At 45.5% G+C, this 53,373-nt stretch carries 44 protein-coding genes; 17 read left to right on the top strand and 27 right to left on the bottom strand.

Annotated elements, in window-relative coordinates:
• Window positions 1–400: 400 nt before the first annotated feature.
• The gene (locus KO537_RS12825; protein ID WP_219234603.1) at window positions 401–796 is read right to left on the bottom strand and encodes a VOC family protein; all 396 of its coding nucleotides are present in this window, start codon (window positions 794–796) and stop codon (window positions 401–403) included.
• A 185-nt stretch (window positions 797–981) separates the two neighbouring features.
• On the opposite strand from KO537_RS12825, the gene KO537_RS12820 reads away from it, so the two are divergent.
• The 3 genes from KO537_RS12820 (at window position 982) to KO537_RS12810 (ending at window position 4,452) form a co-directional block, all read left to right on the top strand.
• Entirely contained in the window at window positions 982–1,563 is a 582-nt protein-coding gene (locus tag KO537_RS12820; RefSeq protein WP_028760527.1) for a DUF502 domain-containing protein, read from the top strand.
• 398 nt (window positions 1,564–1,961) lie between these two features.
• Window positions 1,962–3,938, top strand: coding sequence for a BCCT family transporter (locus KO537_RS12815; RefSeq protein WP_168823597.1), 1,977 nt, complete (start codon window positions 1,962–1,964; stop codon window positions 3,936–3,938).
• Window positions 3,939–4,089: 151 nt separating this feature from the next.
• The gene (locus KO537_RS12810; protein WP_028760525.1) at window positions 4,090–4,452 is read left to right on the top strand and encodes a YajD family HNH nuclease; all 363 of its coding nucleotides are present in this window, start codon (window positions 4,090–4,092) and stop codon (window positions 4,450–4,452) included.
• Window positions 4,453–4,509: 57 nt separating this feature from the next.
• Here KO537_RS12810 and KO537_RS12805 read toward each other — a convergent pair whose 3' ends face one another.
• Window positions 4,510–4,743 carry a DUF1289 domain-containing protein gene (locus tag KO537_RS12805; RefSeq protein WP_006085323.1) on the bottom strand — a complete coding sequence of 78 codons (234 nt, stop codon included), beginning with the start codon at window positions 4,741–4,743 and terminating at the stop codon, window positions 4,510–4,512.
• Window positions 4,744–4,907: 164 nt separating this feature from the next.
• On the opposite strand from KO537_RS12805, the gene KO537_RS12800 reads away from it, so the two are divergent.
• The 6 genes from KO537_RS12800 to KO537_RS12775 all read left to right on the top strand — a co-directional run bounded on the left by KO537_RS12800 (window position 4,908) and on the right by KO537_RS12775 (window position 12,072).
• On the top strand, window positions 4,908–6,266 hold the full coding sequence (locus tag KO537_RS12800) for a methyltransferase (protein WP_173245715.1): 1,359 nt from the start codon (window positions 4,908–4,910) through the stop codon (window positions 6,264–6,266).
• A gap of 253 nt (window positions 6,267–6,519) precedes the next feature.
• Window positions 6,520–7,569, top strand: a complete 1,050-nt coding sequence (locus KO537_RS12795; protein ID WP_028760522.1) for a 3-oxoacyl-ACP synthase III — start codon at window positions 6,520–6,522, stop codon at window positions 7,567–7,569.
• A gap of 168 nt (window positions 7,570–7,737) precedes the next feature.
• A complete protein-coding gene (locus KO537_RS12790; protein ID WP_219234602.1) occupies window positions 7,738–8,646 on the top strand; it encodes an alpha/beta fold hydrolase in 909 nt (302 codons plus the stop codon).
• Window positions 8,646–10,502: an olefin beta-lactone synthetase gene (oleC, locus tag KO537_RS12785; RefSeq protein ID WP_219234601.1), complete on the top strand. Its 1,857-nt coding sequence runs from the start codon at window positions 8,646–8,648 to the stop codon at window positions 10,500–10,502. The genes KO537_RS12790 and oleC overlap by 1 nt, the downstream gene beginning before the upstream one ends.
• Window positions 10,503–10,651: 149 nt before the next feature.
• Complete coding sequence (oleD, locus tag KO537_RS12780; RefSeq protein ID WP_219234600.1) at window positions 10,652–11,797, top strand: 2-alkyl-3-oxoalkanoate reductase; 1,146 nt, start codon at window positions 10,652–10,654, stop codon at window positions 11,795–11,797.
• A 35-nt stretch (window positions 11,798–11,832) separates the two neighbouring features.
• Complete coding sequence (locus KO537_RS12775) at window positions 11,833–12,072, top strand: DUF3624 domain-containing protein (RefSeq protein WP_105249662.1); 240 nt, start codon at window positions 11,833–11,835, stop codon at window positions 12,070–12,072.
• Between the two features lie 25 nt (window positions 12,073–12,097).
• Here KO537_RS12775 and KO537_RS12770 read toward each other — a convergent pair whose 3' ends face one another.
• Window positions 12,098–13,723, bottom strand: a complete 1,626-nt coding sequence (locus tag KO537_RS12770; RefSeq protein WP_219234599.1) for a peptide MFS transporter — start codon at window positions 13,721–13,723, stop codon at window positions 12,098–12,100.
• Between the two features lie 690 nt (window positions 13,724–14,413).
• Between KO537_RS12770 and KO537_RS12765 the strand changes: the two genes are divergently transcribed.
• From KO537_RS12765 to KO537_RS12740, 6 genes are all read left to right on the top strand, one after another.
• Window positions 14,414–15,400, top strand: coding sequence for a TerC family protein (locus KO537_RS12765; RefSeq protein WP_173245701.1), 987 nt, complete (start codon window positions 14,414–14,416; stop codon window positions 15,398–15,400).
• A 298-nt stretch (window positions 15,401–15,698) separates the two neighbouring features.
• Window positions 15,699–17,237, top strand: coding sequence for a hypothetical protein (locus KO537_RS12760; RefSeq protein ID WP_173245698.1), 1,539 nt, complete (start codon window positions 15,699–15,701; stop codon window positions 17,235–17,237).
• Window positions 17,238–17,407: 170 nt separating this feature from the next.
• On the top strand, window positions 17,408–19,129 hold the full coding sequence (locus tag KO537_RS12755; RefSeq protein ID WP_219234598.1) for a phospho-sugar mutase: 1,722 nt from the start codon (window positions 17,408–17,410) through the stop codon (window positions 19,127–19,129).
• 174 nt (window positions 19,130–19,303) lie between these two features.
• A complete protein-coding gene (locus KO537_RS12750) occupies window positions 19,304–19,687 on the top strand; it encodes a VOC family protein (protein ID WP_028760505.1) in 384 nt (127 codons plus the stop codon).
• An 88-nt stretch (window positions 19,688–19,775) separates the two neighbouring features.
• Window positions 19,776–20,225: a GyrI-like domain-containing protein gene (locus tag KO537_RS12745; RefSeq protein ID WP_219234607.1), complete on the top strand. Its 450-nt coding sequence runs from the start codon at window positions 19,776–19,778 to the stop codon at window positions 20,223–20,225.
• A 109-nt stretch (window positions 20,226–20,334) separates the two neighbouring features.
• Window positions 20,335–21,048, top strand: coding sequence for a YafY family protein (locus tag KO537_RS12740; RefSeq protein ID WP_028760503.1), 714 nt, complete (start codon window positions 20,335–20,337; stop codon window positions 21,046–21,048).
• 116 nt (window positions 21,049–21,164) lie between these two features.
• Here the strand turns inward: KO537_RS12740 and KO537_RS12735 are convergent, their stop codons facing one another.
• From KO537_RS12735 to KO537_RS12695, 9 genes are all read right to left on the bottom strand, one after another.
• The gene (locus tag KO537_RS12735; RefSeq protein WP_219234597.1) at window positions 21,165–22,457 is read right to left on the bottom strand and encodes an aerolysin family beta-barrel pore-forming toxin; all 1,293 of its coding nucleotides are present in this window, start codon (window positions 22,455–22,457) and stop codon (window positions 21,165–21,167) included.
• 743 nt (window positions 22,458–23,200) lie between these two features.
• On the bottom strand, window positions 23,201–23,503 hold the full coding sequence (locus KO537_RS12730) for an AzlD domain-containing protein (RefSeq protein ID WP_219234596.1): 303 nt from the start codon (window positions 23,501–23,503) through the stop codon (window positions 23,201–23,203).
• A complete protein-coding gene (locus tag KO537_RS12725; protein ID WP_219234595.1) occupies window positions 23,500–24,345 on the bottom strand; it encodes an AzlC family ABC transporter permease in 846 nt (281 codons plus the stop codon). The genes KO537_RS12730 and KO537_RS12725 overlap by 4 nt, the downstream gene beginning before the upstream one ends.
• 125 nt (window positions 24,346–24,470) lie before the next feature.
• The gene (locus KO537_RS12720) at window positions 24,471–25,307 is read right to left on the bottom strand and encodes an AraC family transcriptional regulator (protein ID WP_219234594.1); all 837 of its coding nucleotides are present in this window, start codon (window positions 25,305–25,307) and stop codon (window positions 24,471–24,473) included.
• Window positions 25,308–25,496: 189 nt separating this feature from the next.
• The gene (locus tag KO537_RS12715; RefSeq protein ID WP_219234593.1) at window positions 25,497–26,153 is read right to left on the bottom strand and encodes a Vat family streptogramin A O-acetyltransferase; all 657 of its coding nucleotides are present in this window, start codon (window positions 26,151–26,153) and stop codon (window positions 25,497–25,499) included.
• Between the two features lie 30 nt (window positions 26,154–26,183).
• Window positions 26,184–26,699: a ClbS/DfsB family four-helix bundle protein gene (locus KO537_RS12710; RefSeq protein WP_219234592.1), complete on the bottom strand. Its 516-nt coding sequence runs from the start codon at window positions 26,697–26,699 to the stop codon at window positions 26,184–26,186.
• A gap of 57 nt (window positions 26,700–26,756) precedes the next feature.
• A complete protein-coding gene (locus tag KO537_RS12705; protein ID WP_219234591.1) occupies window positions 26,757–27,074 on the bottom strand; it encodes a hypothetical protein in 318 nt (105 codons plus the stop codon).
• 840 nt (window positions 27,075–27,914) lie between these two features.
• The gene (locus KO537_RS12700; RefSeq protein WP_219234590.1) at window positions 27,915–28,367 is read right to left on the bottom strand and encodes a hypothetical protein; all 453 of its coding nucleotides are present in this window, start codon (window positions 28,365–28,367) and stop codon (window positions 27,915–27,917) included.
• 137 nt (window positions 28,368–28,504) lie between these two features.
• A complete protein-coding gene (locus KO537_RS12695; protein ID WP_251071097.1) occupies window positions 28,505–28,996 on the bottom strand; it encodes a DUF2938 domain-containing protein in 492 nt (163 codons plus the stop codon).
• 90 nt (window positions 28,997–29,086) lie between these two features.
• On the opposite strand from KO537_RS12695, the gene KO537_RS12690 reads away from it, so the two are divergent.
• Complete coding sequence (locus KO537_RS12690; RefSeq protein WP_251071096.1) at window positions 29,087–29,377, top strand: MerR family transcriptional regulator; 291 nt, start codon at window positions 29,087–29,089, stop codon at window positions 29,375–29,377.
• A 462-nt stretch (window positions 29,378–29,839) separates the two neighbouring features.
• Here KO537_RS12690 and KO537_RS12685 read toward each other — a convergent pair whose 3' ends face one another.
• Entirely contained in the window at window positions 29,840–30,043 is a 204-nt protein-coding gene (locus tag KO537_RS12685) for a hypothetical protein (protein ID WP_219234589.1), read from the bottom strand.
• A 348-nt stretch (window positions 30,044–30,391) separates the two neighbouring features.
• Between KO537_RS12685 and KO537_RS12680 the strand changes: the two genes are divergently transcribed.
• Window positions 30,392–30,562 (top strand): hypothetical protein, encoded by a 171-nt coding sequence (locus KO537_RS12680; protein ID WP_219234588.1) that lies wholly within the window; start codon window positions 30,392–30,394, stop codon window positions 30,560–30,562.
• Between the two features lie 121 nt (window positions 30,563–30,683).
• Here KO537_RS12680 and panP read toward each other — a convergent pair whose 3' ends face one another.
• The 14 genes from panP to KO537_RS12610 form a co-directional block, all read right to left on the bottom strand.
• Window positions 30,684–32,333: a pyridoxal-dependent aspartate 1-decarboxylase PanP gene (panP, locus tag KO537_RS12675; RefSeq protein WP_219234587.1), complete on the bottom strand. Its 1,650-nt coding sequence runs from the start codon at window positions 32,331–32,333 to the stop codon at window positions 30,684–30,686.
• 284 nt (window positions 32,334–32,617) lie between these two features.
• Window positions 32,618–33,832 (bottom strand): glycerate kinase, encoded by a 1,215-nt coding sequence (locus KO537_RS12670; protein WP_219234586.1) that lies wholly within the window; start codon window positions 33,830–33,832, stop codon window positions 32,618–32,620.
• Window positions 33,833–34,064: 232 nt separating this feature from the next.
• A complete protein-coding gene (locus tag KO537_RS12665; RefSeq protein WP_219234585.1) occupies window positions 34,065–35,423 on the bottom strand; it encodes a GntP family permease in 1,359 nt (452 codons plus the stop codon).
• Window positions 35,424–35,730: 307 nt separating this feature from the next.
• Entirely contained in the window at window positions 35,731–36,738 is a 1,008-nt protein-coding gene (locus tag KO537_RS12660; protein WP_219234584.1) for a catalase family peroxidase, read from the bottom strand.
• A gap of 209 nt (window positions 36,739–36,947) precedes the next feature.
• Window positions 36,948–38,186, bottom strand: a complete 1,239-nt coding sequence (locus KO537_RS12655) for a sugar diacid recognition domain-containing protein (RefSeq protein ID WP_028760487.1) — start codon at window positions 38,184–38,186, stop codon at window positions 36,948–36,950.
• 8 nt (window positions 38,187–38,194) lie between these two features.
• On the bottom strand, window positions 38,195–38,893 hold the full coding sequence (locus KO537_RS12650) for a uracil-DNA glycosylase family protein (protein ID WP_173245662.1): 699 nt from the start codon (window positions 38,891–38,893) through the stop codon (window positions 38,195–38,197).
• Between the two features lie 110 nt (window positions 38,894–39,003).
• Entirely contained in the window at window positions 39,004–39,609 is a 606-nt protein-coding gene (locus KO537_RS12645; RefSeq protein WP_173245659.1) for a hypothetical protein, read from the bottom strand.
• Between the two features lie 216 nt (window positions 39,610–39,825).
• Window positions 39,826–41,913 (bottom strand): MtrB/PioB family decaheme-associated outer membrane protein, encoded by a 2,088-nt coding sequence (locus tag KO537_RS12640; protein WP_219234583.1) that lies wholly within the window; start codon window positions 41,911–41,913, stop codon window positions 39,826–39,828.
• A gap of 12 nt (window positions 41,914–41,925) precedes the next feature.
• Window positions 41,926–42,927 (bottom strand): decaheme c-type cytochrome MtrA, encoded by a 1,002-nt coding sequence (gene mtrA, locus KO537_RS12635; RefSeq protein WP_028760483.1) that lies wholly within the window; start codon window positions 42,925–42,927, stop codon window positions 41,926–41,928.
• A gap of 68 nt (window positions 42,928–42,995) precedes the next feature.
• Entirely contained in the window at window positions 42,996–44,948 is a 1,953-nt protein-coding gene (locus tag KO537_RS12630; RefSeq protein ID WP_219234582.1) for an OmcA/MtrC family decaheme c-type cytochrome, read from the bottom strand.
• A gap of 402 nt (window positions 44,949–45,350) precedes the next feature.
• Complete coding sequence (locus KO537_RS12625; RefSeq protein ID WP_173245650.1) at window positions 45,351–47,882, bottom strand: OmcA/MtrC family decaheme c-type cytochrome; 2,532 nt, start codon at window positions 47,880–47,882, stop codon at window positions 45,351–45,353.
• Window positions 47,883–48,130: 248 nt separating this feature from the next.
• Entirely contained in the window at window positions 48,131–50,047 is a 1,917-nt protein-coding gene (locus KO537_RS12620; protein ID WP_219234581.1) for an OmcA/MtrC family decaheme c-type cytochrome, read from the bottom strand.
• 35 nt (window positions 50,048–50,082) lie between these two features.
• Window positions 50,083–52,233 (bottom strand): MtrB/PioB family decaheme-associated outer membrane protein, encoded by a 2,151-nt coding sequence (locus KO537_RS12615; RefSeq protein WP_219234580.1) that lies wholly within the window; start codon window positions 52,231–52,233, stop codon window positions 50,083–50,085.
• Between the two features lie 13 nt (window positions 52,234–52,246).
• Window positions 52,247–53,206, bottom strand: a complete 960-nt coding sequence (locus tag KO537_RS12610) for a DmsE family decaheme c-type cytochrome (RefSeq protein ID WP_219234579.1) — start codon at window positions 53,204–53,206, stop codon at window positions 52,247–52,249.
• Between the last annotated feature and the right edge of the window lie 167 nt (window positions 53,207–53,373).

Raw genomic sequence — 53,373 nt, 5'->3', positions numbered from 1 at the left:
ATCCATCAGGGCCAGAGGAATCCCTCAATAAGAGGCCGAATATATGGGTGCAATGAACTCTTCTCAAAATTGATATCGAATGTCTTGCAAACCGGATGGGTCCATATATGTTTTAGTAGAGCCCTCAAGGATGAGTTTACGGCGAGTCACTGGGGAAGTAATGATAATTAACGCTGCAAAACCCAGTCGTCTTGTTTTGAGCACTCGCTTTTTAGCTGAGCCTATAGGGATACTTCTTAATTAGCTAAAAGGATCGCGAGTTAATCAGGGAAGTAATGACAATAAATGCCACTCAACTGTCGAGAGTCTTATCGCAAACAACAGTAAACCAGTATAACGTCAGCAGCAGTTCTGCTCGCCGCGTGCTAGCAGAACTGCTGCTGATATTGCCCCAATTCGCTTATCCCGTGCAGGCGGGTAGATATTCTGATAACTCAAGCAGGTTATAATCTGGGTCGCGGATATAGACAGAGTTTATCCGGCCTGTGGCGCCGGTTCGTAGCACTGGTCCTTCAATGATTTCAATCTGAAGTGCGTTTAAGTAGACGATCACTTCTTCTATATTGTGCCTGACCACAAAACACAGATCGGCACTGCCGGGCGTGGCTGCTGCGGCTTTAGGTTCAAATTCTGCGCCCGCTTGGTGCAGGTTAATCTTTTGGTCGCCAAAACTTAACGCAATACGTTGATTGCCAAATACCACTTTCTTCATCCCGAGCACGGTTTGATAAAATTCGACGCTGGCGGCGATGTCTTTTACGGTTAAGACCAAATGATCTAAGCGGGTTACGCGCATTTTACTTTCCTTAGAATGGCTCAGAGTGGGCCCTGAATTTGAACGCTATCTCTATGCTTGAGACTATTACTGTCAGATACCTTACATCATGTGCTGGTGCAAAAGTGACTCTGTGGTAGCATTTGTGGCGTTTTTTGCGTAAATATTTTATGCCTTCTGTATCCCTATGACTGAATGAGAGTGTGATGAAAAAAACCTTAGCCCGCGGCTTAATGAATCTATTACCTATGGCCTTGAGTTTGTGGCTATTTTGGTCGTTGTTTGTATCGTTAGATGGTTTAGGAATTGTGATTTTAGAGTTGGTAGGGATTAACCAACACTTTGTCGGCGCGGGATTTATGCTGGTGGTGGCATTAGTTTTTGCCGTGGGCCTGCTGTTTTCGGTCAGCCCGATTGTGTGGCTTTATGGTTGGCTTGAGCGCCAGTTGATGCGTTTCCCATTGTTTAAATCGGTTTATGGCAGTATCCGTGATATCGCCTCTTTGATGAATCGTGATGGTAAGCCAACAAGCCAAAAGACAGTGTTAGTGAAACAGGCGAATGGCAGTTTTGTGGTGGGATTTATCATGACAGATACGCCGCCGCAGCCCTTGTTAGATGCGTTGCCTGAGGGCGATTGGGTGCCTGTGTTGTTCCAATTGAGCTATCAAATGGCGGGCGTGACGAGCTTAGTTAAGCGGGATGATTTAATTATGGTTGATTGGTCGTTTGAGGAGGCGATGCGCTTCAATTTAACTGCTGGCATTTCGCAGTCACCGACTAAGTAATCCGATGAAGGTTTGTGCGTTTTAGCGTTTAAAATTAAATTTGATGATTTTTGTGGTATAATTTTTTGGCGACCAATATGGTCGCCATTTTTTATGCTGAATATTCTAGTAATATATTTGTTTTATGCTAAAGGTGGGTGTTAGCTGCCTTAGTGGTGTTAATTCTGTTTATCCATCAATCATTGGCTTAAAAAAGTCGAGTGTTGTTAATCCCGTTGTTCAGATCCTGTCGCGTTTAGCCATAGCGAGTCGTTGCCATGATCTTTGGGATTTCCCCCATACTGGTCATAGATGAGCCACGCAGTATTAACCAAATTTTAAGTATAAGTTTTGTCCTATCTCGCCGTTGGTATGTTGAGATATTTGGAGTGTGAACCCGCTAGAAATAGGGAGAGTCAATGTCAATCAAGTCTAGTATTAATCCGCCGGTATTTTATTCGTCGGTCTTTTTCATCATCTTGATGGTGATGATTTGCGCAGTATGGCCCACAGAGGCAAACACCTTTTTTAGATCAATGCAGTCATGGATAGAAATGAAAGCCGGTTGGCTTTACATTCTAAGTGTGGCGTTTTTCCTGATTTTTATCATATTTGTCATGGTCAGTCGCTTCGGCGATATCAAACTAGGACCAGATCATTCAGTGCCTGACTACAGCTATAAAAGCTGGATCGCCATGTTGTTTTCGGCGGGTATGGGCATAGGTTTGATGTTTTTTGGGGTAGCCGAACCTGTGATGCACTATCTGGCGCCGCCGGATGCAACTCCAGAGAGTCTTATTGCCGCAAAAGAGGCAATGAAGATCACTTTCTTCCATTGGGGACTGCATGCTTGGGCGATTTACGCTGTGGTGGCATTGAGTCTGGCCTATTTCTCTTATCGACATAAGTTACCGTTATTGCCGCGAAGTGCGCTTTATCCCTTAATTGGTGAACGCATCTATGGTCCTATTGGCCATACAGTGGATACCTTTGCTGTGCTTGGCACTATGTTTGGGGTGGCGACATCACTGGGCTTTGGGGTGTTGCAGGTTAACTCGGGTCTGAGTTATCTATTTGAAGATTTACCCAATAATGCTGTGGTGCAGGTGTGTTTGATTATCGGCATTACTTTATTGGCGACATTATCGGTATTTTCTGGTCTCGATAAAGGCGTGAAACGCTTAAGCGAACTCAATCTGGGTCTTGCGATTATTTTATTGCTTATCGTCTTGATCCTTGGCCCTACGGTTATGCTGTTGCAGGCTTTTGTGCAGAATACCGGTAGTTACTTAAGTGATTTAGTGGGCAAAACCTTTAACTTGTACGCTTATGAACATAAGGAAGATTGGCTCGGAGGCTGGACCTTGCTCTATTGGGGCTGGTGGATTTCCTGGTCTCCTTTTGTCGGTACTTTTATTGCGCGTGTGAGTCGCGGCCGTACCATCCGTGAGTTTTTGATTGGTGTGTTATTTGTGCCATCGGCGCTGACCTTTCTGTGGATGACGGTATTTGGTAATACGGCGATTGATTCGATTATGAATCACGGCGCGACCTATCTTGCCGAGGCGGTGAATACCGATGTGTCAGTGGCCTTGTTTGTGTTTTTCGAGCACATGCCGTTTCCTACGTTACTTTCTGGGATTGCGATTTGTTTAGTCGTCACTTTCTTTGTGACCTCGTCGGATTCGGGATCCTTAGTGATTGATAATCTAACCTCGGGCGGCGATAACAATGCCCCCGTATGGCAGAGGATCTTTTGGGCACTGTTGCAAGGGGTCGTTGCTTCGGTATTGTTGTTAGCGGGTGGGTTACAGGCGCTGCAAACGGCGGCAATCGCCAGTGCTATGCCGTTCTTAGTGGTGATGCTATTCATGTGTCTGGGCCTATTTAAAGCCCTGAAAAATGATTGGCTGAAGATTAATAGCGTGCAGTTACACAATACTAGTGTGCAATACGCCAAAACTAATATGAGCTGGGAAGAGCGTATTGGGGTTTTAGTCTCGCATCCTACCCATGAAGAAGCGCAAGTGTTCTTGAATAATGTGGCTACGCCCGCTTTGTCTAAAGTGTGCCAACACTTTATGGCTAAAGGCATAGTGGCCGATCTTGAATACTTAGATGGCCGCGTGCGACTAGTGATCAGCAATGAGGTGAATTTGCCCTTTGTTTACGGTGTACGAACGCGTTGTTTTGATATCACTAACCCAATAGGGACTGAAATCGAGCAGGGCAATACCTTGTATTACCGCGCCGAAGTGTACCTTGAACAAGGTGGTCAGCATTACGATGTGATGGGTTATACCGAAGAGCAAATTCTCGCGGATGTGGTGACTCAGTATGAAAAATACTTACACTATTTGCATCTGTCGAATGCCGATCATGCCCACGTAAGTTAAGTAACGTAAGCCCGTAACGTAAGTCGGCTTAGCCATTTACGTCTACAAATCGCGCACCATTAACCCGCAAAGTGCGGGATATATTGCCCCAAGTGATAACTCGGATTATCCTTGGGGCAATTTTTTTAGGGTTTGTTTTAGGGATTACACTATGTCATCAGTGCCAGGCCAGAGTAAGTTAGATAAAGTATTAGCCGATGCGCGGGAGTACAAAGCTAAGCGTGAGAGCGGTTACCGTGAACAAGCGTTAAAACTCTATCCTTGGGTGTGTGGCCGCTGTACCCGCGAATTTACCCCAAAAAACTTAAGTGAACTGACTGTGCATCATAGGGATCATAACCACGATAACAACCCGTCAGACGGTTCAAACTGGGAATTATTATGTCTTTATTGCCATGACAACGAACATTCTCGCTTTGAAGAATTGATCCGCTACGGTAGCACCACAGAAACCAAGCAAGCGGCGGCGACCTACAATCCCTTTGCTGACTTGAAATCAATGCTGAAAAAATAGTCTTGTTGGCTGTTAGCAGGATGAGCTTGCGCAGAGAGTGGCGTTAGCAGGCGGCGTTTAGTCTTTGTCGGTTAAACGCGCTTCGGCAGCTAACCATTTATCACGACTTAAAATATGCTGGTTTTCACTGCCTTCAAATAAAGCTTTACGGGCGGGAAGTTGCTGACAAATGGCTGCTTGTTGTGCTTCGCTGCTCGTACGCCAACTGACGATTTCATCGATATGTCGAAAGCAGCCCATGCAGTAGTCTTCGTCATTTAAACCGCAGCGTGCGACGCAAGGTGAAAGCATAGGTGTCCTTTGGAGCCTTATGGCTAGTTAACCGAGTCTTCTCAGTTAACGATATGGATGAGTGTTTAAAGGCCGCGATACTAACATTTTTTCGCATAAAGTCATCTTTAGGGCGCATTCCCTTGGCCTAAGGTGAGACAAGTATTTTTTACACTGGGCATGACGTGAACCAAGATAACCTGCAGCAACAATTCACTTACTCACAGCGATTTAGCGAACTTAATCAACTGCTTGAGCAGAGTACTGCCCTGTGGCAAGTGCGTGCATTCGAAGTGAACGCTTTACCTTGGGCACAGGATTTTCCGCGGTTGGCCGAAGCTGCGTGGGCGCTAGGTGATGATGAGCTGGATGGACTCGATGCCGAGCAATCTTTGCTGGTCAAGGCACTGTCACCGGCATTAAGCCAAGATCTTAGGGCATTAGGCCAAGATTGGGACTTGTCATTGCTCACCACTGCCATTGCTGATATTGCGATTACCGATGCCACAAAGGTAGATACAGCGCAGGACCGCGGTTTGTCTTTTGATGATGAGGCGCACTTTAGTGCTCACATTAAAGGCCGAAAATGGCAGCAAATTACCGCCTTTGTACAGCATTTACCCCAGCTTAATTTACCCGTATTGGAATGGTGTGCTGGTAAAGGGCATTTGGGCCGCTTGATTGCTAAAGCTCGCGGCGCTTATGTGGTGAGCTTAGAGTGGCAGGCGCCGCTGTGTGAAGCAGGGCAGGCCTTTGCCGATAAGTGGCAGTTATCGCAGACTTTTATTTGCGCCGATGCCTTTGCTATTGGTGCAGAACATGCTGTGACAAACACGCCTATAACCACATCTACAACTACAGTTGAAGCACAAGCTGAACATGCCTCAAATGCCAATCCCTTAACTGCTCAGCAGCAAGCGGTTGCTTTGCATGCCTGCGGAGATTTGCATGTTCGGCTGTTAACGCTGGCGGCCGAGGCGGGCACGCAGGCATTGGCGATTTCTCCCTGTTGCTATCATTTAATTCAAGCGAGCCATTATCAGCCGTTATCGACTCTTGCTCAGCAGGGCAGCCTAAAGCTCAGTCGCCATGATTTACAGTTACCGTTGCAGCAGAGTGTGATCGCTAATCCCAAACAGCAGGCGCTACGCCATCAAGAAATCGCGTGGCGCTTAGGCTTTGATGCACTGCAACGTGAATGTCGACAAATCGACGAATATTTGCCTTTACCCTCGTTAAAACAGAGCCAGTTGAGCGGCAGTTTTACGGATTTTTGCCTGTGGGCGGCCGAGACGAAGGCAGTTAATTTAGCGAAAAACAGGGATTTTGAAGCTTGGCTTGACGTTGGGCGACAAAGACAACAATTAACTCGCCGTATTGATTTAGTCGCGCATTTATTCCGCAGCGCACTGGAGCAGTGGTTAATCTTAGATCGCGCTTGTTTTTTGCAGGAACAAGGATATGGTGTTTGCGTGGGTGAATTTTGTGCAAACAGCGTCACACCAAGAAATACGCTGATTTTAGCGCAAAAAATGGCAGTATAATTTTGCGCGTCTAAAAACATACTGTACTGTGATGTTTTTTATGAATTATTTCTATATTAGCGCATTTAAGTTTAGTGATAGTGAATTCAGGGCCGTCGTGTTTGGAACCTGCGCTGTGAGACAAGTCTTACACTCAAGATGGTTTTTTATTGAATCATCGGGCTTTTCTTGTTCAAATGTCGCATTAATGACGAATAACAACTGAAAGCTGACCTGCTGGTCAGTCATTCTAGTGAGCGAATAAAACAGTTTCATGAAATATTCCCGCGTATTTATTAATAGCCTGGCCTATGAACTGGCGCCTGTTGTGGTTTCCAGTAGTGAGCTAGAGTCTCGTCTTGCTCCTTTGTATCAAAAGTTCCGTATTCCTATGGGACAGCTTGCCGCATTGACTGGGATTACCGAACGCCGCTGGTGGCCAAAAGGACATCAATTGTCCGACGGTGCGATTAAAGCTGCCCGTAAAGCCATGGTTGAAACTGGGATTGATGTCGCCGATTTAGGTGCGGTTGTCTATACCGGCGTGTGCCGCGATCAACATGAGCCCGCGACCGCGTGTCGTATTGCTGCCGAATTGGGTGTGTCAAAAGACACTGCGATTTACGATATCAGTAATGCTTGTCTTGGAGTGTTATCGGGTATTTTAGATATCGCGAACCGTATTGAGTTGGGTCAAATCAAGGCGGGTATGGTGGTGTCCTGTGAGTCGGCGCGGGATATTGTCGATGTCACTATCGATAACATGTTGGCCGATCCGACCATGCAGAATTTTGCCCAGTCACTGGCGACCTTAACCGGTGGCTCTGGTGCCGTGGCGGTGATCCTTACCGATGGCAGCTTGCCGCTGACAAATGTGCGCCAGCATCAATTGCTGGGTGCATCGCACTTATCGGCGCCTGAGCATCACCAGTTGTGTCAATGGGGTCTGCAGGAAGTGGGGCACAATCTGTACCGTGAGTTTATGCGTACCGATGCCGTTACCTTGCTTAAAGAAGGCGTTGAATTGGCGAAGCACACTTGGGAGCATTTCCTTGAGCAGCGTAATTGGCTGGTTGAGCAAGTGGACAAAGTGATTTGCCATCAAGTAGGCGCTTCAAATCGTAAGCAAGTACTGAGTGCGCTCAATATTCCCCCCGAAAAAGAATTTCCAACGTATCAGCTACTGGGCAATATGGGCACAGTGTCGTTACCTGTGACCGCTGCGATGGCGCACGATCAAGGCTTTTTACAAGCGGGCGATCAAGTGAGCTTTTTAGGCATAGGCAGTGGATTGAATTGCATGATGTTAGGCATTAAGTGGTAGGGTGCATTGCACCTTTTCACGCCTTTGCTTGATGGCTGCCATACATTCGAGTCAACCCAGTAAGTCCATGATTCAGTTGATAGCTTAGTCTTTAGTTCAGTCGATAAGTTAAGCCAGCTGTACATAACCCGTTATTCGCTCTCATAAAGAATCAAGATAGGAAGCGTCATGTTAGACACTCTGTTGCCTTTTAAACGTCATTTTCTTAGCCGTAATGGCAACAAGCTACATTATATCAACGAGGGTCAAGGCGAACCTGTGGTGATGGTTCACGGTAATCCTAGCTGGTCGTTTTACTACCGCAATCTCGTTAGCGCCTTAAAAGACACGCATCAATGCATAGTGCCAGATCATATCGGCTGTGGTCTGTCGGATAAGCCAGACGATAGCGGCTATGACTATACCCTTAAGAACCGCATCGACGATCTCGAAGCCCTGCTCGATAGCCTGAATGTTAAAGAAAACATTACCTTAGTCGTACACGACTGGGGCGGCATGATAGGTATGGGTTATGCGGCGCGTTATCCTGAGCGTATCAAACGCCTAGTTATTTTGAACACAGGCGCTTTTCATTTGCCCGAGACTAAACCATTCCCTTGGCCACTGTGGATTTGTCGTAATACCCTGTTAGGCACTGTGTTGGTACGCGGTTTCAATGCCTTTTCGTCTATTGCTTCCTATGTGGGTGTTAAGCGCCAGCCGATGTCCAAATACATTCGCGAGGCGTATGTCGCGCCGTTTAACTCTTGGGCTAATCGCATTTCGACGTTGCGTTTTGTGCAGGATATTCCGCTGCGTGAAGGCGATAGAAATTATCAATTAGTCTCTGATATTGCTGCGAGTTTACCTAAATTTGCTAAAGTGCCGACCCTGATTTGCTGGGGTCTCAAGGACTTTGTATTCGATAAGCACTTTTTAGCAAAATGGCGTCAGTACATGCCCCATGCGACAGTGCATGAATTTGCCGATTGTGGTCACTACATTTTGGAAGATGCCAGCGATGAAGTGATTGCTCATATCAAAGAATTTATGGCTGGCAACCAAGCAGCGGCGCCGTCCGAACAGGCCGCAGGTTAATGTCGACCTTGCTTGAGACTGAAGTGGCTCCTTTGGTTGCTCCTTTAGTGACGCCGTTGGAAAAGTCACTTTTAAGTGGCACTTCTGCGTCAGCAACGGTCAATGATGCCAATATTTGTCGTCATCTCAAGCAAGCCGCCCATGCCATTCCCCATCATCTTGCGGTAGCAGTACAAAGCGCTCAGGGCGCTTCTGTGGCGAATTTGCGTTACAGCGAGTTGGACTTTCTTAATCTGGATAGACAAAGCGATGCAATCGCCTTTGCGCTTAACGCCCATGGCATCGAGCGCGGCATGAAGGCTGTGCTTATGGTCACGCCGAGTTTGGATTTTTTTGCACTTACTTTTGCGCTGTTTAAAGCGGGGGTTATTCCTATCCTAGTTGATCCCGGCATGGGGATCCGCAATCTTAAACAGTGTTTTGCTGAAGCCGCGCCCGATGCCTTTATTGGTATTCCCAAGGCTCATATTGCTAGACGTCTATTTGGTTGGGGTAAAGGTAGTATTAAGTCATTACTCAATGTTGATGACGGCAAAACAGGCTTAGCGGCAAAGTTAATCCGTATCGGTACTGGTGCGATAAGTTTATCCACTCTGCTGCAAAGCACCTCAGTGCAATCTTCTGCTCCAAAGTCTGAATATCCCATGGTGATGCTTAAATCTGATGAGATAGCGGCGATTTTATTTACCAGTGGCAGTACTGGCACGCCTAAGGGGGTGGTGTATAGCCATGGTATGTTTGAGGCACAAATTCAAGCGTTAAAAAACGATTATGGCATTTGCCATGGCGAGCGCGATTTAGCCACTTTTCCGCTGTTTTCACTCTTTGGCCCCGCACTTGGCATGGCGTCTATCGTTCCAGAAATGGATGCCAGCAAACCTATTACTGCTAATCCTGAATTTCTATTTGCCGCGATTGAGAAATATCAATGCAGTAATATTTTTGTTAATCCTGCTTTGCTCGAACGTTTAGGCCGCGCAGGTGAACAAAAACAGCATAAACTGCCCAGCGTACAGCGGGTGATTTCCGCGGGTGCGCCAGCCACCATTGCCTCCATCGCCCGTTTTAGTAAGATGCTGAGCCAAGGTGTGCCGATTTTAAATTCCTACGGCGCAACCGAATCTTTGCCTATTAGTATGATTGCTAGCGATGCGTTATTTGCCACGACTGACACCACAGATAACGGCGGTGGTATCTGTGTCGGTCGCGCTATCGATGGCGTGACGATTCGCATTATTGCTATCAGCGAAGAGGTTATTCCCGAGTGGGATGATGCCTTACAGCTGAATAACGGTGAAATCGGCGAGATAGTCGTGCAGGGGCCTATGGTGAGTCAGTCCTATTATCTAAACAATAGTCAGCACGCTAGCCAAAACGAAAGCCAAGGCAAACGCGCGACTGCGGCGGCCAAGATTTGGGACTCGGCAACCAATACCGTTAGACACCGCATGGGCGATTTGGGGTATCTTGATGATCAAGGTCATCTGTGGATGTGTGGTCGTAAGGCCCACAGAGTCGACGCTACCCTTAACGGATTGTTTGCTAAACGTTATTATTCCATTCCCTGCGAGCGCATTTTTAATACGCATCCCAATGTGAAGCGCTCCGCTTTAGTGGGAGTGAAAGTGGCGAACGAGATAGAGCCATTAATTTGTATCGAACTCGACCAGTCATTGGTGTGCAATAAGAGTCAGCAGTTGTACCAAGATTTGATCGCCATCGCCGAGCAATTTACACAGACTCAGGGCATAAGGCGGTTTCTTATCCATCCTGATTTCCCTGTGGATGTGCGGCATAATGCCAAGATTTTTAGAGAAAAATTAGCCGTTTGGGCACAATCACAAACGAAAGGTTGATTTAAAACTCCACGGCTTTTTCCTGCATTTTTTACGTTATATTCTGTGTTCATTTGAACAAACTCGCTTATTTTTAAGCCCTTGTGCTTATTTTAAACTTATTACACCGACTTTAAGTTCATGTAAATGTGCTGAAATGGATACCCTTAATGACGAAAGACCCAATCAAGAGCACGACGCTTGCCCAATTTGATGCGGCTGAACAAACGGCACTCGCGCAGCTCGCGCTTAAGGTGCAACACGCCTTTGTCACGGGGGCGGGGGGATTTTTAGGTAAAGCGATTTGCCTGAGATTGTTAGCCGCGGGCATTAAAGTCACAGGTTTTGCGCGTGGGCATTATCCCGAACTTGAAGCGCTGGGCGTAGTCATGCTGCAAGGGGATTTAGTCAATAAAGATCTGCTGCAACAGGCGATGCAAGGCTGCGATATCGTATTCCATGTGGCGTCTAAAGCGGGTGTTTGGGGGGACAGAGACAGCTATTTTTGTCCGAATGTGAAGGGCGCTGCCAATGTGATTGCCGCTTGTAAGGCATTAAAAATAGATAAGTTAGTTTATACCAGTACCCCGAGTGTGACCTTTGCAGGGCAGGATGAATCGGGTATTGATGAGTCTACTCCCTATGCTACAAGATTCCTGAATCATTATGCCCACTCTAAAGCCATCGCTGAAAAGATGATGCTCGATGCCAATCAAGTGGGTGACATGCCACTTGAAAATCCTGATGTGACCCAAGTATCTAGCCAAGTGACGACTCAAGCCACTGCACCCTATGCGTTAAAAACCGTCGCACTCAGGCCGCATCTGATATGGGGGCCTGGCGATCCCCATCTAGTGCCACGGGTATTGTCGCGCGGGCGTTTAGGTAAGCTTAAACTGGTTGGCCGCGAAGATAAGCTGGTCGATACCATCTACATCGACAATGCTGCCTATGCCCATGTGCTGGCGGCACTGGAACTTTGCCAAGCAAAGCCTAAGTGTCAAGGGAAAGCTTATTTTCTGAGTAATGATGAACCCATCACTATGGCCGAGATGATCAATCTGATTTTGGCCTGCGATGCTTTACCGCCAGTGACTAAGCGTGTGCCTCAATTTGTGGCCTATGTAGTAGGCGCAGTATTGGAAAGTATACATTACCTCCTAAAGAAGCAAGAAGAGCCCATGATGACGCGTTTTGTCGCACGGCAGTTATCCTGCAGCCATTATTTTGATATCAGCGCAGCTAAACGAGATTTAGGTTATCGTGCGCTCGTCTCTATTAATCAAGGGATGGCAAGGCTTAAAGTGTCGCTTTAGTTTTAGATATACTGCCATCATGCTATTGGGGATTTATGAGTTGCGGTGATTGTAAAACGTCAATTTTCAGGCAAAAGATTGGTCGCTGCAAACGCTGTATGTGGCAGCTTACGGCTTTATCGGCCATTGGCTGGCCGCTGTGGTGGTGGCTTTATCGTGATGCGCCTAGGGATGTAAACTCGATTGCATTACTGTTTTTCTGCGCGGCTTTTACGGGGTTACTTGCTTTGCACCTCATCGTCTTGGCTTACCGTCGCCTCAGAGGGCGAAAGTAAGCCAACTGACTTTTTGTTTGTATGCTTAAACTGAGTTAGTTGCCATTTTCTCGTGCATCATTTTTTTCATTAATGGCGCAAGGGCAAAGAAGACTAATGCCATCACCACGCCAATTTGCGCCGAGAAGATAAACAGTTGCTCGTATAGCGCCATTGCACTCGGCACGTCACTTATCACGCCGCCTTGGGTATCAATCGCGGCGAGCTTGTTTAATTCGGCGGCTAAGATTTCAGAGTATGAAGTACCGAGGAACCAAGCACCCATCATCAGGCTGAGTACACGCTTTACCGAAAGCTGAGTCACGGCAGATAAGCCTATGGGCGACAACAATAACTCCCCGATTTCTAATACAAAATAAGCCGCGACTAAGAACCAAATACTCACTAAGCCATTGCTTAGCGGCATCTGGATCCCGAGCACAAGTACCATAAAGGATAAACCCGCGAACAAAATACCGAGTGCGGTTTTAACTGGTTTACTTAGGTCACAATTTTTACGGGCGAGGGCAGGCCACAGCCAAGCGAAGATAGGCGACAAACTGATCACAAAGAAAGCGCCGAGGAAGGTCAATTGTCCGGCACTCCATTCGAGGCCGAGCATGCTACGGTCCATCACACGGTCCGAAAATGCTACCCAAGAGCCATAGGTCTGCTCATATAAACCAAAGAAGACCAAACCCGCAACGATGAAAAGCAGCAAAGCCGACATCTGTTGACGTTCAATCGGATTACAATGTTTCACCATGAACCAGCCAATACCAAGGGCGAGCACTAGTGATACTGAGTGCAAGAACCAAATCACTGGGCTCACAGCGGGTAATAAACTGCTAATCGAAAGTACGAGGGAGTGGGTTTGAATCAACCCCCAGACTATGATTACGCTGCCAATTGCGCTTAAGTAAATCCATTGTTCTGTCGTTATGCCGGCGGTTTTCTTTAAAATCCGCGTAGGATCTCTGGGTTCAGCGAAGCCTTGCAGATGTTTCTTGCCACGAATAAACACCAACAAACCTGCTAACATCCCTAAACCTGCCAAACCAAAACCGTACTTCCAGCCATAGGTTTCACCTAAATAAGCGCAAATTAGCGGGGCTAAGGTGGCGCCTAAGTTGATGCCCGCGTAGAAAATGGTAAAACCAGAATCTCGCTTAGCGGATGATTTAGGATAAAGCTGACCGACTATGGTGGAAATATTGGGTTTTAAAAAGCCCACACCGACAATGATTAAGGCGAGGGATAAATAGAATACTTGCAGCGCTTGTTCATCCCGTTGAACTTCACCCGCAACGATAACCGCTTGATGGCCTTCAAAGGCCATACCTAAGTGGCCGAGCACCAATAAAACACCGCCAAAGATCACCGCTTTGCGCATGCCGATATAGCGGTCGGCCAATAAGCCACCCACTACGGGCATGGCATACACTAAGGCACCGTAAGCACCAATCACGTTGTAACCAAATTCATCAGTAAATAGATGATATTTAATCAGGTAAAGAAACAGTAATGCTTTCATACCGTAGAAAGAGAAGCGTTCCCACATTTCGGTAAAAAAGCAGACAAATAAGCCCTTAGGATGCCCAAATAGCATTTCAGCTGGGGGCGAGCCTTGTTGGCCCTGCATTGCGTGCGGCGGGTTTTGTTCTATTGACACTTAAGACTCCCAATGCTGGCACTTTATGCGCCGAGCAGCTAATGATTCATTTTATCGTAATGAATTTTATTAATTATTTTTCATTATTTGTGATTATCGCGGCGCTTTTGATCGCTAAAAGACAGCGCTGTTGCAGCAGTTAATCACACTCGGATGATATGGAACAGCCAAGGGTCTTGAAAGTGATGAATATTTTGTATAACTAACATTTTTAGCCGTTCTTTAAGGCTCGCTATAGCAATACTAAGCGGTTAAATTAATTCATTTTCAGTTAAGAAATGAGTGCTAAATAGTGGCCATAATTCAACTGTGGCAGTTTTATCTTAGCGGCTTTAGCCTTGATTTAGCTGTATTTCGTCGTTTAATGGATAGTGTAAGTTTTATGATTGATAGCAATTTTGCATTATTGGTAGAGCATCTACGCGCTTGTTCGAGGCTGCTATCTAAAGGAATGTCACAAATGGGTGGGTTAGATGATTTTCTTAGGGAAGCGCTGTGATTGGGAAGTGAACTTATTCGAGGCATAAGTATAAATAAGCACCATAATTATATTGATTGTAAAAGAATTTTAATCTTGATAGTTGCATTTTTCATATAAGATTTCACAGTTTATATTTCTACAATGAGTCAATGTCTATCTGCTCAACTTTACTGATTTAGATCAGTCGTTATGTGTTACTAAGGAGACTTATGGAGTTTTTTACCACCCTATTTGTGGGTTACCCGCTTTGGGTTTGGTTAATGTTTTTCGGTTTTGTGCTGGCGTTATTAGCCTTTGACCTTGGCGTATTGCACAAGGATCAGCATGAAATTACCGTGGCTGAAAGTTTAAAGCTTTCAGCCTTTTATATCTGTATGGGCTTATTGTTTGGGGCCTGGCTCTGGTGGTACAAGGGTTCAACCGCCGGTATGGAATACCTAACGGGCTATCTGATTGAAAAATCACTGTCTATGGATAACGTATTTGTTATCGCGTTAATCTTCAGTAGCTTAGGTATCCCACGTTTATACCAACATAGAGTGCTCTTCTGGGGCATTATGGGCGTAATAGTGTTGCGCGCCATTATGATCGGTCTTGGTGCTGTGCTTGTTGCCCAGTATCAAGGTGTACTTGTGCTATTTGGACTCTTCTTGATTTTCACTGGCGTGAAAATGCTCTTCTCAAACGATGAGCACGGTGATATCCAAGACAATAAGTTTTATAAATGGTTACGCACTAAGATGCGTTTTACGCCAACGCTACATAAAGAAAAATTCTGGGTACGGGGTGAAGAGCATCAGTTAACAAAAGGATGGTGGGCGACGCCGTTATTCTTAGCGTTGATCTTAGTGGAAACCGCGGATTTGGTGTTTGCAGTCGACAGCATTCCAGCTATTTTTGCGATTACCCAAGATCCTTTCATCGTCTATACCTCGAATATCTTCGCGATTCTGGGGCTACGTGCTTTGTATTTTGCGTTGGCTGCTATGGTGCATCGTTTTGAATACCTTAAATATGCGCTGTCAGTGGTATTAGTATTTATTGGGGTGAAAGTGGGTTTAGTGTATTTCAATCACGAGGGAATAGTGGACTTTACTATCCCAACAGCAGTGTCCCTTGGTGTGACTTTTGGTCTGTTAGTCTTAGGTGTTTTGTATTCGCTGTGGAAGACGCGCGGGCAAGAAGTTGAGAAATAGCTTGGACGGCTAGTCCAATAAGCAATATGTTTCGGCCGTTTAGTCATGCTAAACGGCCTTTTTTATATCCTTAATATGTGAATCGTTAAGCTTTACAGAAGATGTTAAAAATTAGTCTATGCTTAATTCGAGCCGTTGTTAGTTTTGGCTCACAAAGGGAGTTTTTTTATATCCTTAATATGTGAATCGTTAAGCTTTACAGAAGATGTTAAAAATTAGTCTATGCTTAATTCGAGCCGTTGTTAGTTTTGGCTCACAAAGGGAGTTTTTAGGACTAATACTCTTCAAGGACGATATTATGAAACTCAACATTACCGCCATACTTCTGCTCACCGTTTGTTCATTGACCGCAGTCAACGCAAAAGCTGCAGATGAGCAATCGCCTAACACTAGATTTAGCGCAAATTCAACCTGTACTGGAGCCTATCCAAGTTACTTCCAAGATCCTGCTTTTACAAAAACAGGTATGTGGGACAATCAAGTCATCATCAACCAAGCTTATTCTGGCTGGAAGGGGCCTATTTTTAGCCTCAGTGATGCTTATTCGAGTGCCAAACCAGATAGCGCTGCACCTTGGCTTAAATTCAATCCCTTCGATAAAAATCTGAGTGAAAGTGATAAAAATACCCAAGCTGAGCAATACCTCTGGGCTGTGATGAAGTACATCCAAGAGGGAAACATCGACAAAGGCGATGTCAGTAAAGACTGGGATCTGTGTAACAACAAGGTGCGCTCTTGGTACCATATTCCCTATCAGACCTATGATCCCATGAGTGGGCGGGAATTTATCCATGGCTTGACCCGAGAAGCCCCCGTTACTATGGAGATAAAAGGCCAAGGCTCCCTTAAAACCACTATGTGGGCGGTGGGTTTTTATAATCCTCAGGCGGCAAACAGCATTGGCAAGGTATGGACGGGGGCACCATCACCTGTGATGCCCCAGCAAAATTTTGCATTTAATGAAGGCAGTGTGATTGGCAAGTTATTGTTTACTACTGCAACGCCTAATAACTATCCTTTCCTTGAAAATGTACCTGTTTGGCAAGCCAATATCAGTGCCAGTGATTTCTGTGTATGTAAAAACGCCGATGGCAGTGCCTGTAGTTTCCAACAGGAAACAGAGCAATGCCCGCGCTCTGTCGCCGATGTGTACTTATTGCAGTTTGATATTGCAGTGCGCGACAGCCGTTCACCCGTGGGCTGGGCCTATGGCACTTTTGTCGCCGATGGTCAGTTTAAAGCGAAAGAGAAAAATCCTTGGGATCGTATCTCACCTCTGGGATTAATGTGGGGGAATGACACGCCGCCAGCAACAGTGGGAGCGGCAGCATTCCCTCAAAACCCAATCACAGGGCTTAAGGATAGCGCCGTATTTCAAGAGGTCGTTGGCCGTTTGAATGAGCACACCAATGCGGGACACTTAGGGTGTAATGGGCGTTTAAATGGCCCTGCGGATAATGCATTAAGTAGCTGTTTATCTTGCCATCAAACTGCTTCAGTTCCTGATAGTACCAATAATACACCAGCAATCCTGTACCAATTTGCCTCGTATCAAGAGCCGGGCAGTGGTCAATGTTTAACATCGCCCAGCGCCCTCGATTTATCGATTGACCAAGTGTATTTCAAAACCTTTATGTGTTCTGCGTCCTTCGTTGGACCCAGTAACATAGTCCCTGCACCTAAATATACTCAAGGGCAAAAACAGTGGATTTCTACTGATTTTTCATTGCAGCTTAGTATCAGTCTCACCCAGTGGCAAGAATGGCAACAAGACCAAGATAACCTGAAAAAGAATATCAAAGTGCGTGTATTTGATGGCACTTTACCCTCTCGTTAATGTTGAAGTTTGTTTAAGGTTAACACCAACGCACTATCTGGCATTACCTGTTAGATAGTGCGTTTTTTATGGCAATACCCTTGGCTCATTTTGAAATTAATGCAAATTAGCTTGTTCTTCTACGTGCTTTTTCCTAAGGTGATTGCAAATGATTTTCAATGAGGCGTGATATGAGTACCCATCTACAGTTACAGGTAAACCATTGGCTTGAAAATGATCCAGACCCTCGCACTCAAGCCCAGTTACAAACCCTAATTGATAGTGGCAATGATGCCGAACTCGCAGCGCGCTTTGCGGGTCGCTTGGAGTTTGGCACCGCAGGATTACGCGGTGTCGTCGGTGCTGGGCCTATGGGGATGAACCGTTTGGTGATCCGCCAAACCTCTGCTGGTCTTGGTGCTTATCTACTTGATCAGATTAAAGATGCAGCCGAGCGTGGCGTGGTGATTGGTTATGATGGCCGCCACGATTCATTTAATTTTGCCCATGATGCGGCGAGTGTGCTCACCGCTATGGGGATTAAGGTGCGCTTAACGTCCAAAGTAGCGCCAACGCCGTTGGTGGCCTTTGGGGTAAAACATTTTAATGCGGCAGCGGGCATTGTGGTGACCGCGAGTCATAACCCGCCGCAATACAATGGCTATAAAGTCTATTGGGAGAATGGCGCGCAGATTATTCCGCCCCACGACTCTGGTATTGCCGCGCAAATTGAGCGCGCCGCAAATCAAGCGATTCCGTTTTTAGAGCATGATGACGCGGTAAAACAAGGTAAGTTAATTATCCTGCTGGACGATTTTTACCAAAGCTATCGCCATGGCGTGCAGCAAGCTGAGGTGCTGCAAAACCATACCGCTCCAGAAAAGGTCAGTTTAGCCTATACCGCCATGCACGGTGTGGGTGCCGAAATGGCTGAAACGGTATTGAAAGATGCCGGTTTCACCCAAGTGTATTCGGTTGCCTCCCAGCGTGAACCCGATGGCGATTTCCCGACGGTGAACTTCCCAAACCCTGAAGAAAAAGGGGCGATGGATTTAGTGATTGCAGAGGCGAAAAAACACGGCGCTATGCTCGCCTGTGCTAACGATCCCGATGCCGACCGTTTTGCGGTTGCAGTGCGTAAAGAGGATGGCGAGTATCAGATGTTGACTGGCGATCAAGTCGGTGTGCTCTTTGGGCATTACTTGCTATCTCACACCAAAAATAATCAAAGACTTACGGGCACAACGATAGTGTCATCGAGCCTGTTATCTAAAATTGCTCAAGGGTTTGGCACGCAAAGCTTTACCACGCTCACCGGCTTTAAGTGGCTGATGAATGTGGGGATTGCAAAAACTTCGCCTGAGGATCAATTCCTGTTTGCCTATGAAGAAGCTCTTGGCTACACAGTTGGCAGTATGGTGTGGGATAAAGATGGCTTGTCGGCGCTGGTGGCATTTGCCCAATTGACTGCCGAGCAGGTGGCGAAGGGGCAAACGATTTGGGACAGACTCGAGCAAATTTACCGTGAGCATGGCTTCCATCTCAATGCGCAGGTGAGCATTGCCTTAAAACCTGACACGCCCAATATTGGCGCCTATTTGCGCGAGCATCCACCTGTGAAGATTGGTGAGTTAGATGTGCTCTCAACCGATGACTTAAAGGCGCTTGAGCGTCGTTTTGCCGATGGAAATATTGAGAAAATCGACTTACCACCGAGCGATGTATTGACTTACTGCTTAGCGGGTGGGGCTCGGGTGATTGTCAGACCATCTGGCACTGAACCTAAAATTAAGTGCTACTACGAAGTGGTAGAAACTATGGTTGATACAGATACCTTAGCCAGCGCCCAAGCGAGGGCGAGCAAAGCCATGGATGATTTTATTCAGGCACATCAAGCCAGTTTGCCAAAGTAATCTTGGTTGCTGGTTAAGTTAAAACGCCAAAATTCACTTTTATTAAAAGGCTACTGACATCATGCTGTCAGTAGCCTTGTTTTATTCTTGTTGTCGCCCGTTAATGATTCTGTCCTGAATTGTACGAATAAGGTTTTGAATCATTGATATTTTTTCAACAAGGAGAAAGTGAAAATGTTATCTATTGCACCGTTAGTTTGGGGTGAAATTCCTGTCAGTGACATGAACCGTGCCATTGCTTTTTATCAGCAGCATTTTGGGGTTGAGTTTAAACGTGACGATATGGAAGACATGGAATATGCGAGCATAGTCACCGAAGATGCGAGTGCGGCGAGCATAGGGCTAGTCAAGTGCAGTATGAGCCAGCCGTCAATGCAGGGCAGCACAGTGTATTTGCATTTCAGCACCCACTTACAACCGCTAGTGGATAAACTCGCTGCCGCTAATGTGAATATTTTGCTGCCAGTGACGCCGATTAATGGTGGAGAGTGTGGTTACATCGCGTTATTTGCCGATAGTGAAGGCAATAAAGTCGGTCTGTGGTCTAAGGATAAGTAGTCTCGAGTGTTAAATTTTTAGTGTCGTGCCCTTAAGGCACGACGCTAACATTAACCTATTGGTTTAGATTTCTATGGAAGAAATAAAGATGGATGTGGTTTATATTGATGCTCGACCGTTACTTGGACTAAGCACCCGCACGAATAATCGGGCAGAAATGTCTGTCGATAGCGCGAGAATAGGCGGTCTGTGGCAAGCCTTTTTTGAATCATCCCAGCTGACAGCAATGCTTAATTCGCCCATGTATGGCGTGTATTATGACTATGAGTCAGACATTAATGGCGAGTTTTCTGTACTGGTGGGTAAGGCAATTGATGCCCCTGTTGATGCAAGTCATTTTACGCCATTGGAGCTTAACGCGGGCGAATACCTTAAATTCACAGCTCAGGGTGATATGCCCCAGTGTGTTATCGATCTTTGGGGGCAAGTGTGGGGTTATTTTAGCGCGGCTGATTGCTCTCATCAGCGACGCTATCAAACGGATTTTGAAGTCTATCTTAGTGCTACTGAGGTTGAGATCTATATCGGGATTTTATGATTCAAATCGTAAAAACACTCAAGTGTGTATTCAAGGACATACCAGCGATTGACCTAGGGTAATAATACTTAATCAATTGATTGATAGATAAAGGGTTAAACCAGAGCTAATGCGCCGCGCTGATCGCCTATTTCAAATAGTGCAAATTCTTAAACATAAACGCCTGACCACAGCCCAAGAGTTGGCTGAACGGTTAGAGGTTTCTACACGCACGATTTACCGTGATGTGCAGGACCTGTGTTTAAGTGGCATTCCTATTGAAGGGGAAGCGGGTGTCGGCTATTTGTTGCGCCACGAGGTGAATGTCCCGCCCTTGATGTTTAACGAAGCCGAACTCGAAGCGATTCAAGTTGGCATGCGTATGGTGCAAACTTGGGGTGGTAAGGAGCTTGGTAGCGCCGCGAGGCAGGCGATGATTAAAGTCGAAGCTGTGTTGCCTAAACGATTACAAGCCTATCAATCCTTAATGTTTTCACCGGATTTTTATTTAGATTCCAATGAGTTTCAATTCCTTGATCCCTTGCGTAATGCGGCTCAGCGCCGCGAATACGTCAAACTCTTCTACCAAGATGTCAAACTGGATGTTACCGAGCGGGAAGTTAGGCCGCTCGCCATCTATTTTTGGCGTGGTACTTGGACCTTACTGACATGGTGTGAGCTACGTGCTGATTTTCGTAATTTCAGGGTCGATCGCATCACAGGTCTTGTGCGGTTAAACCGTCATTTTGATCTCACTCTTGGGCAAGAGCTTGAAGATTATATTTGCCTGATGGATGAGCAATCGAAGGCGCGAGCAGAAGCGAAAGAAAAGCCACTCGAATGAGTGGCTTTGTATTACATTTCTAATTTGCTAGTAACTTTCTAGTAATTCGATAGGTGTATCGAGATCTCTCTGATACTGGTGTCATAGTAGTTATTGAGAGCCTAAGCTCACCGTTTTTAATTGTTTAACATGACTTCACTTGATTGCGAAATATTCAGTTTTTTGATTAAACCATCTTCATCATTGTTTTGGAGCTCGCCGACGGCAACCTGAATATTGCGACTCAGTCCTAATTTTTGAGCGCTTTTAGGACGATTAGCAATGTCGTCATCCGTTAGTGGATAGGATTCACTGGCATCGATATTAAATTGACTCGAATCTATTGCGGTAAATTTACCGCTGATAGGTGCGCCATGTTGTCTAACAATATTCGCTAATTGCCACTCAAACCCACTTTTTGACTGTGCCGAATTAATCGCTGCAGGCCAATCCCATACACCATAACCGTTTATATCTTGATGAAGATATTGATCGACTAAGGCTTCTGGTCCATTCAGATTATTCGCATTCGCTCCGCCAAAGGTGTAAGGGAAGTTAGGTCTATTTGTCGGATGATTAATATGCGCATTACCACCCCATTTTAAGAAGTTCTCATATTTTATATCGTACATCATATATAAACTTGAGGTGTATGGGACATCCGCCTTTTGTTTAAATAGGGTGATTGAGATATAACGTTTGCTGCGAGGCGGCATAATTGCTCGGTACTGCGCCTGACTCGAAATCGTTGTACTTTTGCCGTCGGTTTCACTCCAACCTTGGCTGGCAGAAAATTCGGCGCTGATTTCAGAACTCGCTCCACCTATTCCTGGAATACCCACTTCATATTTATTGGTTACGCTAATTTTCTCGGAGAAAGAGAAATTATCGGTTTTGGCCCAGCTAGTGGTGTAATCATAGTTTAGGGTGGCCACACCGGTATCTTCGGTATCGCCCCAGTTATAGATAACCACGGGAGCAGTATAAATAGCCTCACGATCATAAACTTGAGGTGAACCTAACTTTAGACTTTGAGGATTAGTGACGAAATGAATATTTTGTAAATTTACCTTCAAACGTTCATTCGCTCTGTAGCCGCTTGCATAAGGATCATTGCCGTTATAGCGGGCTTTAAGACTATATTCGTTGCTCGATTCTCTTCTGACTTCGATGTCTTCACCAACATACTGGGATGCTGTACCGCCTGCCCATGCATATCCAAGATGGTGTCCTAAGGAGAATAACGAGCTGATAAACGAGGGGTCGTTAATTGCATCATTTTTAAGCGAATCAAGATCAGGGGCAGCGTGTTCTACCATTGACAGTTTTGGAATAGTATTCGGAATAGCAGCTTCGGCCAACAAAGAAACAGTTCCAAGTGCGGTTAAACAGGATAACGTTAATATACCCAGGCTAGATTTTGTTCTCATGATTGTTCCTTTATTTTAATAAAATACGTCCTTTCATTGAGAGCGCCGATGGCAATTATATGTAGTTCTAAATCATATAAATAATCATTACTGCTAGGCACATCTAAAAGCTAGCACTTTTATTTTTATTAAACAAAATAAAAATTAATTAATTTAAGGTGTGTTTTAATCTGGTTAAATATGTTAATTACTTTATTTTTAAACGGTATTTAGAACTTTATAAAATAGTGTATTTACTTTAATTTTTAATAGGTTGGTTTTTGAGTGTGGATTAATATTTATACTGAATTTTATTATGTAAAACTTTTTTAAATGGACTCTTTATTCCGAGAGCTATACCGAGAACTATACTGAGATGAGTGCCGTAATAGATGCAGTAAATAATATTTCTGAATGGACGTTTTTAGAGACTAAATAGTTTGAATATGGTTAGGTTAAGTATTTTGTTTTTATTGTTTGAGTCTTTGTTATTGCTAATAAATATCATCACTCTTCCATTATCGTCGATGTGTGAAATACCGTTAAAGCCGATACTGTTAGTTGAACAGACATAAGAATCTAAGTACATGAAGATTGTGGAAAATCAAGATAACGTGTCAATAATTTTCTAGGGGGCGATGTCTCAGAGAGGGTTAGGCTGTGTAAAAGAGTGGTAGGGACAGTGTCAGTGATTGATGCAAGAGTCAGTGTCAGTGATTGATGCAAGAGTCAGTGCCGTTGCTGAGCACTGACTCTTTGCTTACTTAGTGGATAAAGAAAAACAGTCCCATACTCAGCACTGTGGTCAGCAAGGTATTGCGAGTGATGAGCGCCAACACTGTAGCGACTACGGCGCAGATGAGATAGCTGTTGTCTAGGCTCAGATCGAGCTGACCTTCCTGCACAAACACTATGGGCGCAAAGATCGCAGTGAGTACCGCAGGGGCTGAGTAACTTAAAAAGGTTTGGGTGCCCTTACTTAATCGCAGCGGTAGTTTAGGCTCCAGTAGTAAATGACGACTGATAAACACAACCGCCGCCATTGAAAAGATCATTAACCAAATCATGCTTTTTCTCCTGACAATGTTTTTGTCTTAATGTCAGTCCCAACTCCAGTATCCACTTCTGTTTTGGTCTGTGCGCTTGCTAGCTGACTGTGACTGGCGGATTGTTCTGCGCGTTCCGCTTCCTTGGTCACTTTGGCGTAAAGTACACCTGCCGTCATTCCCGCAATGGCGGCAATGAGCAGTCCCGCTTGAATTTTAAAAACGGCGCATACTACTGCTAGGGTGAGCGAGACTAATACACAGACGAGAATCGATGGTTTTTTTATGGTAGGAACGACCAGAGCGATGAAGGTGGCTGCGATGGCAAAATCTAATCCCATCTCATCTAAATTCTCGATCGCATTGCCCGCCACTATGCCAAGTAGTGTGGCTATGTTCCAACCGATATAGAAACTCAAGCCGCCGCCAAGGGCGTACCAAGGGTCGAACTTATGTAACTTGCCTTGATTGGCGATGGCAAACAGTTCATCTGTGAGCAAAAAGCCCAATGTTAGGCGCCACTTTAACGGCAACGGACTGATTTGACTGCGCATCGCCATTGCATATAACAGATGGCGTGAGGTGATGAGTAACGTCGTAATTAAGATACTCCACAGACCAATACCGGCTTTCACCATGCCGAGCGCCACTAATTGAGCCGCGCCCGCGAAGATAATCGCCGACATGGCTTGGCTCTCAATGGGCGTGAGCCCAACCTCAATGGCGAAGGAGCCCGCTAAAATGCCCCAAGGTACAACCGCTATCGTCAACGGCATCATGGCCAAGGTACCTTTTAAAAATGCCTTGGATTTTGTGGGATGCACAGGATAAACATCAGGTTTTATAAGCTTGTCGGTGGTCACTTTGGCTCCTAAAAATAGCGGCGATGGGGTTGCTATTAAACAATGAATGCTTGGATAAGGTTGCTTGCTTAGTCAATAGAGGAGAAAGCAAGAATGAGCATGGCAGATTAACTTAAAGTGGTTGTTTAGGCTTGGATAATATTGCGGCCTATTTCTTTGGCAAATTGCCCCGGCGTAACACCGACTGTCTTCTTAAAATGTCGATTCAAGTGACTTTGATCGTGAAAACCACAATCGAGGGCGACATCGAGCAGCCGTGTGCCTTGTTTGATTTTCCCTTTGGCGAGTCTCACTCTTGCCTGAATTTGGTAAGCGTGGGGCGGTAAGCCGTAATAACGCTGAAATTGCTTCAGCAAATAATAGGGGTTTAATCCCGCGAGTGTTGCCAGCTCTTCAAGGGAGATGTCGGCTGCAGGATGATCGTCGATAAAGGATTTCACCAGTGCTAACGCAGGCTTAGCGATTACAGTGAGGTCATCGCTCGGGCGATTCTTGCTATGGCGTGTCATCAACTGTGTCAAGCTTGAATAGACCAAGCTTTCGCGCAGTAAGCGATTGTCCGATGTATCTAAAGTAGTAAAGGTGAAGCGCAGTAATTCGGCTAATTCAGGATCGTACACGACGGGCTCAGGGAAATAGGGCGCACCGCGGTTTGATGCTAGCTCACTGTTAATATTGGCAAACTGCGCGGGTACTGGATACATGGCACGATAGGACCAACCGCCCTCGGTGGCGCTACAGCCATTATGGACTTCGTCGGCGTTGACGAGAATGATGCTGTGCTTTGGCGCCACATGGTTGCCACCCGTGCGATAAAAACGCTGTGCCCCCGTTTCAATCACGCCGACTGTGTAACCTTCGTGGGTGTGCCGACTAAAGTTTTGTTTATGGTAGTGGGCATTGAGTAACTCGAGGCCACCTAATTCACCGGCAATCTGGTAGGCCGCATGTTCTGTGTTCACACTAGGCCTCCGTGTTTAGTGCATAAATGGGCGGGTTGTGCCTGATAGTAACCCAGAAACCCTCAGTGCTTTTGTACAAAATTGCGCATATTGGATTTTGTTTGCGTTTAATGGCGTTTTTTTTAATGTTTGTTGCTTAATGCTTGTCGCTTGAGATTTTTCGTCAATCTTGCTCGCGACCCACTTATCTTAGGTCGTTTGCTTTAATTGACTCAGATCAGCGCCCGCGATGGCGTGTAGGTGTTGAGTGATTTTCTCTATCGGCCAATCCCACCAAGCGATGGAAACAAGCTCATCTATCACAGTTTGCTCGAATCTCAGCTTGATCACTGTGGCAGGATTACCGCCAACCACAGCGTAGGGTGGCACATCTTTTGTCACTACGGATTGACTGGCAACAATGGCGCCGTGGCCAATTTTCACCCCAGGCATGATAGTGGCGTTATAACCAATCCATACGTCGTTACCGATACAGGTGTCGCCCTTAAAAGGTAAATCTTCGGGCTTGGGCGCCGCTTTCTCCCAGCCATTGCCGAAGATATAAAAAGGATAAGTCGAGAAGCCAGATACTTGATGATTGGCGCCATTCATAATGAATTTCACGTCTTTCGCAATGGCGCAGAATTTACCGATATTCAGTTTATCGCCAATAAAGTCAAAGTGATAAAGTACATTCGACTCGAACCTCTCAGGACCTGCTGGATCGTCATAATAAGTGTAATCACCGACAATAATGTTCTCGCGGGAAATAAAATTTTTAAGAAAGCCAACCTGAGGAAAGCCTTTCATCGGCGCTTTATCGTTGGGGTTCGGGCCTAACTGCGGGTGAGTGTGGGTACTTGGCATGAATACCTCCGTGCTTAAAAGAGTTGTTTACTAGGGTAATGCATTGTCTTTTTTGAATCGTCGTACTTTGGTACGTATATTCTTCATCGGGGAGTAAGTGTTGAACTGGATCATACGGCCCAGAGTCCATTTATCGTACCAAGTTATGCCGTACAGTTGCTGATCACTGAGACTCGCAATCAGCGTTGACAATTTTTCCATTGTCATTTCATATTCATCAAGTAAATCAGTATATTGCCATTGGCTATATTCATGATGAAATCGCTCTGCTAATAATCCCAGTTGATTCCATTTATAACCCGTATCGGGAAAATCAACGGGGAGTGCTTGCGATGTTAACTCGTACCATTTGAGCACTAATTTACCCCAGCCAATAAGGTAAGCGACTGTATCACTTACACTAATTTGTGTACCTTTGATGTTTCCTTCTATGCTGCACACACGGGACATTTGGGCTGGGATTGAACGATAGTCAGCTATCAATTTGGGGAAAACTGAATAAATAGCCAATTCAAGTTCTTGTTTTGATTGGGGGATAGATGACATCACTACCTCGTCTACATTAGATGCTTAGGCTGAGTTTAACATCATCTATTGGGCTGTTTAGTATTCACCTGTCACAATAAGCTCTTGTTCAATAGATTCAACAACTAAGGCAAGTGTACTATTGTCTCGCTTAAAGCCGACAGAGCAAATTGCCATCGCGCCGTTACCACAGGTTATTTCAGGGTAATCTTCCGTCATTGGCGTTTCATCTTCTGCTACGGGTGCTAATACCCAGCCAGCAGCCAATAAACTCGATTTCACCTCAGCATACTTTTTACCCCATAACGCGCTGATGTCCTGTGCTGGAGCATATAGAGGCAATGCGCCAAGACTTAGCATGATCAGTGGGAGAATTATCTTTCGCATGGAAAACATCTTAGTTCCTATGTGATTTTGGGGATGATTGATGGTTAATTTTTTAAAGGCTAAATCAACGTCGTGAGGCTTCATCCCACACCTGAATCCCATTAAGCCTTTGGTATGGCTGATAGTCTGTTACTCACAATTAGTGCATTCAAACTATTTATTAATGAGTGTCTCGTTAAATATTTCTTCGTTAAATAATTTAAAAGCAAAGTCAAAGTCGTGGGGCTTCACCCCACACCCGACCAAGGAGGACTGCTCGTCCTATCCTCCTTGGATGCTCCAAGACGCCCCAACGGAGTTGAAAGCCCCTTGTGCTCATTACCAAATTTGCTATCGCTTCCGAAGGATGCGTCCCTGCACCTGCGAAAGCTAGTCGGTCATCCATGACCGAACTCACGCAATTTGTCTATTCGCCCTGCGGCAACTCCGAGGGGAAGTGTATTCTGTTACTTCGGAGTTAACTGTGAATTCTAAAAGATTCAAGCCAGTCCTGTCTTTCTCTGTCTTTCTTACTATGTGGTTTCGGTTGGTCGCTTAGCGCTTGTGAGCGTGTTAACAGCATATATTATTCATGGTCCCTCTGTGCATTATCCTTATGTGCATTAGTTGGGGGAATTATGGCTGTTCTTGTTTATTCGTTTTTCCCAATATTTTTCATACAGTATCTGTGTCGATATAAAAATAACAACGAACACACCCGTATCAATAATAAATTTCAATGGTTCAAAAGGATCGCTAAGAATATCGTAGTGAAAATCGAAGTATTTGAATAATAATTTTGAACCGATAAAAGCAAAAATAAAAGAGGTAAAGAACTTCAATGGTTTTTCCTCAAAATATGTTGATAAATTAACTATTCTCTTTGGTGCGTTTGTACTCTTGTTGGGATTGATAAATTCCCAGAATGATCAGGCCAAATACGAAATAGAACAATTTTTGCGCTGAAAACTCGATTGTCAACGTAGGATGTTCTAGGTGGCGGTATAGAATACTGTGAGAAATTGCCTCTGTTATCGTCAGAATAAATGGATAGCTAATTAATGCGATAGACGATATTTTCGCGAATTTGTACGTTTGAGGTTGTTTAATGAATTTTGCAATAAATAGTAACGCAAATGATAGCGTCAGATTGCTTATCCATAAAATAGCCGCCGTAATTCGTACTTGAGTATGACTTGCTTCTTCCGCATCGGGATAAACCTCTAATATCTCCTGCAAGTAGCTTGCTGGGCTCACTAATCCCCAAACAGGGTAAAGGCATAGCAGCACGGCAGTGAGCATTAAAATATATCTGATAAACATCCTTTTTCTCCGACAGATTCTGCTTAGAAAGCTATACTTTTTATACTAATCATTACATTAGCATTGTTTTTTACAAGTGGCGATTGCTTTGGCTAAACTAAATTATTGTGACAAAAGTTTTTAATGGATAGCTAAGTTTAAACATGAACTAAATATTTCAGGCTTAAAGCAGCAAAAAATAGCCCTAGGCCATAGACGCTATATGTCAGTAAACTTAGCCACCGAGCTTTCCATGGTGAAGGTGTTTTATTTGCTGCAATCCCAAATCCAAGACAAGGTTGAATGACATAGAAAGGAAGCACTATGGTAACAAAACCAGTCATTAGTGCAGGTATCAACGTTGGCTCAAATAACCACATCTCCCCAAAGATTAATACATGAATTAAAGCAATAATAATACCGATAAAATAATGCAGAAACCAACCCAGAAAGGTTTCTCCTTTAACAGATGGGGTTGCCATAATAGGCCGATGAACCAGCTGACCTCTGTAAATAAACCAACGTCCCACAAATGCATAGTCAAGAGTTGGATTATGAAGTACGTTTTTTTGCCACCATGACCATGAATCCATTATTAATGTGGCACCAATACCCACTAATATTGACTGTAGCCAAATAGAAATCTCCATTCAGTTTTCCCTCTTGGTATTCTTTCCTGATATTGATATAGTTCAGGCATGGTACAACTTGAAGTCAACTTTAAGTCAAGAGTGAATGTTATGGATATTGCAGAGGTATCACGCGAATCAGGATTAGCTCCTTCAACATTGAGATTTTATGAAAAAATTGGACTTATCCAATCCATTGGCAGAAAAGGACTTAGACGCCAATATGCCCCTAAAATCATTAATAAATTGAATATTATCTCACTTGGACGTATTGCAGGTTTATCATTAAACGAAATCACTACGATGTTTAATGAATCGAATCAATTGACCATTGATCGTAATTTACTGGCGAAAAAAGCATCTGATATTGATCTCAACATTAAGCGGCTAAAAGCAATATGAGATAGTCTTAACCATGTAGCAAGTTGCCCACAATCAGATCACTTAGAATGTCCATCATTCCAAAAAATAATGAAATCGGTAAAGTCTTTTGAATCTTAATCCGTGATAGAAATCACTCGCTATGCGTATAAGGAATATTGTGGTCACTTAAATTTAGCAATTGAATTTGACACACAAAGGAGTGAATGATAAGTACTTAATCTTGGCAATAACGTTTAACTTATTTCGTGCTAATCAAACTTATTTAAAATAGATGGAGCTGAAAAACAATGGGTGCTACAAGATCTGATGTGCTTATCGTTGAACACCCACCATGTCAACCTTGTGTGATGGAAAACAAATTTATTCTGAAAAGTATTTAACCCAAATCCAACCAGATACTGCCCAATAAATGGATAAGTTTCATATTAGGTCTAAGCTAATTAATTTTAGCCTTAGTCCATCATATATAGTATTAGATTGTTAATTCTTTCTCGAAGAAAGATAAGCCATCACAGCTATCATGCTCCCAATTACAATACCTGTAATTCCAAAAAATAAGCCAGCTTCTTGTCCATATATAGCACCTGATTGTAGCAGTGAATAGACAGGTGAAAGACCGAAGTATGCACCAATCACACAACCAGTTACAGAAAGTAAAAGACCAACCTTAGTTCCAATGTTCATTTTATAAAATCCTTTTTTGGTAAAAATTTACTGGCGCATAGATATTTCTATTCTCGGTGCAAATGTCTGCCTCCGTGTTTTTCGTGGATTAGTTAAACTAAAGTCTGAACTTCCCGTCAAGCCGCAAACAAGCACTGGAGCAACGTAACATATATAAAAATAAAATAAAACTAACAAACTTTGGTTTGATTTGTTCAAAGGGAAAGACCATAGACACTTAGCCTTAGTGGCGCGTAAGCTAATCTCACGAAAGAGTGAGACACCTACACCCTTGGGTTTTTTCAAGCTAGTTTTCATACTTAGTGTGGAGCAAGACTGCCTATGTGATAGTGGTATGTATTTTTCCATATGCAGCAGATTACGCAAAAATTAGCCAAGGTGAATTCAATTGCTGACGTGACCTTCGATGACATGGATGTCATCGCAGAGCCGCCATGGATGGCTTCACGGCGAGTCACGGAGGCAGTTGAATTCGGCGTACCCGCTACTGATGCAGAGTGCTTTTTCTTTGTTATTTAACGTAAGGTTTCGCTAATTTTGTGCTGTAAATAAAAACAGCCGCAAAGATCTTTGCGGCTGTTTTACTATTTGAAACTTTATATCTGAAAGCCGCTATTTGAAACTCATCATCCCAAACTTGCTATTCAGCAATCATCGCCATGAGTGCGGGTAAAAACTCGTTATCTAGTGCGGCGATTTCACTTTGCTCAACAAGCACTTGGTTGAGGATGTCATGGCTGGTGAGGGGGTTGGCGAGTACTACGCGAAACACCACGGTCGCTTGTCTAAAATAGCGGGCTGGCAGAATGCGGGTGCGGGAGACGAAGGATTTACCCTGTTCGCGTTGGTGCTTTTGAATAAACTGAGTAAGACCATCGAGCAGCTCATTAAAGCGGGCGAGTTTTACTGTGTCTGCTTGCTCACAGGCAAGCTGCATGGCGGCTTGGACACTGGCGGGGACATAACGATAAGTCAGCAGACACAGTTCTGGTTCAGTGATTAACTCAAAATCCTCATGGGCTTTGATTTGTTCGGCAAAATAGCGGGCTTTTTCAAGGCTGTTATTGATTAAGATTTCATAACCATCGCGGCCGATGATCTGTAAGCAAGCGTGCACTAACATCGCCATGCCGGGGCGTGAACCTTCTAGCGTTTGGCTGCCGAGATCCTTTGAACCACGGCGCAGAATGTATTCGGCGTGATGGGCAATGGCGTGGGCAAACTCTGGGTCTTTAAATAACACCATGCCTGCGCCCATAGGCACGTACATTTGTTTGTGGGCATCGATAGTCACTGAATCGGCAAGTTCGATACCTGCAAGTAAGTGGCGGTATTTATTGGATAATAAACTCGCGCCGCCCCAAGCTGCATCCACATGGAAATGGCAGTTTAACTCTTTTGCCAGCGCAGCTAACTCTGTCAACGGGTCAACATTACCGGTTTCTGTGGTGCCAGCCACGCCAACAATCGCTAACACTTTGATGTTCTTGCTAGCAAGTTCAAGGGCGGCTTGGCGCATTTTCGCGACATCGACCTTGTTATCGCTGCCAGTGGGAATGCTGATGATATTGTCGCGACCGATGCCAAGCAGATCGACGGCTTTACCCAGCGAATAGTGGCCCCGCTCCGACACTAAAATCGCTAAATCATCATAGCCGTAGTGGCGCAGTGCCTTGAGTAAGCCTTCGCGGCTGACGCCTTTAAACTCACCCTCGGCTTTCAATAATTGGTTACGAGCAATCCACAGCGCCGTGATGTTGGCAACCGTGCCGCCGGAGCAAAATGCCCCGAGGGAATGATTGGCGCTGTGCATCCAGCTTTGATAAAAATCCGTATCTTGGGCATAAATCAAATGGTGCATCATGCCGAGCACTTGGCGTTCAAGCGGCGTAAATGCCTTAGAGGTTTCGATTTTGACCAGATTTTGATTGAGTCCCACCATCATTTTTGACAGCGGCAACACAAAGTAGGGCAGTGCCGAAGTCATGTGGCCGATAAAACTTGGCGCCGCTGTGTGCACCGAATGCGCCACCAGATTTTGCATAATTTCGTCGGTGTAATCGGAGACAAAACGCGGCTGAGTTGGGATCTCAAAGGCTTGAAAATCTGTTTCGATTTCAGACAAGGGTTTTTCGAGCGCGGCGATACTGTCACCCAAAAAGCCTGCTAAGTCCTCGGAGAGCTTTTGCTCAATAATACTCAGCGTTGAGCTTGCATCTTCCGGTGCAGTAAAAATGCGCAGCAAACTTGCTTCGGATGCGGTGGCTTGGCGAGGGAGTTTCTGGGTCATGGGGCTTGCCGTCTATTAATTTTTATAGCGAAACTGCAAATTGGCTCGAAGAGTATAACGGACCAGTGACTTTCGACCAGTGATGCGCGATCAGTGACTCTCAAATTTTCAATCAGCGGAATACTAAAAAGGGAGCTCACTTTACTGCAAGGCCTTTTAGGCATCAAGCACTAAAATTTGGTATTACCAAAGCGTTGCGGCCTAAATAAGCAAAGGCGCCGTTATGGCGCCTTTATGTTTAACTCGACGAGCTACTCATCAAGCCTGAGCATTAGCCCTAAAAATTAGCGTTGGCCCAACATGAGTACCGCGCCGATATTTCGGGCGGTATTGCAAAGGTTTAGCTTGGCATTGGCCAGCACATCATCAAGCGGACTTAAGTGCGGGATGATAGGGAAGATAGCCGCCATACCGTGATCCAATATGGCATTGGCGTTTTCACCGAGGCAGCCCGCGATACCGATAGTGGGAATGCCCTGCAGTTTGGCTTGCTTTAACACGCCCATTGGGGTTTTACCAAACACGGTTTGACCATCGATACGGCCTTCTCCTGTGATCACTAAATCGGCGCCACGGATTTTATCCGCAAGGCCAACGGTTTGCATTACAATCTCAACCCCAGGTTTAAGCTCGGCATGTAAAAAAGCCATCACGCCAAGACCCATACCGCCAGCAGCGCCAGCCCCGGCATGATCGCGGTGATCACTAATGCCATTGCGGGCAATCACATCGGCATAATGGGCAAGAGCGGCATCTAGCTGCTTAACCATCTCGGGCGTCGCACCTTTTTGCGGACCAAAAATTGCCGATGCACCGCGTTCACCGCACAGTGGATTATCAACATCGCAGGCAACTTCGAAGCTGCACTCACGTAAAAGTGGATGAGCGTTTGATACATCGATTTGAGCAAGGTTCGCCAGCGCTGCGCCGCCAGAAGGTAGCGTTTTACCTTGGCCATCGAGCAATAAAATATCCAGCGCTTGGGCCATACCCGCGCCGCCATCGTTGGTGGCACTGCCGCCTAGCCCCAAAATGATGTGCTTTATCCCCCGATTAAGCGCATCACAAATCAGCTCGCCCGTGCCATAACTTGTGGTAAGCAGCGGATTACGTTGCTCCCTCGACACATGATGCAAACCTGAGGCTGAGGCCATTTCAATCACGGCAATCGCGCCTTGATGTGGCGATTTGCTCGTTGGATCTGCACGTGAAACTGAAGCAGAACTTGTATTCATAGCCGCGCCCAGAATGCCTTCACCAAGGATGCCATAGTGCGCTTGCACTCTATGCCCCAGTGGCCCCATGACCTCTAAGCTGACAATACTGCCGCCCGTGGCGTCCACCATAGATTGCACTGTGCCTTCGCCACCATCGGCAACGGGTATTTTGACTATGTCGCAGTCGGGGATCACTTGTTTTAAGCCTTGTTCGATGGCGTTGGCCACTTCGAGCGCGCTTAAGCTTTCTTTAAATGAGTCGGGGGCGATAACTATTTTCATTAAAAATCCTACAGCTAAATGGGATAAAACAGGGCTAAATGTTGAACACTAAACCCAAGGCCACTTACGTTGGGCGCAACAACATCCCTGTGCTAAAACTGAGGTGATATAAAGGAATTTATATCCATCACTGGCACATTAATCTGTTGCAATTATTAGGGCGTATAACAGAACTATATCTTGGGCACGGTATGTGCCCAAGGGACAATATTGAATCAAGAACTCATTAATATTAGAGCAACACTAGACTTAGCACATACACAGTTACCATGGACGTTACACCTTGGATTAGGGTCGCCATAGTTTGGGCTTTATAGGCTTGTTTGACGCTCATGCGGCTAAATTGGGTGACAACCCAAAAGAAGCTGTCATTGGCGTGGGAAACTGTCATCGCACCTGCGCCAATTGCCATTACTGTTAATACTCGTCCCATATCGCTACCAAGACCAATATCGCCAAGCATAGGCGCAACCAGTGCTGAGGTTGCGACTAACGCGACTGTCGATGAACCCTGCGCTGACTTAAGCGCGGCAGCGACGATAAATGGCATAAAGATACCGATACCCAGTGCCGACAGTGATGTGCCCAAAAAGTCACCGATAGGCGTGGCTTTTAATACCGCACCAAAGGCACCACCTGCACCTGTGATTAAAATAATCGGCGCGGCAGTGACGAGCCCTTGGCTGATGCGTTCGCTAAATTCGCTGATCTTATTCTCACCCTTTAACAGCAGCAGGGATAAAAACAGGCCAATCATCAGGGCATTAACGGGCTGACCGAGGAACACGAGCGTATCAAACACACCTTCTTTACCCAAAGGCGCTGAAGGGAAGTTAGCGATAGAACCTAAACAAATTAATACGATAGGCACAAAAATTGGTGCGAAAGCTTTTAATGGACTTGGTAGCGTGCCATAGCTTTTTTTCAGCGTTTCATAGTCACTGGCCTGCGCTTTAAGTTCTTCTGCGCCTTCACCATCGGGCTCAACATCGGCAAAGCGGTTTGCCCATAACATACCCGCGAGTGCCGCAACGGCGGCCACAAAGAGACCCACACCGATCACTAAACCTAAGTTGGACTCTAAGCCTAAGTTGCCTGCGGCGGCGATAGGGCCTGGCGTTGGCGGTACAAAGGTGTGAGTGGCGTACAGACCTGTGGCTAAGGCAACGCTCATGGAGACACTAGAGACCTTCATGCGGTTCGCCATCGATTGTTTCAGTGAGTTTAAGATCACAAAACCCGAGTCACAAAAGACCGGAATAGACACGAGATAACCGATAATTGACATAGTGAGTGTCGGGAAGCGTTTACCTAATATCTTGATCACCACATCGGCCATGGTGATGGCGGCGCCGCTTTTTTCCAGAATAATCCCTATGATAGTGCCTAAGACGATCACTAAGCCGATATAGCCTAAAATATTGCCAAACCCTGTGGTAATGGTTTTAGCGATTTCTCCGCTTGGCAGACCATAGGCGAAGGCCGCGATAAAGGCGGCCAGAATTAAGGTTAAAAAGGGGTGGAGTTTAAATTTTGAGGTCGCGATAACAATAAATGCAATCACGCCGATGAGAATAAGCACTAAGTTCATAGTTTGTCCCGTTCAGTTCTTGGCTGAAGTTTTTGAGTAAGTTTTTTGACTTATATTGTAGGGCGCAGTGCTTATTTGGGCCTGAGTCCAAATGAGGGCTGCTTTAAGGTCATCCTATTATTGTGCAGGTATGTTTGAATAGCTTTGGCTAAATCCACGGAATTACCGCGTTATGTTTCGCCATTTTTGTGCTCATGCACAAAAATGCTTAGGTGAATTCGAATGCAGGAGGGTTAATCTTGTCGATAAGGATTGGCAAATAGGGCTATTTGCCAATCCTAAACAGGAGGGACTTAACTCGACATCTTTATTGACGACGAATAAAGGATTCTACATAGGCTGCGGTGCGGGCATTGAGTATCGGATCGGCAGATGCAGTAATGCCCTTAGGTAATAACAGTGGGTTAAATATGCCTTTATCACACTGTTGAACTAGGGGATCGCTATCTCGCTCACCGTTAATCATCACTTGGCCTACCAGTAAACGCTGGCGAGTTTCAGGCCAGATCACAGTTGGGTCATTAATCTCATCCCCCATTTCGGCGAGTTGAATATAAAGGTTCCATTGTGCTGGCTGGGTTTTAATGCGCTCGAGTAATTCCGCCTTTAAAAAATCATCACTGAGATTGGCAAGTTCACTGGCTGACAGCCCGGCAGTACCAGCGACAGGTTCAAAAATCCATTTACCCGCGACCGTTTCACCTTGTTGAACACTGTTTTTTGGCGTGCTGAACAGGAAACTATTTACACCGAAGTAGCGGCTGTTGGCAAAACTTGGGCTGGGAGGCAACTGTTTAACATGGTCGAAAAAAGCTTTGGCGCTGGGTTGATTATCAATAAGCCACTGTTTACCTTCAGGGCCTTGTTTCACTTTGGTCTGAAAGTTAAAAAATTCTTCGAGATTTTTGGCAAAGAAAACGGGAACGTTAGTGGTGACAAAGTTAAGGTTTTCTTTATCGCCGTCAATTTTGAGTGACATAAAGCGCCCAGCGGTTTTATCTGAGATCTGCGGATTTGTACCGCCGAGGGAAAAACGGGCTGTGACCTTGATACTATCTTGATTAAAAAATGGAATTGCCAACGTTTGTTGTAATTGTGGATTCGGTTTAAAACTGCCCGAGGTACAAAATCCCTTAGTGTGATTACGCAGTTTGACATTTTTACCCGCCTCGCGACTTGCCGCATCGGGTGTGCCGTTGACGGCATCGACCAGTTCGGGAATGGTTTTCTCGGCCGCGATTAACGAAGGTGAAGTCAGCGCTAAGCCGCTAATGAGACAAGCTTTGGCGAGTAAAGTCAGTTTGATTGAGGTCATTATCATTCCTTTCAATGGACTAAGTCGAGAGCGCTAGCATATCGACGCGATACTATATGAAAGGATAGGAAAGGGGATACGGTATAAATCTTTCAATTAATTTTTTAGTACAGGCCAAGTTTTACTCAATTGATCTGGTTATAAGGTTTGCGCCGTCATCTGCGGGCTTTTTTCTAGCTAATCTGTTGAGTTGCTAAGTCATTTGAGCGTTAAGTTAAGCGAGTCGAAGTATCAATTAATTGCCCAAGATACAGGCTTAATAATCCATGCAGGGATTGAATGTCGGCTTGGGTGATTTGCTGAATTTTATCAAGGCGATATCTCAGTGTATTGCGATGAATAAACAGGGCATTCGCGCATTGCTGTGCATCGCCAAAGTGGGTGATGTAAGCCGCTAAGGTTTTGCGTAATTGGCCATTTTTATCCGCCTTGGCGAGTTGCTGATAGGGCGTTGCCAGCGCCTGACCGCGCCAGTCATGTTTTAGCCCTGCAAGTAACACTTGTAGGGAATAATCTTCAAACAGGTATTTATTCCCTTCTGCATTGAGCTGCTTACCGAGTGCCAAGGTTTCTTGAGCCGTGTGATAGGAGCGCGCTATCCCGCCTTTTTCCGGGAAGAAATGGCCTAGAGCAATTTTAAAGTTTAAATCCATTTGGGCGGGTAAGCGCTGCAACAGCTTATCGATACGCTGATTTTCAAGCTCAGGATCCCATTGTTTTCCATCTAAAAAAGCAGGCTTTAGGATCACCAACTGCGACATTGAGGTCATGGCAATCAAGTTACCACGGTCAGGATATTGCAATAGATGCAGCACTTGCTTGAGGGTTTCACTGACTCTGGGGCTACGTTCATCGGCGGGCTGAGTGGATGCCTCAGCTAAGTACAAGGCCGCTGGGGTGGTGTCGGTTTTTAAATGGTGTTTCTGGATGTTTTTCTCGCTGATCTCAATAATGGCCGCGACTCTTGGCAGGCTGATATCAATGTCTAGCTGTTTTGCCCAGCGGTGCAACTGTGCATCATCGGTTTCAGCTTTGATCAGTTGCAGAATAAACTCTTCACGCTGGCGATTCTCCCATTGCAATTTATCCTGCAGGTTGGCTTGTTCAACAATCATTTCGGCGGTCATTTTAAGTAACTCACCATAATGGGTGAGCTCACGTGGATCACCGGTAATGCCGACAACACCTATGATTTGTCCTTGATAATGTAAGGGTAAATTGATGCCTGGCTTAACGCCATGCAGCCCTGAGGCGACTTCTTGACTGATCTCCACATTGCGATTTTGGGCAATCGCCAGCAGCGCGCCTTCGTGGGTTGATCCTATACGCTTAGGGTCGCCTGAGCCTAAAATCACCCCTTGGCCGTTCATCACATTGATATTGTGGCCAATGATTTTCATTGTGCGGCTCACAATTTGCTTCGCGATGGCAGAATCAAGTAGATACATACAGGCGCCTAGTGGGGTTGAAGGTTTAATAGGGATGCAATACGCATTCTTAATCTGGGTAGCATATCGCGTTCAAACTCAGGATGCTGCTTAAGCCAAAGATTATTACGCGGGCTTGGGTGCGGCAAGACAAGATACTTAGGCCAATATTGCTGCCATTGCGCGCATGCTTGGGTCACTGTTATTGGTTTCAGTTTGGGGATGGCTATTACTTTAGCGCTGGTCGAAATTTTACTGCTGGTTGTTTGAGGCTCAGTGATCGGCAAAGTGGGGTTTACGGCCTCGGACGATTCGCGCGGTAGATGATAGTCGATGGCATATTGGCCGAGGATCACAATTAGCTCTATTTGCGGCATTAGGGCGAGCAAGGCCTGATGCCAAGTGGCAGCACATTCGGGGCGCGGTGGTTTATCACCCTGCTTTTTACCGTTTTTTTCGATACTGCCCGGAAAACAAAATCCCATAGGGATAATGGCAAAAAGATTGGGGTCGTAGAATTGCTCCCGCGTGACATTCAACCAAGTGCGCAGCCGTTCACCGCTGGCATCGTCAAAAGGTATGCCTTTATGGTGGGTTTTCACGCCCGGAGCTTGGCCTGCAATCAAAATCCGCGCTTGGGTACTGGCCTGTAATATCGGCTTGGGCGCTAAGGGTAAATGGGCCTGACATAAAGTACAGGCGCTGATTTTGGCCAGCAGTTTGGCCATTGATGCTGAGCATGATGGTGATACAGTTACGCAAAGTGGCGATGGCGCTTTAGTGAGATTCATCTTAGTCAATTTAATCGCTAATTTTATCGTTGCTCATTCATTTTCAATCAGGATTGGAGCATCATCACTGTTTGATATGCCCAGTAGCCAAAAAGAGAATAGCCAAGGATTAAACTGATATAACTTAATATCTTAGGAATTTGATTTGGGCTTGAAGCCAAACAAATGTGGGCCAGCACAATCGTAAAGAGGGCTAAGGGGGCAATCACATAGCTCAAAGCTAAGATAAATAATGCCCCTAGGCTGATGATCCAATCAGCATTGCGATTGGTGGGCTTATCGATTTGGCAAAGCTGTAGTGGCAATAAAATCAGTCCAATACCGACACAGATAATACCTAAGTTAAGGGCGAAATCACTCCAACCTCTATGATCATAAATGGCTAACGCAATGGCAATTAATGGCATTATTAGTGCGCTTAATACATGGCGTTTGGCAAAAGTGGCGCTACGGTACTGACCCGCAAAAAAGAATAAGCCCTGTAGAAACAGATTGATTAAGGTAAAACCACCTAGGCCTAAAATGATAAATAGGCTCGCTGCGCCACCCGAAGGGTCGAACGCCATGGCGGGTAAGGGTAATAGGCTTAGCCCCAATAGTGCTTGAATTGATAACAGCCACTGAGATTGGGAGAGTGAAGAATAAATACGCATGGGCTCAGAGGATTAACTAAAAGATTGAATTAAGATCCGCTAAAGTGAGCCAAAACTCAAGGATTAAGGTTTTTATGGGCGGACTTTCGCGCCAGAGTCTGATCTTATTCAAGATTTTTACGTTTATCTGCCATGACGTTATCGCTTTAAAAGATCCTGCTGCACTTAAACAAAAGCCCGCAAAATGCGGGCTTTTCGTGTTATGAACAGTATCGATTAGAGTTTGTAACTCATGCTCAGCATGATCATTTGCGCTGTGTAGTCATGGCTATTGCTGCCAAAGCCTACGACGTTCCAGATCCCATCGACGGCGATATCATTGGCGGCATCATTGTCTTTATAATTCTCAATTTTATAATCCAAGCGCAGCGCCATTTTCTCGGTGGCTTGATATTGAGCATATAAGTTAATGTTGTGCACTTTGGCAAAATAATCGCCATAGTCGCCTGTGATACCTTGTCTGACTTGAGTGTTACTGTCGGAGTTTGAATAAGTGTAATCCAATCCCATGCGTAACTTGTTCTCAAGCAAGTTGTTGTAGCTCAGGCCCGCCCCGACCACATCTACATTGTCTTCAATGAATCCTGTCCATGTTGGGGTGCTGTAATTACTGCTTCCCGCTTGTTCAGACTCAATGATTTGGTAGTTGTAGAAGGCTGTCGCCAGTAAATCATCGGTGATCATGTAGCTGATGTTGGCATCATAACTGGTGTCTTTTGACTCAGTTAAGCCAATAACTGTGTCAGAGTAGTCATCTAATGCGTAACGGGCACCGAAATCTATGGTCAAGCTGTCGATTGGCGAGTGGGTGACTCGAGCTTCAATCTGGGTTCTGTCGCGGTTAGCCAGATTGTACTTACGTAACAGGCTGTTGGTTTCAGAAGATGTCCATTCAGAAGCTTGATATTGCGAGCCATCACGCTGACCGTAACTGCCCTTAACCCACATATCCCAAGTTTCAAAGCTGTTAACGCGCAAACGTGCCCAAACAGTATTTTCATCCGTGGTTTCACGGTCTTGATAATTACGGTCGTCACGTTTGAAGTCATAGCCGCCATCAAGCTTCAGTCCATGGGTAATACGATAATCCGCCGCCACTTTGAAGCGTTGGCTAGTGTTATCGTAAGGGGTGTTATAGGCCACCTTACCATTGACATTGTTGATGCTGACTTGGGTCCACTTTTCAATTTGAGTATTGTTATCACGGTCGCTATAGTCGTAGCTACCACTTAAGCGCAGTGAGTTAGTCACTTTACTGACGACTTTTAAGTTTAACCCTGTGAGGTCAACTTTGGCATCAACGGCCTCTGTCGGCACTTGATAGCCATAGCCTGAAGTGACTAATGCTTGGTCTTGACTCATTTGTCCCGCAAGCACACGACCTGTTAACACATTGGTATTGTCGTTGTATTGACCCATGAGCGACACTGTGTGTGACTGGTTGTCAGGGTCAAGGGCGAGTGTGCCAGAGGTTTGAGCACCAAAGGTCGGATTGAAGGCACTGTCGAAGTTTAACTGGTTGTACTCGTTCTTAAAAATTGAGCCATTGTAGTTAAGTGCAGTGAACCAACGATCGCCTTTTAGTTTAATGCCAGCTTCAATGGAGTCAGTGGTGTAATCAACTGGCTCAGCTAACATCATGGATTGGTTAAAGAATCCACCTGATGTTTTTTTCAAGCCGGTTTTTTCTTCACGCATGTAGCTCACATGCGTACTCCACAGCGATTCACCTTGATAGTCAAAACCTAACCCTGTGCGCTCACGTTTGAGCGACAGTTCTAAGGCATTTAGGTTGTCCATCAGTAACGGCATCTGGCTGCTTGAACCCGCAGTTACCCAGTTGTCTGGCAAGGTTAAATTATCGCTGCCGACACCAGAGTAGGGCGTTAAGGCGCTATTACTATTGTAAGTGGCGATTTGGCGATAGTTTACATTGACATTATACTGGCCCTGTTTGCCCGCATTGACATCTAAACGGCCACCATCCATGCCCAGTTGATAAGCTTCAACGCTGGCTTGATAGCCTTTCTCACCACGGAAGGTGACATCGGCATCAAATTTACCTGCAACTTCGTTTGAAGTCCCAAAGGCATTCGCCGAGCGAATATCCTCTTCGCTGTTGTAACCCACGCCAACACCCACAGTGCCAGATGTACCCGTTTCAACAACGCAGCCTTTACAGCTCCAAGCGGACATTTTGACTTTTTCTGTATTGGCATTGGCTAGGCCATACCCGTCGGCCGCTATTGCAAAACCTGTGTTTGCTAGTAACGCCAGAGTGATCAAATTGAGTTTAAATTTCATTTTCTCGTCTCCTTAGCGCTGTAATAGCTTGCCAGATGGATGGTTTGAACCATGGACCTGACTGTGGCAATTTAAACAGCTTCTTCCACCCGTAAAGGCATTGTCGCCGACGTTTGAACCTAAACCAGTGTTACCTAAGTAAGCATTGCTGGCGTGGCCATCGCTAGCGTGACATTGCTGACACAGCTGCGGTGCGCGGGTTTTCAACATGGCATCATTCACACTGCCGTGAGGATTGTGGCAAGTCACACAGTTCTCAGTGACGGGTGCATGTTCCCACAGTTTTGGGCCGCGTTTCTCGGCGTGGCAGGAGTAACAGGTTTCGTTAATGCTAGGCTTGTTTAGATCGGAATCTGTCATGCTCCCATGGGGATTATGACAATCGCTACAGGTCATTTGAGCCCATTTTAGTGGGTGACTCGAGCGTTTATTCATATCTGCTTTTTGCTTAGTGTGGCAGCTAGTACAGACTTCCATTTCGGTGTTTTTTGATAACACAGGATCTTTTGCGACATGCACTTGGTGGCATGAGGCACAAGCGACATCGGCATTGTCATGGTGACTACCGTTCCAAGATACGCGTTTATCATCTTGGTGACAGCTCATACAGACACTGTTTTGTTTTTCTGCACTTAAGGTCGATTGCTTACCAAAAGTGATCATCGGCTCGTTGCCGCCTTTATTGTGTTGACCCATAGGACCATGACAGGCTTCACATTGCAGGCCAGCCATTGGGCTCTTTGATGAATCAATGGCGCCATGAACACCTTTGAAGAGGTCCATCACTTTTTCAGATTTTTTGTGGCACATCAAACAAGAATCGGCACCTTTAGGGGAGTAGCTGCCTTCGGCAAACTTCTTATCTAAGGTGGCTTCGACTTGTTCTGGAGTCATTTTGTCATCCCACTTTGAGGCGTGTGCACTCGGTGTGATGCATAAAGACATCACTGCAGACATTGCCATGGAGATGACAAGTGCCGGCAGTAGGTTTTTCATTTTTAGGCTGTTCTTCATAATAGGCTTCCCAATTTGTCCCAACAAAATTCAAGAAAGGGGGAGCGAACTCCCCCTGCTTGGGCAAATTACATCTTCACCTGAGTGTGATCTGTTGGTGTGGGTTTGTGACAGTAGAAACAGGTTTCTGACTGCGCCGCTTGATTGGCTTGAACATAATCACCGTTCACAATCGCGCCCATATTTTCTAAGCCGTGGCCAATAGATTCTGGCGCGTGGCATGAAGTACAAGTGGCAGTGATTGGCGTGGTGTATTTACCCGCAGTTGTTGCCAGAGCGCCTTTGACCTTGAATGCATCTAGGTTGAAGTCGTTATGACATTGGGTACATTCTTTGATGACACCTTGTTTACCATGAACAACGTGTAATTTCATCTCCAACGCACCTTTGTTAGCACCACTTGCATAGGTACCATCAGGGGTATGACAAGCGACACACGCATCCACACCGACGATTGGCTTACCGCTGGCATCTTTTGCATGTGATAGCTGTTCTGTCATCACAAAACCCGCATGGTGGCCTTTGTGAATTTCGAAGCTATCACCGTGACAACCTTGACAGGTACCAAACTCAACTGAGTTAACATGACGCATGCTCGGTGCTTTACCAGACTTAGTGCCAAAAGCTAGTTCAGCTTTCATGCTCGTTGTTGCGCTGTCTGCGGTACATGCGGTTAAGCTTGTACCAGTGCTACACACTTCTAAACCGATAATGGTAAAGGCGGTATCAGTATCGCCTGCACCGAAAGGTAGAGCGGGTGTTGTAAAGACCAATTTACCGTCAACTAAGGTTACACCTTCTTGCAGTGCGCCATCTTTGACTAAGTCTTTCGCTATTTTCGCTTTACCGCTACCTGGACTTGGATTGTAGCCCATGATCGGGAAGTTAGGGCCAACGTTGGTAACAGACTCTAAACGTTTAATCTTATCTTGAACGGTTGCCGCATCAATTGCGTTACCATCTTTGTCTAAGATAGACACGGTTAATACTGCAGTATCATCAGCTTGACCAGCAAGTGCTGCTGACATACCTAACTGAGCGATAACGGCTTTTTTGTCTGCAGTCTTACCTGTGTGCAGTTCTGCAGTCCAATCGCTGTTATGACAGGCGATACAGTTGGAGTTATCTAGTTGTTGTGAGTGGCCTTTACCAGCAGCAAAGTCCACTGCGCTATGGCAGCTTCCACATGAGGCAGCAGTTGGGATACGTGACCAATTACTCCAATCAGGCGTAGCCTCATTTGCTGCGTGACAGCTTTGACAGCTTTCTAATGAGCCTAAGGTGAGGTCTTTGTGTTTAGCGTGAACGAGAACATTGAACTCTTTACCTACACCGACTTTTCCGGCCGTGTGGCAAGTTGCACAGTAATTAACGTCGGAATACGCGCCGCCATGTTTAACAGTGGCTAAATCTTGGTGACAAGTATTACAGCTTTCTGTGGCGACAATTTTGCGACTGTATGTTGGCAGTGCACCAGTATCGGCAGTGAAGTCGACAAAGGCGTTACTGTTTGGTACTTGAGTACCATCGGGAAGCGGAGTGTTATAAGCGCGGATTAATACTCGTTGAGCTAACTGTTCGTTATAAGTGACTTTAGTGTTAGCGGTCAGGTTCATACTAAAAGTATAACTGTAGTGACCGTTTTTCTTGTCAACGAAAGTCCCTGGGCATGTTGCAGCTACATCACAGGTTTCATCACCAAAGTATTGCCATTGTGACGCATTACCTGCACCAGTTGCGCCTTGTGGGATTAATTGTGCTGCGGCAAAACGCATTTTTTGTAGGCCAACAACGGGTAAATCATTTTCGTTAGTGACGGTAAACTCAACACTCGGAATACCGTTAGTGACGACAGATTTGTCAAAGGCGAAATTAAGGGTTTGAATCGCTGGAGCAGGTTCGCCACCAGGTTCACCGGGATTACCATCATTACCATCGCTGCCACCACAGCCCGCTAAGGCCATAGTGACTGCACTTGCTGCTAACAGCAGTGCGATTTTAGTTGTTTGTGCGTTCATCATTTTTTTCCCTGCATAGGTTTGGCATTGCTTAAACGCTATGTTCTAGAGCCAACAGATTCTATGTCTGTGTTTTTGGTCACTAGAAGCGACTTAAGTGGATGCTGGAAATAGAATTCCCCAAGGAAAGGCTAACCTAACATGACCTTAAAATCTCCAAGGCCTTTGCTAATGTGTGACTTGGATCTTTCTATTTCTAAAGAGGTATTTAAAGCGAGAGGTAAAAATGATTCTAGAACAAAAAAACAGCGGATTTTATCTGGGTAATGTGCGTTGACTTTATACTATAAAAGCAAGGTTTGAATGGGATTGCTGTTATGTAAATAAAATCCCCCGCAGTGCGAGGGATTTTGCTGAATTTAATGTGAGTAACGACTGATTTGCGATTCGTTACTCGGTTCCATATTAGTATTTCACTGGGTGAACTTTATCCACACCAAATGATTTACCTTCACCATGGCAGGTCGCACAGGTTTCGCTACCAGGAGTATAAGTGCCAGCAGCAGCGTTATATACACCACCATTGGTTTCGAAGTGACCTATCACTGCGCTGTCAGTTGCGGTCGTTGCATGGCAAGATGCACAAGCTGCAACGGTTGGTGAGTATTCACCAGTACTTGCTAAGAACGCAGGTTTATCGCCTAGTGTAGCTAAGCTAAGTTGACCTTTATCATGACAAGCCGCGCAGTTCGCTGGGTTTTCAGGGAAGGTTGCTGCATCTGTTGTTAAACGGCGAACACTGCGAGTATCAGCGTGAATTTGGTGGATCATGACTTTAAAGTCAAAACCACGTTCAAATGGCTTTTTACTGTGAGCAGGAGCGCCATTGTGACAAGCCACACAACTACCATCGGCTAAAGCTACCGCGGTATTAGGTACAGCAGAGTGACAAGTACCACAGCTGTTATCAGGCTTGTCTGCCGCATGGGTCAGCGCATGAGAGGCTGAAAAGTCAGCTTTCTCACCATGACAGTTAGCACATTTTGCTTCAGAGATGACTATGCTACGTGCGGTAACATTACTTGCATCGGCAGAGAATGAAGCTTTATTACTGCCAACAATCACTTCGTAGATTGGTGCTTCAGTGTTACTACAATCAATCGCAGCATCCATCGTTGGATCGAGTTCTGCAGAGTTTGCACAGATCAGCAATTTGCCGTCCATGAAGCCTTTACCAATACTAACAATTTGTTTGTATGGAACAGAACTTGTGCCAATAACAGCTTTAATGCCTGTTAATGTGTATGTTACTTTTGAGCCATTTGGTACCGCTGTTAAGTTAGCGTTAGTCTCAACTTTGGCCAAATTTACAGAAATACGGTTTTCGCTACGACCTAAAGTACCATTAGATGGACGTGGGCCCATGGTGTATTCAGTGCCATTGAATGCCGTTAAGCTGACCCAAAACTCTTTCACTTTAGGATCTTGATGTGGAGCAACATCACTGTGCCAATCGACTGTGAATGTTAACTCTCCTTTAGCCACATCAAATGTGCCATTTTCTAACTTATAGGCATATTCAGTTCGCAGTAACTTAGTGGCATTAGCTTTTGCTAAGTGATATTTAGCGCTGCCTTCTTCACCTTGTTCGGCGTGACAAGAAGCGCAGCCTCCATTTTGGAATACATTGACTAGGTTTGCACCTGGAATACCGTCAATTTCAGGTGTTGCATAGTAATGGAAATAGTTACCAACGAAACCACGGTCTTTTTGACCTTCAGGTGGCGTTAACCATTCACTGTTATCTACTGGATTAAAACCTGACATGTGACAAGATGCGCAGGCTAAACCTTTGTGATGTTTAAAGCTCGCGGCATCAACGGGTCCTTTGTCATCTGTGCTATGGCAAGACTGGCAGTTCCCGATAGAGACAGGCAGAGTGACTCGTTCAGAAACGTCTTTACCTTCACGGTATTGTGGGTAGCCACTTTCAGCCGCAGCTTTAGCCATAGTACCGCTAAAGTCATAAGCCGTTCCGCTGTAACCCACCATAGCGTAAGTACCTTTGTGAATGGCATGAACCATGGCGCCCATATCCAAAGGTGATCCTGTTTCTGGATCTTTACTGTAGCTGGTATGACAAACTTGACAGTTTGCTATTCCGATCCGTCTTCCGCCATGTAGTGCTAATGGCTTAGCAGTAGAAGATGTATCGCTATAATTTGTGCTGTGACACTTGATACAGTTCGCTTCTAAATCGACAACCGTACGCGTTTCCGTCTCTTTAGCTACTCTAAAGTTATCGCTTGGTAAGAAGTCGATATGGCTGTTGACTAACTTGGCATCTTTACTGCCATCGGTTTGAAGTTCTAAAGTAATGCGATGTATTAATGTTGGGTCGTAGGTTAAATCGAGACCTTCAATAGCGGGCAAAGTACTTAAATTGGTTTGGAAGGTATAGCGGTAAACGCCACTATCAACCACTGTTAAACAAGTGGTTTTACAACTAGATTCGATGTTCGCTTGAATAGCATCACCAGGTGTAAATTTCATTTCTTTAGTAATAGGATTGCCAGCGCTATCTTTACCATCGGTATAGCTATAATTTGCAAGACTGCGTGCAGGATCAGCTGCTTTCACTGAGTTGATATAGCTGACCCATTGAGGTGTTTTGTAACCTTTGCCACTTTCAGGGGTAAGTTTTGCAATACCCAATCCGATAGCATTGATTTGAGCGTATTGCTCTAGGCCCGTCACAGGAACGCCATTCGCATTCGTTAGTACTATGTCTACGCTGACAGTGCCGTTGTCAATTTTTACATCTTCAAGTGTGGCTTTGAGTGTGGTGGCTTGACTTATGTCTAAGCCTACCGGACCCGGTTTTCCGTCTTCACCATCTTTACCGTCACTACCACCGCAACCGGCGAGTAGTAGAGAGAGTAAACCGGCACCCAACATCGCTTTTGTTGCGGTATTGAAATTGAACCGTTTCATCATGATATTTCCCTGCAATAGTTGTAATCATCATCAAACGCCTGGCAAATAAGAATAAATCTCATTACCCGCATAAGATGTGTGGAATTAGTTTTCCATCTGTAAGGCTAACTAAGTCACTGGTATTTATCAGTCACTTTAGGCGGGTAATGTGACTGAGATCTGACTATTTCTTTAGGAGTAGATGACTGCATCGTATGAGTTCCTTTTATATCTGCAGTTGCTGGCCTTTTTAGGCCAGCATCATAGGGTTAGTTTATTGGATGCACTTTCAACACGTCCGCGACTCCGCCCTGTCCATGACAGAAAGCACAGGTTTCAGTTCCTGCGGTTGCATCGGATTTTGTACCTGCAAAAACAGCACCTTGCTGAGCCATGTGGTTATGAGTGCTGGTATCTGAATGGCAGTTGCTACACACAGCGGCAATTGGGCTGGTAAAAGTGCCGTTATCGAGGGCAAGGGGTTGTACCGCTGAATTTAAGGGGAGGGCGACGGTAGAAATCCCCGCAGTATCGTTAACGTGACATTGGGCACAGTTACCGATTTTTCCTGGGTAGTTTAGGCTTTCAAACCCCGTGAATTGACTGGTGTGAATACCGTGGATCAGCTGCTTAAAGTCAAATGACGTGATTGAAGGATTGGCTGCCGTCGCATCGGCCAGCATATTGGCGTTATGGCATAGCTGGCATTGACCATCGAGATCGTTACGTGAGCCGTGAATATTCAGTTTTTGATCACCATGGCAATTACCGCAGCTTGCATTGCTCACAACGCTACGGCGACCTTCATTGCTCAATGCTGCCATATCAAAATAACTGTGGCTGGATTTAATCACTAACACTTCCGCCAGTTCAGTCGTGCAATCAACCAGTACTTTATCTTTGGCACAGACTCTGCCTTGAATCGCAAGTCCGCCATGATCCGTTTCAGTGCCTGCTGGCACAGTAAGGCCCGCTATCGTATAGATATAAATGCCATTAGAGCCTGATATGGGTGTGGATTCCGGCAGTTTAATCGAGCGAGCTGAACGGGTCGCATAATCAAAACTGGTTCCCCAGTTGGCATATACCCTTAAATCATTGATAAATTTTAGTTTATCGGCACTTTCGCTATACACAGTTCCTGTGGCTGGATTCATCAGCTTAACCGCAACAGTGACCGTACCATTGGCATCCATACTGGCGCTGGTGATGCTTGGGCTAAATTGCATCACTGCCGCGTTTTTAGCTTCATCACTGTGTACGCTTGCGGTCCAGTCGGCATTATGACACGCCACGCAGTTACTGTTATCTGTTTGCACTGGGTGTCCTTCGCCTGCGGGGAAATTGATCTGTGTATGACAGGCACCACAGGCTTGCATGGTCGGGACTCTGCGCCAGTTTTGCTGTTCGGTTAACTCAGCCTTATCGACGTGACAGGTTTGGCAGTCACTAATGGGTTGCGGGAAGCCGGTTAAATGTTTGCTGTGGATCATTTGTGGGAAAATATCAGGGTTACTGACTTTTTTGCTGTTATGGCAGGTGACGCAGGTTTCGATTTGATCATATCTACTGCCATGGAAAGCTAGATTACTGTGGCAACTATTACAGGTCTCTATTGTGACTAAGTTGCGGGTGTAAGCGACATTACTACCTGAAGATTGCCAGTCATAATGCTGATTGGTTATAGGTAAGGGCGTATTATCGGCAAGTTTATCGCCGCCAATTTTGACCACCATTCTTTGGGTCGCTTCTGGCATAAACGTCACTCCATTCATGCCATTAAATGCGGCGCTGAAGGTGTAACTGTAGTGACCGTTTTTATGATCTGTGAGACTGCCAGGGCAAGTTGCCGCGCAGGTTTCAGCGGTAAAGTGCTGCCATTCACTGCTATTCCCCGCGCCTGTATAACCTTTGGGGAGAAGCTGCGCTGCAATAAATGTCGCCGATGGGATACCAATCACGGCTTCATCATCTTGATTGCTTACTTGAAAATCCACTTGAGCAATGCCATCTGTCATCGCGACTTTATCGACCATGATGTTAAGGCTAGTTATCGTTAATGCAGGCGGTTTCGCAGGCTCACCGGGATTACCATCTTGGCCGTTATCACCGCCACAGGCGCTTAATAGCGAGACTAAGGCCAGCATAAGACTGAATTGAGTGCGAATTTTTGCAAACTTGTTCATATTTCTATCCTTGGAATGCGCTGTCAGTCCCTAAGTTACATTTGGTAGCTTAAGGTCAAGCCTAAGTAGTGAGCGTTGTAATCGTGGCCCATATCACCAAAACTGAGTACGTTGGGAATCGTGTCCCAGCTTGTGCCTTGGTTTTGCCAGTTAGCATCTTGATATTTTTCGAATAACCAATCGACGCGCAGCGACATACTGTCGGCAAACTTATATTTGGCGTAGGCATTAATATTGTGTTTGCGGGCGTAAAAATCGCCATAGGGACTGGTGATGCCGTAGGTCACTTCTGTATCACTCTGTCCGCCGGAATAGCTGTAATCCAAACCAATATCGAGGTGATGATCGAACAGGTTTTGATAACTAAGCCCTGCACCAATCAAGGTTGATTTTTCCTCGGCAGTGCTGTACCAATCGGGTGTCGAGAAGGAATTACTGCCCGCTTGGTCTGAATCGCGCCAATCTTGGTTAACAAAGGCGGTTAAATTGAGGTCACTGCTCAGCACATATTGGGCTGACAAGTCGTAACCGAGATAGGACACCTGAGTTAGACCAACGAAGGTATGATGATAGTCGTCATTAATGCTGTGTAAGCTGGCACCAAGAGATAGACCAATATCGCTCTGATAATCCGTGTGTAAGGTGACTTTCTGTCTTTTTCTATCGGCAAGGTAGGATTTACGTAGCCAAGGATTACTTGAACTTTGAGTGGTTGCGACGGGATGATATTCACTGCCATCTCGCTCTAGTGCTTCTCCTTTCAACCAAGCTGACCATGCGGGCGAATAGCGATAACTTAGTTTAGCAAACACGCCGGACTCGTCGACGGATTGGCGGTCGAGTTCGGCATAATCGTTTTCATTATGGCTATAACCCGCTTCGGCGTAAGCCGCTGAGGTAAAACGGTATTTGCTTTTAAGTTCGAGTTTTTTGGTGCGCTTATCATAAAGGCTATTTTGGGCTGTGCCTTGATTAATACTGTCGGTGACGATCTGCGGAAAGTCTAATTGAGCCGTTTTGTTATCTCTGTCTTGATAGTTGTAACTTGCCTGCATGCTTAAATCTTGGCTGATCCGTCCTGAATATTTAAGGTCCATCTCTACAATATCGACTTGGCCATTTAAGGTATCCGCAGGCAGGACGGGCGATGGGCCATTGATGGTGGCAGGAATAAAGGTGTCATCTTGGGTCATGCGGCTAAAGCCTGCGTGCATCAATACATTTTGACCATTTGCCCCCCCTGAGGCTTCTGCGGCAACTCGGTAGGCTTTATTGTCGGGGTCGACCGCATTCTGACCTAGGTATGCTGCACCAAAGGTGGGAGTGTAGGCAGACTGCCACAGCATGGCTTGGTGATCATTTTTATATTGGCTGATTTGGCTATTGATGCCTGCTTGCCAGCCTGAACCGTTAAAATAAATTCTCGCATCGACTTCATCAGTACTGTCATCAATTGGTTGGGCTAGCATAACGCTATTGGTGAGTATATTGGCACTGGTCTTTTTTGCGCCACTGCGGTCTTCATGCTGATAGTTTAGCGAGGCTTTGTAGTGACTGTTATTGTCACCTTCAGGTGATATTTTGCCCGCGTAGTAACCACCGATACTAAAGCGATCACGTTGAATACTTAAATCTTGGCTAACAAGGCTGCTCTGTAACATAGGCATAGATTGCGTTGTGCCGCCTGTTATCCAGTTATCGGGCAATAACATTTTATCTTGCACTGAGGTATAGGGGCTTTTGAGTTGATTATGGTTATAGTTTGCTAAGCCTCTATAACCTAAGTTGATTTGATGGTTTCCCGGCCTTCCTGTTGTGAGCTTGGCTGAGCCCGCATCAAAACCTAACTTATCCGCGACCAGCTCGGTTTGATAACCCGTATGCGTTTTGTACACCATATCCGCACCGACGGCACCAACGAGACCATCATTATCTGTTCCAGTACTGTTACCAAAACGGCTGTCCTCACTATCGTTGTAAGCGAGGCTGGCACTGACATTGCCAATATGCCCTGTCTTAGGTTGGCATTGCTTACAGCTCCATGCCTCTGTCTTTATGCTACTTCGATTCGCTTCTTGCAGCCCATAACCTTCGGCGTGTGCTTGAGTCAAAACACCGCTTATCGCCCAAGCCAGCAAAGTGAGGGAGAAATAAGCGCTAGGGTGAGACATTTTAGCTGTTCGCATGATCATTCCCTTGTTATCTCTGCAGTAATTTGCCAGAAGGATGGTTAGAGCCATGCACTTGTCCGTGACAATTCATACAGGAACTACCAGAAGTGAAGGCATTGGTTTGATTGCCAAAATAGGCATTACTGCTATGGCCATCCGAAGCGTGGCACTGCTGACACAGTTGTGGCGGTTTGCTGATCAGCATGGCTTCGTTCACGCTGCCGTGGGGATTATGGCAATTAGCGCAGTTGTCGGTGACGGGGGCATGTTCCCACAGTTTAGGGCCGCGTTTTTCGGCATGACAGCTATAGCAATTTTCATTAACACTCATTTGCTTCAAGCTTGAATCGTTTAAACTGCCGTGGGGATTATGGCAGTCACTGCACACCATTTGTTGCCACTGTAATGGATGCGCCGAGCGCTTGTGCATATCGGCTTTTTGTTGGGTATGGCACTGGGTACAAATGGTGACTTCATTGGCTTTATCGCTGATAGGATCTTTTGCGGTATGCACTTGATGGCAGCTGCTACAGGCGACATCGGCGTTATCGTGGTGATTGCCTTTCCATGCGGTACGTTGACTGTCATTGTGGCAACTCATACAGACACTGTTTTGCTTTTGCGCGGGAACAGGGGAGTTTGGGCCAAAGGTGATCATCGGCTCTTTGCCACCTTTATTATGATTCCCTAACGGGCCGTGGCAGGCTTCGCACTGCAAATCGGCCATAGGCGAATCTTTCACATTGGGGTTGCCATGAACCCCCTCAAATATTGCCATCACCATGGCACTTTTTTTGTGGCACATCAGGCAAGTATCAGCGCCTTTAGCGGAATACTTACCTTCGGCGAATTTTTTGTCTAATGTCGCAACAACTTCTTCTGGTTTTTTGTTATCCCAAGGGGTCGCTGAGGCCGAAACGCTCGCGATTGATAACAAAATACATAGCATAGCCTTAGCTATGCTTCTGAACTTTAGCCCTATTTCCATGGTTATGTTTTCCCGAGTGCATTTATATTTGTTATTTTTACGCTTTCGACATTGCTAATTTAGCTTATTGAGCTCGGTTAATATTAGAACAAGTGTGTGACACGTGCTTAACATTGCGTGGTCTTTTCACTGTAAAGAAGGATGATTTTACAGGCGATATAGATTAA

The organism is Shewanella sp. NKUCC01_JLK (assembly GCF_019345615.1).
Classification (GTDB): Bacteria; Pseudomonadota; Gammaproteobacteria; order Enterobacterales; family Shewanellaceae; genus Shewanella; species Shewanella oncorhynchi.
The sequence above is the reverse complement of the archived record's forward strand: the minus strand, read 5'-3'. Positions and strand labels throughout refer to the sequence as shown.

What these genes read in the sequence shown, in the direction of transcription:
- KO537_RS12700 (WP_219234590.1), bottom strand. Translation starts at nt 28,367, where the DNA reads ATGTTTATCAGATATATTTTAATGCTCACTGCCGTGCTGCTATGCCTT.
- KO537_RS12750 (WP_028760505.1), top strand. Translation starts at nt 19,304, where the DNA reads ATGTTATCTATTGCACCGTTAGTTTGGGGTGAAATTCCTGTCAGTGAC.
- KO537_RS12745 (WP_219234607.1), top strand. Translation starts at nt 19,776, where the DNA reads ATGGATGTGGTTTATATTGATGCTCGACCGTTACTTGGACTAAGCACC.
- oleD (WP_219234600.1), top strand. Translation starts at nt 10,652, where the DNA reads ATGACGAAAGACCCAATCAAGAGCACGACGCTTGCCCAATTTGATGCG.
- KO537_RS12625 (WP_173245650.1), bottom strand. Translation starts at nt 47,882, where the DNA reads ATGATGAAACGGTTCAATTTCAATACCGCAACAAAAGCGATGTTGGGT.
- KO537_RS12620 (WP_219234581.1), bottom strand. Translation starts at nt 50,047, where the DNA reads ATGAACAAGTTTGCAAAAATTCGCACTCAATTCAGTCTTATGCTGGCC.
- KO537_RS12650 (WP_173245662.1), bottom strand. Translation starts at nt 38,893, where the DNA reads ATGGCCAAACTGCTGGCCAAAATCAGCGCCTGTACTTTATGTCAGGCC.
- KO537_RS12820 (WP_028760527.1), top strand. Translation starts at nt 982, where the DNA reads ATGAAAAAAACCTTAGCCCGCGGCTTAATGAATCTATTACCTATGGCC.
- panP (WP_219234587.1), bottom strand. Translation starts at nt 32,333, where the DNA reads ATGACCCAGAAACTCCCTCGCCAAGCCACCGCATCCGAAGCAAGTTTG.
- KO537_RS12680 (WP_219234588.1), top strand. Translation starts at nt 30,392, where the DNA reads ATGCAGCAGATTACGCAAAAATTAGCCAAGGTGAATTCAATTGCTGAC.
- KO537_RS12730 (WP_219234596.1), bottom strand. Translation starts at nt 23,503, where the DNA reads ATGATTTGGTTAATGATCTTTTCAATGGCGGCGGTTGTGTTTATCAGT.
- KO537_RS12795 (WP_028760522.1), top strand. Translation starts at nt 6,520, where the DNA reads ATGAAATATTCCCGCGTATTTATTAATAGCCTGGCCTATGAACTGGCG.
- KO537_RS12740 (WP_028760503.1), top strand. Translation starts at nt 20,335, where the DNA reads ATGCGCCGCGCTGATCGCCTATTTCAAATAGTGCAAATTCTTAAACAT.
- KO537_RS12660 (WP_219234584.1), bottom strand. Translation starts at nt 36,738, where the DNA reads ATGACCTCAATCAAACTGACTTTACTCGCCAAAGCTTGTCTCATTAGC.
- KO537_RS12790 (WP_219234602.1), top strand. Translation starts at nt 7,738, where the DNA reads ATGTTAGACACTCTGTTGCCTTTTAAACGTCATTTTCTTAGCCGTAAT.
- KO537_RS12655 (WP_028760487.1), bottom strand. Translation starts at nt 38,186, where the DNA reads ATGTATCTACTTGATTCTGCCATCGCGAAGCAAATTGTGAGCCGCACA.
- KO537_RS12685 (WP_219234589.1), bottom strand. Translation starts at nt 30,043, where the DNA reads ATGAACATTGGAACTAAGGTTGGTCTTTTACTTTCTGTAACTGGTTGT.
- KO537_RS12735 (WP_219234597.1), bottom strand. Translation starts at nt 22,457, where the DNA reads ATGAGAACAAAATCTAGCCTGGGTATATTAACGTTATCCTGTTTAACC.
- KO537_RS12775 (WP_105249662.1), top strand. Translation starts at nt 11,833, where the DNA reads ATGAGTTGCGGTGATTGTAAAACGTCAATTTTCAGGCAAAAGATTGGT.
- KO537_RS12690 (WP_251071096.1), top strand. Translation starts at nt 29,087, where the DNA reads ATGGATATTGCAGAGGTATCACGCGAATCAGGATTAGCTCCTTCAACA.
- KO537_RS12705 (WP_219234591.1), bottom strand. Translation starts at nt 27,074, where the DNA reads ATGTTTTCCATGCGAAAGATAATTCTCCCACTGATCATGCTAAGTCTT.
- KO537_RS12630 (WP_219234582.1), bottom strand. Translation starts at nt 44,948, where the DNA reads ATGATGAACGCACAAACAACTAAAATCGCACTGCTGTTAGCAGCAAGT.
- KO537_RS12810 (WP_028760525.1), top strand. Translation starts at nt 4,090, where the DNA reads ATGTCATCAGTGCCAGGCCAGAGTAAGTTAGATAAAGTATTAGCCGAT.
- KO537_RS12645 (WP_173245659.1), bottom strand. Translation starts at nt 39,609, where the DNA reads ATGCGTATTTATTCTTCACTCTCCCAATCTCAGTGGCTGTTATCAATT.
- KO537_RS12715 (WP_219234593.1), bottom strand. Translation starts at nt 26,153, where the DNA reads ATGCCAAGTACCCACACTCACCCGCAGTTAGGCCCGAACCCCAACGAT.
- KO537_RS12695 (WP_251071097.1), bottom strand. Translation starts at nt 28,996, where the DNA reads ATGGAGATTTCTATTTGGCTACAGTCAATATTAGTGGGTATTGGTGCC.
- mtrA (WP_028760483.1), bottom strand. Translation starts at nt 42,927, where the DNA reads ATGAAGAACAGCCTAAAAATGAAAAACCTACTGCCGGCACTTGTCATC.
- KO537_RS12670 (WP_219234586.1), bottom strand. Translation starts at nt 33,832, where the DNA reads ATGAAAATAGTTATCGCCCCCGACTCATTTAAAGAAAGCTTAAGCGCG.
- KO537_RS12815 (WP_168823597.1), top strand. Translation starts at nt 1,962, where the DNA reads ATGTCAATCAAGTCTAGTATTAATCCGCCGGTATTTTATTCGTCGGTC.
- oleC (WP_219234601.1), top strand. Translation starts at nt 8,646, where the DNA reads ATGTCGACCTTGCTTGAGACTGAAGTGGCTCCTTTGGTTGCTCCTTTA.
- KO537_RS12665 (WP_219234585.1), bottom strand. Translation starts at nt 35,423, where the DNA reads ATGAACTTAGTGCTTATTCTCATCGGCGTGATTGCATTTATTGTTATC.
- KO537_RS12760 (WP_173245698.1), top strand. Translation starts at nt 15,699, where the DNA reads ATGAAACTCAACATTACCGCCATACTTCTGCTCACCGTTTGTTCATTG.
- KO537_RS12610 (WP_219234579.1), bottom strand. Translation starts at nt 53,206, where the DNA reads ATGGAAATAGGGCTAAAGTTCAGAAGCATAGCTAAGGCTATGCTATGT.
- KO537_RS12825 (WP_219234603.1), bottom strand. Translation starts at nt 796, where the DNA reads ATGCGCGTAACCCGCTTAGATCATTTGGTCTTAACCGTAAAAGACATC.
- KO537_RS12765 (WP_173245701.1), top strand. Translation starts at nt 14,414, where the DNA reads ATGGAGTTTTTTACCACCCTATTTGTGGGTTACCCGCTTTGGGTTTGG.
- KO537_RS12640 (WP_219234583.1), bottom strand. Translation starts at nt 41,913, where the DNA reads ATGAAATTTAAACTCAATTTGATCACTCTGGCGTTACTAGCAAACACA.
- KO537_RS12615 (WP_219234580.1), bottom strand. Translation starts at nt 52,233, where the DNA reads ATGCGAACAGCTAAAATGTCTCACCCTAGCGCTTATTTCTCCCTCACT.
- KO537_RS12805 (WP_006085323.1), bottom strand. Translation starts at nt 4,743, where the DNA reads ATGCTTTCACCTTGCGTCGCACGCTGCGGTTTAAATGACGAAGACTAC.
- KO537_RS12755 (WP_219234598.1), top strand. Translation starts at nt 17,408, where the DNA reads ATGAGTACCCATCTACAGTTACAGGTAAACCATTGGCTTGAAAATGAT.
- KO537_RS12710 (WP_219234592.1), bottom strand. Translation starts at nt 26,699, where the DNA reads ATGTCATCTATCCCCCAATCAAAACAAGAACTTGAATTGGCTATTTAT.